This window comes from Photorhabdus australis DSM 17609 (assembly GCF_000711895.1).
Classification (GTDB): domain Bacteria; phylum Pseudomonadota; class Gammaproteobacteria; order Enterobacterales; family Enterobacteriaceae; genus Photorhabdus; species Photorhabdus australis.
Genome location: NZ_JONO01000010.1, coordinates 1 through 57671, shown reverse-complemented (window position 1 = coordinate 57671; position 57671 = coordinate 1). Strand labels below are relative to the sequence as shown.

Annotated in this window: 55 protein-coding genes (1 of these 55 running past the window's edge); 29 read left to right on the top strand and 26 right to left on the bottom strand. The window is 42.6% G+C overall.

Features of this window, described 5'->3' with window-relative positions; genetic code table 11:
* The 3 genes in view from BO26_RS05225 to BO26_RS05215 are tightly spaced (at most 21 nt apart) and all read left to right on the top strand, a layout consistent with a single transcriptional unit that may run on beyond the window.
* Positions 1-319, top strand: partial view of a CsgG/HfaB family protein gene (locus BO26_RS05225; RefSeq protein ID WP_036769568.1) — the 3' portion only. Its footprint begins 353 nt before the window's first position; only the last 319 of its 672 coding nucleotides appear in the window; the start codon falls outside the window, past its left edge; it ends in the stop codon at positions 317-319.
* Between the two features lie 21 nt (positions 320-340).
* The gene (locus BO26_RS05220) at positions 341-700 is read left to right on the top strand and encodes a DUF4810 domain-containing protein (RefSeq protein WP_036769565.1); all 360 of its coding nucleotides are present in this window, start codon (positions 341-343) and stop codon (positions 698-700) included.
* Positions 697-1368: a DUF799 domain-containing protein gene (locus BO26_RS05215; RefSeq protein WP_036769562.1), complete on the top strand. Its 672-nt coding sequence runs from the start codon at positions 697-699 to the stop codon at positions 1366-1368. The genes BO26_RS05220 and BO26_RS05215 overlap by 4 nt, the downstream gene beginning before the upstream one ends.
* 18 nt (positions 1369-1386) lie before the next feature.
* Here the strand turns inward: BO26_RS05215 and BO26_RS24795 are convergent, their stop codons facing one another.
* Both BO26_RS24795 and BO26_RS05210 read right to left on the bottom strand, forming a co-directional pair.
* Entirely contained in the window at positions 1387-1554 is a 168-nt protein-coding gene (locus BO26_RS24795; RefSeq protein WP_477707006.1) for a hypothetical protein, read from the bottom strand.
* Positions 1555-1581: 27 nt separating this feature from the next.
* Complete coding sequence (locus BO26_RS05210) at positions 1582-2922, bottom strand: MATE family efflux transporter (protein WP_036769674.1); 1341 nt, start codon at positions 2920-2922, stop codon at positions 1582-1584.
* Between the two features lie 1426 nt (positions 2923-4348).
* On the opposite strand from BO26_RS05210, the gene BO26_RS21920 reads away from it, so the two are divergent.
* From BO26_RS21920 to BO26_RS05185, 5 genes are read left to right on the top strand one after another with little or no spacing between them, the layout of a single operon-like run.
* A complete protein-coding gene (locus BO26_RS21920) occupies positions 4349-4450 on the top strand; it encodes a pantocin A family RiPP (RefSeq protein WP_071823668.1) in 102 nt (33 codons plus the stop codon).
* Positions 4451-4496: 46 nt separating this feature from the next.
* Positions 4497-5618, top strand: a complete 1122-nt coding sequence (locus BO26_RS05200; protein ID WP_081861850.1) for a HesA/MoeB/ThiF family protein — start codon at positions 4497-4499, stop codon at positions 5616-5618.
* Complete coding sequence (locus BO26_RS05195; RefSeq protein ID WP_036769554.1) at positions 5608-6279, top strand: 2OG-Fe(II) oxygenase; 672 nt, start codon at positions 5608-5610, stop codon at positions 6277-6279. Before BO26_RS05200 ends, BO26_RS05195 begins: the two co-directional genes overlap by 11 nt.
* Complete coding sequence (locus BO26_RS05190) at positions 6272-7150, top strand: DMT family transporter (protein ID WP_036769551.1); 879 nt, start codon at positions 6272-6274, stop codon at positions 7148-7150. Before BO26_RS05195 ends, BO26_RS05190 begins: the two co-directional genes overlap by 8 nt.
* Positions 7147-8583 (top strand): carboxypeptidase M32, encoded by a 1437-nt coding sequence (locus BO26_RS05185; protein WP_036769548.1) that lies wholly within the window; start codon positions 7147-7149, stop codon positions 8581-8583. Before BO26_RS05190 ends, BO26_RS05185 begins: the two co-directional genes overlap by 4 nt.
* A gap of 508 nt (positions 8584-9091) precedes the next feature.
* Here BO26_RS05185 and BO26_RS05180 read toward each other — a convergent pair.
* Positions 9092-10312, bottom strand: a complete 1221-nt coding sequence (locus BO26_RS05180; protein WP_036769547.1) for a Tm-1-like ATP-binding domain-containing protein — start codon at positions 10310-10312, stop codon at positions 9092-9094.
* A 227-nt stretch (positions 10313-10539) separates the two neighbouring features.
* Between BO26_RS05180 and BO26_RS05175 the strand changes: the two genes are divergently transcribed.
* Together BO26_RS05175 and BO26_RS05170 are read left to right on the top strand one after the other, a co-directional pair.
* The gene (locus BO26_RS05175; protein ID WP_036769544.1) at positions 10540-11163 is read left to right on the top strand and encodes a TetR/AcrR family transcriptional regulator; all 624 of its coding nucleotides are present in this window, start codon (positions 10540-10542) and stop codon (positions 11161-11163) included.
* An 83-nt stretch (positions 11164-11246) separates the two neighbouring features.
* Positions 11247-12209: a threo-3-hydroxy-L-aspartate ammonia-lyase gene (locus BO26_RS05170; RefSeq protein WP_036769543.1), complete on the top strand. Its 963-nt coding sequence runs from the start codon at positions 11247-11249 to the stop codon at positions 12207-12209.
* Positions 12210-12686: 477 nt separating this feature from the next.
* Here the strand turns inward: BO26_RS05170 and BO26_RS05165 are convergent, their stop codons facing one another.
* The 7 genes from BO26_RS05165 to BO26_RS05135 all read right to left on the bottom strand — a co-directional run bounded on the left by BO26_RS05165 (position 12687) and on the right by BO26_RS05135 (position 21122).
* Positions 12687-12893, bottom strand: coding sequence for a hypothetical protein (locus tag BO26_RS05165; RefSeq protein ID WP_036769540.1), 207 nt, complete (start codon positions 12891-12893; stop codon positions 12687-12689).
* A gap of 175 nt (positions 12894-13068) precedes the next feature.
* Positions 13069-14124, bottom strand: a complete 1056-nt coding sequence (gene fbpC, locus BO26_RS05160) for a ferric ABC transporter ATP-binding protein (protein ID WP_036769537.1) — start codon at positions 14122-14124, stop codon at positions 13069-13071.
* 15 nt (positions 14125-14139) lie between these two features.
* Positions 14140-16218, bottom strand: coding sequence for an ABC transporter permease (locus tag BO26_RS05155; protein WP_036769534.1), 2079 nt, complete (start codon positions 16216-16218; stop codon positions 14140-14142).
* Between the two features lie 134 nt (positions 16219-16352).
* Positions 16353-17384, bottom strand: coding sequence for an ABC transporter substrate-binding protein (locus BO26_RS05150; protein WP_036769532.1), 1032 nt, complete (start codon positions 17382-17384; stop codon positions 16353-16355).
* Between the two features lie 17 nt (positions 17385-17401).
* On the bottom strand, positions 17402-18736 hold the full coding sequence (gene uhpC, locus BO26_RS05145; RefSeq protein WP_036769530.1) for an MFS transporter family glucose-6-phosphate receptor UhpC: 1335 nt from the start codon (positions 18734-18736) through the stop codon (positions 17402-17404).
* Positions 18737-18948: 212 nt separating this feature from the next.
* Positions 18949-20493 (bottom strand): MASE1 domain-containing sensor histidine kinase, encoded by a 1545-nt coding sequence (locus BO26_RS05140; protein WP_036769527.1) that lies wholly within the window; start codon positions 20491-20493, stop codon positions 18949-18951.
* Positions 20490-21122 (bottom strand): response regulator transcription factor, encoded by a 633-nt coding sequence (locus tag BO26_RS05135; protein WP_036769524.1) that lies wholly within the window; start codon positions 21120-21122, stop codon positions 20490-20492. The genes BO26_RS05140 and BO26_RS05135 overlap by 4 nt, the downstream gene beginning before the upstream one ends.
* Before the next feature lie 513 nt (positions 21123-21635).
* On the opposite strand from BO26_RS05135, the gene BO26_RS05130 reads away from it, so the two are divergent.
* A complete protein-coding gene (locus BO26_RS05130) occupies positions 21636-21980 on the top strand; it encodes a hypothetical protein (RefSeq protein ID WP_036769523.1) in 345 nt (114 codons plus the stop codon).
* A gap of 659 nt (positions 21981-22639) precedes the next feature.
* Positions 22640-24220, top strand: coding sequence for a lipase family protein (locus BO26_RS05125; protein ID WP_036769522.1), 1581 nt, complete (start codon positions 22640-22642; stop codon positions 24218-24220).
* A gap of 95 nt (positions 24221-24315) precedes the next feature.
* On the opposite strand, the gene ampC is transcribed toward BO26_RS05125, so the two are convergent.
* Positions 24316-25473 carry a class C beta-lactamase gene (gene ampC / locus BO26_RS05120; RefSeq protein ID WP_072023218.1) on the bottom strand — a complete coding sequence of 386 codons (1158 nt, stop codon included), beginning with the start codon at positions 25471-25473 and terminating at the stop codon, positions 24316-24318.
* Positions 25474-25873: 400 nt separating this feature from the next.
* On the opposite strand from ampC, the gene agaR reads away from it, so the two are divergent.
* The 9 genes from agaR to BO26_RS05075 are packed head-to-tail and all read left to right on the top strand — an operon-like array spanning position 25874 to position 34587.
* Entirely contained in the window at positions 25874-26647 is a 774-nt protein-coding gene (gene agaR, locus BO26_RS05115) for a transcriptional repressor AgaR (RefSeq protein ID WP_036769518.1), read from the top strand.
* Between the two features lie 35 nt (positions 26648-26682).
* Positions 26683-27978, top strand: a complete 1296-nt coding sequence (locus BO26_RS05110) for a D-tagatose-bisphosphate aldolase, class II, non-catalytic subunit (protein WP_036769515.1) — start codon at positions 26683-26685, stop codon at positions 27976-27978.
* Positions 27975-29192: an AgaS family sugar isomerase gene (locus BO26_RS05105; protein WP_036769512.1), complete on the top strand. Its 1218-nt coding sequence runs from the start codon at positions 27975-27977 to the stop codon at positions 29190-29192. The genes BO26_RS05110 and BO26_RS05105 overlap by 4 nt, the downstream gene beginning before the upstream one ends.
* A complete protein-coding gene (gene agaV / locus BO26_RS05100; protein WP_012776963.1) occupies positions 29158-29640 on the top strand; it encodes a PTS N-acetylgalactosamine transporter subunit IIB in 483 nt (160 codons plus the stop codon). The genes BO26_RS05105 and agaV overlap by 35 nt, the downstream gene beginning before the upstream one ends.
* A 10-nt stretch (positions 29641-29650) precedes the next feature.
* Positions 29651-30439: a PTS N-acetylgalactosamine transporter subunit IIC gene (gene agaW / locus BO26_RS05095; RefSeq protein ID WP_036769510.1), complete on the top strand. Its 789-nt coding sequence runs from the start codon at positions 29651-29653 to the stop codon at positions 30437-30439.
* Positions 30429-31322 (top strand): PTS system mannose/fructose/sorbose family transporter subunit IID, encoded by an 894-nt coding sequence (locus BO26_RS05090; protein WP_036769507.1) that lies wholly within the window; start codon positions 30429-30431, stop codon positions 31320-31322. The genes agaW and BO26_RS05090 overlap by 11 nt, the downstream gene beginning before the upstream one ends.
* 22 nt (positions 31323-31344) lie before the next feature.
* Positions 31345-31779: a PTS galactosamine/N-acetylgalactosamine transporter subunit IIA gene (gene agaF, locus BO26_RS05085; RefSeq protein ID WP_036769504.1), complete on the top strand. Its 435-nt coding sequence runs from the start codon at positions 31345-31347 to the stop codon at positions 31777-31779.
* A 9-nt stretch (positions 31780-31788) separates the two neighbouring features.
* Positions 31789-32643: a tagatose bisphosphate family class II aldolase gene (locus tag BO26_RS05080; RefSeq protein WP_036769501.1), complete on the top strand. Its 855-nt coding sequence runs from the start codon at positions 31789-31791 to the stop codon at positions 32641-32643.
* A gap of 39 nt (positions 32644-32682) precedes the next feature.
* Positions 32683-34587 (top strand): alpha-galactosidase, encoded by a 1905-nt coding sequence (locus BO26_RS05075; RefSeq protein WP_036769498.1) that lies wholly within the window; start codon positions 32683-32685, stop codon positions 34585-34587.
* Between the two features lie 51 nt (positions 34588-34638).
* Here the strand turns inward: BO26_RS05075 and BO26_RS05070 are convergent, their stop codons facing one another.
* A complete protein-coding gene (locus tag BO26_RS05070) occupies positions 34639-34908 on the bottom strand; it encodes a type II toxin-antitoxin system HicB family antitoxin (protein WP_081861848.1) in 270 nt (89 codons plus the stop codon).
* Positions 34909-35164: 256 nt separating this feature from the next.
* On the opposite strand from BO26_RS05070, the gene BO26_RS05065 reads away from it, so the two are divergent.
* Positions 35165-35704: a cysteine hydrolase family protein gene (locus BO26_RS05065; RefSeq protein ID WP_072023217.1), complete on the top strand. Its 540-nt coding sequence runs from the start codon at positions 35165-35167 to the stop codon at positions 35702-35704.
* A 105-nt stretch (positions 35705-35809) separates the two neighbouring features.
* Here the strand turns inward: BO26_RS05065 and speD are convergent, their stop codons facing one another.
* The 3 genes from speD to BO26_RS05050 all read right to left on the bottom strand — a co-directional run bounded on the left by speD (position 35810) and on the right by BO26_RS05050 (position 37954).
* Positions 35810-36604 (bottom strand): adenosylmethionine decarboxylase, encoded by a 795-nt coding sequence (gene speD, locus BO26_RS05060; RefSeq protein WP_036769497.1) that lies wholly within the window; start codon positions 36602-36604, stop codon positions 35810-35812.
* Positions 36605-36635: 31 nt separating this feature from the next.
* Positions 36636-37496 carry a polyamine aminopropyltransferase gene (speE, locus tag BO26_RS05055; RefSeq protein WP_036769495.1) on the bottom strand — a complete coding sequence of 287 codons (861 nt, stop codon included), beginning with the start codon at positions 37494-37496 and terminating at the stop codon, positions 36636-36638.
* Between the two features lie 110 nt (positions 37497-37606).
* Positions 37607-37954: a YacC family pilotin-like protein gene (locus BO26_RS05050; RefSeq protein WP_036769492.1), complete on the bottom strand. Its 348-nt coding sequence runs from the start codon at positions 37952-37954 to the stop codon at positions 37607-37609.
* Between the two features lie 205 nt (positions 37955-38159).
* Here BO26_RS05050 and cueO point away from each other — a divergent pair, with 205 nt between their 5' ends.
* From cueO to hpt, 3 genes are all read left to right on the top strand, one after another.
* Positions 38160-39704 carry a multicopper oxidase CueO gene (gene cueO, locus BO26_RS05045; RefSeq protein ID WP_036769491.1) on the top strand — a complete coding sequence of 515 codons (1545 nt, stop codon included), beginning with the start codon at positions 38160-38162 and terminating at the stop codon, positions 39702-39704.
* A gap of 111 nt (positions 39705-39815) precedes the next feature.
* On the top strand, positions 39816-40355 hold the full coding sequence (locus tag BO26_RS05040; protein ID WP_036769670.1) for a Panacea domain-containing protein: 540 nt from the start codon (positions 39816-39818) through the stop codon (positions 40353-40355).
* Between the two features lie 698 nt (positions 40356-41053).
* Positions 41054-41590 carry a hypoxanthine phosphoribosyltransferase gene (gene hpt / locus BO26_RS05030; protein WP_036769487.1) on the top strand — a complete coding sequence of 179 codons (537 nt, stop codon included), beginning with the start codon at positions 41054-41056 and terminating at the stop codon, positions 41588-41590.
* An 80-nt stretch (positions 41591-41670) separates the two neighbouring features.
* On the opposite strand, the gene BO26_RS05025 is transcribed toward hpt, so the two are convergent.
* The 3 genes from BO26_RS05025 to can all read right to left on the bottom strand — a co-directional run bounded on the left by BO26_RS05025 (position 41671) and on the right by can (position 43336).
* Positions 41671-42012: a type II toxin-antitoxin system ChpB family toxin gene (locus BO26_RS05025; protein ID WP_036769485.1), complete on the bottom strand. Its 342-nt coding sequence runs from the start codon at positions 42010-42012 to the stop codon at positions 41671-41673.
* A complete protein-coding gene (locus BO26_RS05020) occupies positions 42012-42266 on the bottom strand; it encodes an AbrB/MazE/SpoVT family DNA-binding domain-containing protein (RefSeq protein WP_036769482.1) in 255 nt (84 codons plus the stop codon). The genes BO26_RS05025 and BO26_RS05020 overlap by 1 nt, the downstream gene beginning before the upstream one ends.
* 416 nt (positions 42267-42682) lie before the next feature.
* Positions 42683-43336, bottom strand: coding sequence for a carbonate dehydratase (gene can, locus BO26_RS05015; protein WP_036769479.1), 654 nt, complete (start codon positions 43334-43336; stop codon positions 42683-42685).
* A 187-nt stretch (positions 43337-43523) separates the two neighbouring features.
* Here can and BO26_RS05010 point away from each other — a divergent pair, with 187 nt between their 5' ends.
* Positions 43524-44450 carry an ABC transporter ATP-binding protein gene (locus tag BO26_RS05010; RefSeq protein ID WP_036769478.1) on the top strand — a complete coding sequence of 309 codons (927 nt, stop codon included), beginning with the start codon at positions 43524-43526 and terminating at the stop codon, positions 44448-44450.
* Positions 44447-45217, top strand: coding sequence for an ABC transporter permease (locus tag BO26_RS05005; protein WP_036769476.1), 771 nt, complete (start codon positions 44447-44449; stop codon positions 45215-45217). Before BO26_RS05010 ends, BO26_RS05005 begins: the two co-directional genes overlap by 4 nt.
* A gap of 93 nt (positions 45218-45310) precedes the next feature.
* Here the strand turns inward: BO26_RS05005 and panD are convergent, their stop codons facing one another.
* The 8 genes from panD to sfsA form a co-directional block, all read right to left on the bottom strand.
* Positions 45311-45691 carry an aspartate 1-decarboxylase gene (panD, locus tag BO26_RS05000; RefSeq protein ID WP_036769475.1) on the bottom strand — a complete coding sequence of 127 codons (381 nt, stop codon included), beginning with the start codon at positions 45689-45691 and terminating at the stop codon, positions 45311-45313.
* An 80-nt stretch (positions 45692-45771) separates the two neighbouring features.
* Positions 45772-46626 (bottom strand): pantoate--beta-alanine ligase, encoded by an 855-nt coding sequence (panC, locus tag BO26_RS04995; RefSeq protein ID WP_036769473.1) that lies wholly within the window; start codon positions 46624-46626, stop codon positions 45772-45774.
* Between the two features lie 53 nt (positions 46627-46679).
* Positions 46680-47471 carry a 3-methyl-2-oxobutanoate hydroxymethyltransferase gene (panB, locus tag BO26_RS04990; protein WP_036769470.1) on the bottom strand — a complete coding sequence of 264 codons (792 nt, stop codon included), beginning with the start codon at positions 47469-47471 and terminating at the stop codon, positions 46680-46682.
* 76 nt (positions 47472-47547) lie between these two features.
* Positions 47548-48054, bottom strand: a complete 507-nt coding sequence (gene folK, locus BO26_RS04985) for a 2-amino-4-hydroxy-6-hydroxymethyldihydropteridine diphosphokinase (RefSeq protein WP_036769468.1) — start codon at positions 48052-48054, stop codon at positions 47548-47550.
* A gap of 2 nt (positions 48055-48056) precedes the next feature.
* The gene (pcnB, locus tag BO26_RS04980; protein WP_036769467.1) at positions 48057-49628 is read right to left on the bottom strand and encodes a polynucleotide adenylyltransferase PcnB; all 1572 of its coding nucleotides are present in this window, start codon (positions 49626-49628) and stop codon (positions 48057-48059) included.
* 89 nt (positions 49629-49717) lie between these two features.
* The gene (gluQRS, locus tag BO26_RS04975; RefSeq protein ID WP_036769466.1) at positions 49718-50605 is read right to left on the bottom strand and encodes a tRNA glutamyl-Q(34) synthetase GluQRS; all 888 of its coding nucleotides are present in this window, start codon (positions 50603-50605) and stop codon (positions 49718-49720) included.
* A 59-nt stretch (positions 50606-50664) separates the two neighbouring features.
* Positions 50665-51120, bottom strand: coding sequence for an RNA polymerase-binding protein DksA (dksA, locus tag BO26_RS04970; protein ID WP_011145244.1), 456 nt, complete (start codon positions 51118-51120; stop codon positions 50665-50667).
* 182 nt (positions 51121-51302) lie between these two features.
* On the bottom strand, positions 51303-52013 hold the full coding sequence (gene sfsA, locus BO26_RS04965) for a DNA/RNA nuclease SfsA (protein WP_036769463.1): 711 nt from the start codon (positions 52011-52013) through the stop codon (positions 51303-51305).
* 91 nt (positions 52014-52104) lie between these two features.
* Between sfsA and hrpB the strand changes: the two genes are divergently transcribed.
* Positions 52105-54543 (top strand): ATP-dependent helicase HrpB, encoded by a 2439-nt coding sequence (gene hrpB, locus BO26_RS04960; RefSeq protein WP_036769461.1) that lies wholly within the window; start codon positions 52105-52107, stop codon positions 54541-54543.
* 209 nt (positions 54544-54752) lie between these two features.
* The gene (gene mrcB / locus BO26_RS04955) at positions 54753-57215 is read left to right on the top strand and encodes a bifunctional glycosyl transferase/transpeptidase (protein ID WP_036769460.1); all 2463 of its coding nucleotides are present in this window, start codon (positions 54753-54755) and stop codon (positions 57213-57215) included.
* Positions 57216-57671 lie beyond the last annotated feature (456 nt).

Below are 57671 nucleotides of genomic sequence, written 5' to 3'. Positions count from 1 at the left end.
CATTACCGGCGATGTGACTGAATTTGGCCGCAAAGAAGTTGGTGATCATCAGTTATGGGGCCTGCTCGGACGGGGCAAATCACAAGTCGCGTATTCAAAAGTTATGCTGAATGTCGTGAATGTGGAAACGTCTGAAGTGGTTTTCTCTGTGGCTGGGGCTGGTGAATATAAATTATCTAACCGTGAAATTATCGGTTTCGGTGGTACTGCCAGCTATGATTCTACTCTGAATGGTAAAGTGCTGGATCTGGCAATTCGTGAAGCGGTAAATAGCCTGGTTGAAAATATTGAAACTGGTGCATGGAAGCCATCTAATTAAGAAATTTAGGGATATATTCTCATGGTATTAATGAAAAAAACGGGCTTATTACTGGCAGCGATGGTCTTGGTTGGTTGTATCAGTCAACCAAAAACGATTTATGAGTGGGGTAAATACGAACCTACAATTTATCAGTATTATCAGCAAGATAAGATGGGATTTGAAGAGCAGCTACAAACTTTGCAGCAAGTGATTGAAAAAGCTAAAGCGAAAGATAAACCTGTACCACCTGGGCTGCATGCACAGATGGGCTTGCTCTATAGTAAGTCTGGTCGTGTTTCAGAAGCATTCCATCAGTTTGAAGTAGAGAAAAAATTGTTTCCTGAATCAGCGCCATTTATGGATTTTTTATTGAATAAAAATAAAGGAACTATGCAATGAACCGTATTCTTGTGGCGTTAAGTTTATTGGCTGCATTTGTGCTAACAGGGTGTAGTAAATCTGTCCCCTATGACTACACGGCATTTAAAGAGAGCAAGCCAAAATCCATTCTGGTGTTGCCGGCTGTGAATAAATCTCTGGAAGTAAAAGCGGGGCACAGCCTGGTTTCTCAAGTGACTTATCCACTGGCAGAGTCTGGCTACTATGTTTTTCCGGTTGCGGTTGTAGAAGAAACATTGCAGAAAAATGGCGTGGCAGTGGCGCAGGATGCTCAAAATATCAGTTATAAAAAATTGCATGAAATTTTTGGCGCAGATTCAGCGCTCTATCTGGATATTGAAGAATACGGTACGCAATATCAGATTATTAACAGTGATACCCGGGTAGCGGCTTCAGCGAGGCTGGTGGATCTGCGTAATGGCAAACAATTGTGGAATGGCCGGGCTGTCGCTTCGTCGACTGAAAATCAAAACAATTCAAGTAGTAATCTTGTTGGAATGTTAGTGTCAGCGGTGATTTCACAAATCGCGAATACCATTACGGATAAAGGTCATGAAATTGCGGGTATTACAAGTTATCGCCTACTGACAGCGGGTGGCAACCGAGGTTTACTCTATGGACCACGTTCTGAACGTTACGGTAAAGAAGAGCATTTAACCGCTAATTAAATGTATACCCAATAGATTTCAAGTTGCAGGGCGGCGGCAAGTGAACGCATCCCCAGGAGCATAGATAACGATGTGACTGGGGTAAGTGAACGCAGCCAACAAAGAGGCAACTTGAAAGATAACAGGTATAAACGGTGATAATGAGCAATTAGCTATATTTTGCTTTTTATCACCGTTATTTTGCATTGTTTTTTGGTGGTTAGTAATTGTTAATCAAATATCTAATCGTTTGGTTTGCCATTTCTTCGATTTCCAACGCCATGTATTCGTGAGTCCACGCAGCCATTCATCACAGAAGAAACCGATCCAAATACCCAAGATACCCATTTGCATTTTGATCCCAAGAAAATACCCTATCGGAATAGCAACACACCACATAAAGAACAGAGCTGCATAGAGCGGGAAACGCGCATCACCGGATGCGCGCAATGCGTTCACCATAACGATATTGGCGGTACGGATAGGCTCCAGAAATACAGATAGTAAAAATAATGGCAATAAGAGCTTGATAATGGCTTCATCTTGCGTCAGAAAGTGCAGAATCGGTACTCTGAACAGCCAAAAAGCGGTGACAACACCAATAGTCACGACGCAGCCAATTTTCAGGCTGTTGAGTCCACGAATATAAGCGTCTTCAAACCGTTTAGCGCCGACCAGATGGCCAACCATAATTTCGTTACCAATGCTGGTGGCAATACCAAACAACATCACAAACAGCGATAGCTGGAAGTAGAGCGTTTGGGCGGCTAGTGAAGTTTCGCCCATCAAGCCAATAAAGGCTATGGCAGCCATATATTGTAAGATCCACACGACATTTTCACCCGCTGCGGGTAGACCGACATGTAAGATCTTGCCCAACATACTCTTTGACCAGAGCAGGAAACCTGACAGTGTAAATTTAATCCGCAAGCCATAACTGAGCAGACAAAATAATAGGATCACGGCCACAATTCGGCCAAAGACGGTAGACCAGGCGACACCTTCCAAACCATATTTAGGCAACCCGAAGAAGCCATACAGGACAATCATATTGCCCAGCACAGTCAGCAAGTTAGCAATTAACGTGACATACATTGCTGCCTTAGATTTGCTATAAACCCGCAGACAAGCTGCCAGAATAATTGAAATCGCTTCAGGGATCAGACAAATACCCAGAATATGCAGATAGCTAAATCCATCTTTCATGAGATGTTCTGGCATATTCATGATATGCAAGATCTTATAGCCGAAGAAGATAGTAACTAGTGCACAACTGAGTCCAAGCAAGAAATTGAATGCAATAGAGATATGGATCGCCTGACTTGCCTTATCTCGTTTGCCTGCGCCAATGTATTGAGCAATAACGACGCTGCAACCAACGCTGATAAAATTGAAGATAGTGATAAACAAGTCAAATACCTGATTACCGACTGCCATAGCAGCCAGATAGGAAGTAGAAACATGACTCACCATGTAGGTGTTAATTAATAAAGTGACCAAATGAAGAAGAATATCAATGAAAATCGGCCAGCTTAATGAAAAGAGCGAACGTTCAGTAACATCGGTTTGATGCATTTGAAAAACCTGCTGATTGAAAAAAGTAAAAATTAATTGTTTTTTGAAATGTGGCGTACTCAGAAGATGTTCAGCCATTCTACATGGTTTATTCAATGGTTAACAGTGAGGGAATAAAGATAGTGCGTCTGTAACCATAAGAAGATAGTTTGTTGATATGTATACTGATGATTGAAATACCGGCACTATTTACTTGTAAGGGTATCTAAATCAAGAGGCAGTTAAGTATTTAGTGCTATATTATATCGTTAAGTATTTAAATGAATATCTCAATTAATAAATAAGTTGAAATTTTTCATTATAAAATATCATTTGTATAATTTATTTAATCAATTGTTAATGTTTGGCGATAGGTATGTCAGATGAGGTTATTAAACATGCGATTGAATTATTCTCTGTCATCTATTTTAATGTTTTTATGTTTAAAAAATTCGTTAAATTTTATTTACGGTTACATTTGGAAGGTATTTATAGTTAAATTTATTTAAATAATTTTATTGGGTTTTAATTATAATCTAAACGATTCATCAACAAGATGATAAAAAAATATATGTGATTAAATTTTGTCCTACAATTAATTCAGGGAGCAGAATATATGGAAATAAAAATGTACCATTTAGCGAGGTGATATGATGATAAACAGATTAAAACGTCAGTTATTTATGGCCATTTTAACATTGACTTATTTTTCTACTTTCTCTGCGTCTATCTATGCTTGTGTGTTGGCGCCAGATTTACCTATATGTGCTGTGAAATGTATTATTTTTTCGCCCAATATGGCAACATGTCTTATTGGTTCTAATAGTCCAAATGATTCAACACCTATTATATTTGAGGGAAAATGATTAATCGAAATTGGTATTAACCTCTATAAGCAGCATAATTATTTTATTATGTGGAATTTTAATTCTTTTCTTATATTCTTCCTATTCCGCCCTATAATAAGGGCGGATTATTTGAAATGAAGTTAATTTTAAAATTGGCATAATTGTTGCGTTAATTTTATATTTTTTATTGATGATAAATAAGGGGAAATAAAAAATCCTTAACAGGAATAGGCGTAAGTTACAGATATATTTTTAAGAAACTATAAATCTATTTATTATTTTCACTGTTAATACCTTATTTTTAATATTAAATAAAAATAACTTATTTAATAAAATTATACTTTGGAAAAACTATCCTTCATTATGATGATTACTATTTGTGATTATTAGAATGGTTTAAATAGTTTAGTACTAGATAACTCCTTACAAATTATCATATTTTTTAGGTAAAAACGTTATCTGATTAATAGTTTTACTGTAGTTTAATAAAAACACTTGACTTTAATTATTTTTATATTATTAATTTGACTGTTAGCTAATTGTAATAAAATGGTTAACACAGGAAAATATAACGTAATAATCTAATTGAGGTATATACCATGAATCAAGAAATGTCTTTTGTAGAACTCGAAGAACGTATCTCTTCTATCAGTGAAGAAAAAGCCATGTACACTGAAGAAGAATCTATTGAACTTGAATAAGAACTAGATAAAAGCCGCCGTCTGGCGGCTTTTGTAGGAAATGAATATGAGAATTACTAAGCCGTTAATTAAGCGCTCTCATCACATCATCCTTTCCGATGATGGTGATATTTGTATTGGTGAAATACCTGGAAAATCTCGAATAATTAAAAATCCGCCAGAATGGGTAAAAGTTGTTTTATCTAAACTTGATGGTTTTCATACGATCCCAAGAATAATAAAAGAAATTTCACATATGGGATATGAAATAAATGAGCACGAAATCGTTAATTTTATTGAAAAATTAAATTCATTTGGGATTATTGAAGATAATGCAATATTTTCCGATGTCCTTACATCTCAAGAAATTGAATTATACGACAGGCAACTTCTTCAGTATTCTTTAATAGATAACGAAAATATCAATTCGATAAAATATCAAGAAAAATTAAAAAAAAGCAGAGTTTTAGTTCTTGGTATGGGAGGATGGGGAACGTGGTGCTCATTACAATTGGCATTAGCAGGTGTGGGAACATTAAGAATTGTTGATGGTGATGATGTTGAATTATCTAACCTGAACAGGCAAGTTCTTTATACTTTTGATGATATTGGAAAAAATAAAGTCGATGCTGCTGAGGAAGGGATAAAAAGGCACAATAAATACACGAATGTAGAAAAATATCTCGAATTTGCCACAACAGATAAAAATAGACTTAAAGCGATGTTAGATGGTGTTGATTTGGTCTTACTTGCATGGGCCAGCTTAGGTTATTTTAGGAAAAACACGGTTGAAGGAATGGTACATGAACTTGCTTGCAATAAAAATATACCCGTCATAGAACTTGGCGGTGATCCTTTTGAAATATCCGTCGGGCCAATTTATTTAAATAATGGTCAAGATAAGACTTATTTTGATGCAAAGAAAAGAATCAAAAAACAATTTTATAGTGAAAATAATGATGTAAAGAAATTTCAAGAAGCCAGGATGAAACAACAGTTCTTAGATGGTAACAGAAAGGTTAATGCGTGGCAAAGTGCACCATCATTAGCGGCAATGTCAGGGCTGGTTGCTGATCAGGTAGTAAAAATAATCACTGGATATGATGAACCTGCTCTTGTCGGTAAAAAGCTTTATATCTCGCTTAGGGATTTTAAAACCAGAGAGGAGTATATATTTGATGAAAACTAAAGATCTGCACACAGCATTTAAGAATAAAGGCTATGTGAATTTTTCAATAGATCAATTTTTTCCTGAATTTGTTTTTTTTTCAGATAATTTTAATTCAATTAATGACAGTGAGTGGTCTTATATTATAAAAAACAGGTATGGAGAACATGACTTTTATTTAAGTGAGAATAGTATGGAAGAAATTGAAAGGGAGAAATTACTTTCATTTGAGGATTATAATAATGGTGTTTTTTCATTCTCTTTCAGGCGACTTCCTGATAATGATAGAAGTGGGAAAATAACCTATTTTTCTGCAATAAAGGACATAGTAGGTAGTGAAAAATTTAAGTCATTTCTTACATCAATAACAGGTAGAGAAATAAAGAAGATGGCTTTGTTATATTTAAACAGATTTGACAAGGGAGATTTCTTAACGACGCATTGTGATCCGGGAGAAAGTTTTGGCATAGTAATAAATTTGACTGGTAATTGGAATCCAAACCATGGAGGATTAACGGTTATTCTGGATAAGGAACGTAAGTTTATCGTGGATACGCTAGTCCCATATAATTTGACGACATTGATTTTCGATACCAGTGAAAAAGAAATACCCCATTTTGTGTCTATGGTAACTGCTGAGGGTAAAAAAAAGAGAATGGCCTTGGTGGTTAGATATGACTAGGAATAAAAAAGTACTTTCCTTCGCTATCCTAATAGCAATATTATGGGGCGGGGGATTCCCTATTTCAAAAATAGCTATTGAGCAAATTGGGGTATGGCCTTTTCGTTTTTATTCGACAATTACATCTGTATTAATATTAGCCTTTCTGGTTCTGGTTTTTTATAAAAAAAAACCAAATTTTTATGATCTGTTATTTTGTATACCACTAGGTGTTTTAAATGTTTTCTTAGTTCCTGTTTTAAACAACATATCACTAAAATATACAGATTCAGTGAAAGCATCTGTACTTATATACACAATGCCTGCTATTACCTCTCTTCTAACAATGATAAGTAGCAAAAGGATAAGTTTTAGATCAATTACTGTATCTATACTTTGTATATCTGGAGTTTTGATATTTATATCCTTAAAAGAAATAAGCTTTGGTGAGTGTATTATATTAGTCAGTGCCTTCGTATGGGCATTAGGAACTTTTTTATCGGAGAAAATACCTACCCAGCTAGATATATTTTCAAAGGTTTTATATCAAAATATTGTTTCATTTTTATTAATGATAATTATAACGCCATTTTTATCTACAAACCTTGATATATTTAACTTTAATGGTGAGATTTTTCAGACAGTTACCCACATTTTTATACCTATTCTATATATGGGGATAGCGAGTGGAGTTCTTGTCTATATTTTATGGTTTTACATGATAGAACATGGCGGGGCAGAGTTAACCTCTTATTCTGCACTTATATCGCCTATATTTAGTGTGTTGATATCTTATTATTTTCTAAATGAATCAATAAATATTAATATGTTTGTTGGCATGTTGTTTATATTTTCCAGTGTCATAATAGCATTTAGAGGGAGAAAGAAATGAGGGAATTATCTGATATAAAAGAGCACTATCGCTCAATATATAATATCGAACATTTGATGGATATATGTTATTGGGATCAAACTACGATGATGCCTGATAATAGCTTCTTAGCAAGGGCTGAAGCCCTTTCAGAGGCAGAATTAATTATTCATGAAAAAAAGACATCACAAGCTATTTTTGATACTATAGAAAAATTACTCTTAGATAATAATCTGGATAATATTGCAAGAAAGGCCCTTTTCTCTGCTAAAAAGGAAATTGAACAAAAACGATTACTTCCTATTTCGTTAGTAAAGGAAATAAAGAAGATTACCTGTCAGTGTGAATATTCATGGGTTAAAAATAAAGAAATGAATAATTGGCAGGGGTTTTCAAAAGATTTGACACAATTAGTCGAATTATTAAGAGAAAAAGCCAGTATTTTATCTGAAGCTTCCGGTGTTAGCCCCTATGAATCATTATTGAATGAATATGAGCCGATGATGAAGACGGATATGTTAGATAATCTTTTTGAAGAAATTCAGATATGGCTACCTGGTTTAACAGAACGGTTTAAATCAAACTCATTAAATAAAAATATAAATCATAAAGTTCCAATTAGAACGCAAATAGAGATAAATAAAGAGATGCTTTCTGAACTAGGATTTGATTTTTCCAGAGGGCGATTGGATGTAAGTGCTCATCCTTTTTGTGGTGGAACCAGAGATGATATAAGAATCACGAATAAATACTCAGATTCTAATTTCATTGGTGGAGTCTATGCTTCTTTACATGAATTCGGACACTCTCTATATGAAAGGAATCTTCCCAATGAATTTTTAGGCATGCCTGTATCTTATCCTTGTTCTATTGGAGTACATGAAAGTCAGAGTTTATTCTTTGAAATGTGTTATGGTTATTCTGATTCTTTTATTAATTATTTATCGAGAAAAACCGTTAAACATGGATTAAATATATCAGCTGGTAGTATAAGGAAACACCTATTAAAATTAAAACCTAATGAAACCAGGATAAATACAGATGAAATACATTACTTGCAACATATTTATTTGCGTTATTTAATTGAGCGGGAATTGATTAATAAAAATCTGGCTGTTAATGATATACCTGAATTATGGAATGAGCTTTCCATAAAATTATTAGGAATAAGTTCAGGAAAAGATTATAGAAATGGGTGTATGCAGGATATTCATTGGGCGGCAGGTTTTTTTGGTTATTTTCCATGCTATATGCTTGGTTATATATATGCATCACAGATATATAAAAAAATAGGTGATTTGAACTATGAAGATACTTTGGTTTGGCTAAGAAAAAATATTTGGTCAAAAGGCGCCTTTTTTTCACCTGTTGATGTCATCGAATCTGGTACAGAAGAGAAAATAAGTACTTTACATGCAAGAGACATGATTATCGCTAAATATGAAAATATTTAGCAGAAATCTAATTTGAGTCGTTTTTAACAAAACTGTGAAATTTTCTCCCCTAAGATACGATTCACATGTGACTTAGCGGTGGGAGCAAGTCACTTTACTGCCTGTATATCCATAAAAAAACTCCTGCGGTGGGGGCCGCAGGAGCCTGGTGTTGACGGAGATAAGCTCCGAAAGGAAGAAAACAAAGCAAGTATTGTTATGTTTTAATTTAGTTTGTTAACTTCCAACATCTTTACAGCTAGGTTATTAACAGGAAGTTCTTGAGGCTTCCCTTTGGAACACGAGTACTTGGTTGCTTTTACTCCTTTTTAGCGCGATTTCCCGATAGACGTGCCGTAGAAGTCGCGGCTGATAGAACAATAACATCAGAATGCCCTGTTTTGGCAACTTTCTGCCTAGTCATTAATTAGTTGTATACAATCTTTTGGTGTCAGTACTGCTTTTGTCCTGGTATTATCATCAGTATTTTGGTTCATTAATCTTTCCTCTTGTTTCAATGCTGGGCCGCCTATACAACTGAATTCATCATTTGCTGATATTCGTTGATCACGTGTTGGCAAAATTCAGATGAATTCACATGGTGAGAACTCTTAATCAGTTGTCTATTTTCCATTTCTATAAATGTAGACTCAAAAGCGTTGATGAATGCCTGAGTCGCTTCAGGGTTCCAGAATGGCCCATCTTCAATATCCAGAGCAGAAAAACCGCCTTCAGGAATAATAAATTTTACTTTTCCTTCGCACTGATTAAGTTTTTCAGCGATCCAAATCCCCATTTGATGGTTTTCTTCTGGTGTAGTACGCATTAATGTCACTTGAGGATTATGACAATAAAATTGTCTACCTTTGTAGTGGCCTGGGATAGTATTCGGGTGACCGAAATTCACCATATCCAACGCGCCGCAAGAACCAATATAAGGTGTTTGTGTGCGGGCTATTGCACTCAAACGGTCGGCATCACAGGCCAGAACACCACCAAACAGATAATCACAGACTTCAGTTGTAGTCATATCAAGCAGACTGTTAAGCAAGCGACTCTCGGCCAGTTTTTCCATGGTTTTGCCGCCGTTGCCAGTTGCATGGAAAATTAAACAGTCATATTGTTGTTCCAATTCTTTGGTCAGTAACTGTATACAAGGTGTTGTTACACCAAACATTGTCAGGCCAATAGCTGGTTTATCTTCGATCTCATCCTCTTCATGAAAATAAACTGCGCCAGCAATTTGATTGGCCGCATTCTTCAATACCTGGCGGGAGATACGGTTAAGGCCAGATACATCAGTAACTGAATACAGCATGGCGATATCACTGACTCCAACATAACCAGAAACATCACCGGAAGCCATGGTAGAAACCATAAGTTTTGGTATACCCACAGGTAAAGACTGCATGGCCGGTGTAATCAGTGCTGTCCCGCCAGATCCCCCTAATCCCAGAATAGCTAAAACATCAGTTTGTTTTGATAAAAAAGTCTTAAAGGCGATTGCCATTGCGGAAATGGCTTTACCCCGATCACCACAGAAAACGGCTTCTTTGCCTTGTGGATGATGCTCTGCTACTGTTAATGAAGTAATATCCGCTCCTCTTTCCTGGGAGCCCGGTTTAGTAGTCAAGTCCACGGTACGAACGGCAAGGCCAGTTTTTTCTATTAGATCCCTGACGTAGAAGATTTCTGCGCTCTTGGTATCAAAAATGGTGACAATATAGATATAGCCTTGATTAATTTTCATTATAATTATGAATGTTTCCCCTGGTGCTGGCTACTAATTCATGGACAGATTATAGTCAATATGAGACTCTAGTATCACTGTTATATCATCAAATTGAGACAGTCGTCTCATTTTATCTATAAATAAACTGAATCAATTTGGGCGTTTTGTAGATAGTTTAGTAGAGTGATGATGTCGAAAAGATATTTTTACCATACGTTTATAGAGAATCTTATTGTGAAAGAGTTGTGTCAATGATGGACTCGAATACTAAACCTCTTACTGGTACTCGGAAAAAAACTTATACATTGCTAATAAATTCTGCATTGGAGCTTTTTGAGCAGAGGGCGATACCTTCGGTTTCCGAATTGGCCGTGTATGCTGGTGTTTCCAGAGCGACGGCATACCGCTATTTTCCGACGCAAAGTGATTTAATTGATGCAATCGTTAGTGCCAGCCTTGGGCCGATTCTCACCTGGAAACCTGCCAGTGACAAAACTGAGGAGCGGATTATTGAACTGTTGGATTTTGCTTATCCTCGTATGTTCCAACATGAGGGGGCATTGAGGGCGGCCCTTTTGGTTTCATTACAGCAATGGGCTCAGGGGCGTTTATCTGAGGATAAGCAGGAAAAGAAACTGGTGCGTGGTCACCGTAAAGAGATCCTTTCAATGGTTGTTGAACCATTAAAAGGGCATTTCCCGCCAGACACTCTGGAGAATGTCATTCGTTCTTTTTCCCTGATTTATGGGTCCGAAGTTTTTCTGGTGATGAAAGATATCTGGCAGATGAATGATGAAGAAATTATTGAAATCACTAAATGGATGGCAAAAGCCATTCTTAATCAGGCGAACAGAGATTCTGGGTTATAGTTATTTACGATAACTATTTGAGTAATAATGCTTTATTATTGACAAAATTTGTCTTTATTTCATCTGATGGATGGTTATCCCTAATGCAAAATATCCCCGTATATGAAGACGTGATTGCCGCCGCCCGGCGTATAGAAAACTATGCTTACCGTACTCCAGTCCTGACTTCCCGGACTGCTAATGAAATGACAGGAGCCAGGTTATTTTTTAAATGTGAAAACTATCAGCGGATGGGAGCATTTAAATTTCGTGGTGCCTTTAATGCGTTATCACAGTTCAGTGATGAGCAGCGCCGCAAAGGGGTTGTAACTTATTCGTCAGGTAATCACGGTCAGGCGATTTCGTTATCAGCCCGTATATTGAATATTCCAGCTACAATTATTATGCCGCACGATGCACCTGCCGTTAAGGTAGATGCGACTAAAAGTTATGGCGGTAAAGTGGTTTTTTACGACCGTTATATGAATGATCGTGAACAAATTGGCCGTGAATTATCAGAAAGTCAGGGGCTGACCTTAATTCCTCCCTATGATCATCCGTATATTATTGCCGGGCAAGGGACCGCAGCAAAAGAGTTGTTTGAAGAAGTTGGTGAGCTGGATGCGTTATTTGTTTGTCTTGGTGGCGGTGGTTTGCTTTCAGGGAGTGCACTTGCTGCCCGCTATTTATCTCCCAGATGTAAAGTTTATGGCGTAGAGCCAGAAGCGGGTAATGATGCCCAGCAGTCATTTCGTCAGGGGAAGATTATTCATATTGATGCTCCTAAAACGATTGCTGATGGCGCTCAAACTCAACATATTGGGCAATATACTTTCGAAATTATTCGAAGAAACATTGATGATATTTTCACTGTTTCTGATGAGGAATTAGTGGAGACAATGCGTTTTTATGCTGAACGAATGAAGATGATTGTCGAGCCGACAGGGTGTTTGAGTTTTGCTGCTGTACATCAAATAAGCCAGCAATTGCAAGGGCAAAGAATTGGGATCATTGTGAGTGGCGGGAATGTGGATATTGCACGTTATTGCGCTTTATTGGCAAAATAATCTCAGACGAGATAAAAGTCTTATATTTTAGTATTGTCATAAAAAAACTTTCTATTATTCAATTGCACAGAATGTAGGTCTAATAAAGGAGATGGTTATTTAATATACCCAATAGATTTCAAGATGCATCGCGACAGTAAGGGAACGAATCCCCGGGAGCATATACCCAATAGATTTTAAGTTGCAGTGCGGCGGCAAGTGAACGCATCCCTAGGAGCATAGATAACTATGTGACCGGGGTGCGTGAGTGCAACCAACAAAGAGGCAACTTGAAAGATAACAGGTATAAAGTTATTAATATCTTTGGTGAATTGTTTTTATTTAAAGTCGGCTAGAGCGGTGGTTCCGATTATAGATTTTTTATGGCGTCACTTTCAGTAATAAACCTATAAAAAGTGACGTCAGTATTTGCTGGCTTCATTTGGTGGTTTGTGTAGAAAATCACCTGGATGGCTGAAAAAATAATATATTGAATAATTAACCAAACCTATCTTTGAATTTTTTAGAGCTAATTCTTCTGTCCATTTTGCTACTACAATTAGGACATAGATGCTGTTTTTTACCTTCAATTTCCCACGTGTAATATTTTCTTTTGAAATTAACATTACAAATGTCACATCTACTTGGCTTAAAGATCGCACCAAGAATCAACAATAAAATTATTCCACCAATCACCCATTCCACGCGCTTACTCCTCTTATTTAATCAAGTCTGCCAAGGTTAATACTACTACTAATACTAGCAAAGAAAATTATGAATACCGGAGCACTACACCGGTTATGAAAAAAACCGCGAGAGCGGTCTAAAGCCGCCGTGTGGCGGCCTTCTGATCTGAAAACCAGAATTTTTTGTAATCAAACTAATTGTTACTTTTCTCGGCCAAAATAAACATCCCAAATGGATGAATTTCCAGATAGTAATTATCACCAACATTAGGTTGCAATTGAGTGGCATTAATTTGTAGTAATAAAGTTTGATCTTGCCAGTTTACCGTCACTTCATATTGTGGCCCCATGTAAGCTACATGGCTGATGGTACAGCGTTGGCTTGCATGTCCGTGATGACTTAATGTAACGGCTTCTGGCCTGACACCTACCGTTACCGATTGTCGATTACTGATAAAGTTTTCTGGCCGTGGCAGGCGATAATGGAAGATTTCCACATAATCAGCGCCCAAAGTAGCAGGAAAGATATTGGCATCCCCCATGAAACTTGCCATAAATTCAGATGCTGGCTGACGATAAAGCGTTTGTGGCGCGCCAATTTGCATGATTTTGCCTTTATTCATTACCAACACGGTATCGGAAACTGCAAATGCTTCACTTTGATCATGAGTAACGTACAGTGAGGTGATATTAAATTGTTGCTGCAATTCGCGGATTTTCTCGCGCATACTGCGGCGTAGGTTAGCATCAAGGTTACTCAACGGTTCATCGAATAGCAGTACTTTGGGTTTGAGTATCAGGGCGCGAGCGAGGGCAACACGCTGTTGTTGGCCGCCAGAGATTTGATCAACATAACGATCTTCAAATCCCCCCAGATCGACCAGTTCTAGTGCTTCTTTAACCCGTTCGCGTATCTCTGCTTTAGGTCGTCCGAGCATTTTCAGCCCATAACCAATATTTTCTCCCAGTGACATGTGCGGGAATAGGGCGTAGGACTGGAATACCATACAGATATCCCGTTGTTGAATGGAACGATCTGTAACGTCTTCACTATCAATGAGAATCTTACCTTCGCTGGGTTTCTCCAGCCCAGCAACTAAACGCAGTACGGTAGTTTTACCGCAGCCAGATGGCCCTAATAGCGTGACCATATGCCCTTGTGGGATAGACAGATTCAGGTTATCGATCACGGTGTTGTTACCGAACCGTTTGGTTACATTTCTCAGTTCGACAAAATTTTGTTGTGTCATGTTGTCACTCCGTGATTACTGTGCATTTTGGGCTTTAGAGCGAGAAATCCGCGCTTCACCAATCAAATAGTCAAATAGGAAAATAATGGCCAGCATGACCACAATCAGGATAGAGCCATAAGCAATGGCAACGCCGTATTCACCATCTTCCACCCGATTCAGGATATAGGCAGTCGCCACGCGAGTGTCCGGCGTTACCAGGAATACGATGGCGCTGACGGTGGTAATAGCGCGGACAAAGCTGTAAATCAGTGCAGATAGGATTGCTGGGCGCAGTAACGGCAACAGAATGTGGAAAATGGTTCTCATTGATCCGGCTCGCAGGCTCAGTGAGGCTTCATCTAATGATTTATCAATCTGTCCAAGACCCGCAATACCGGCGCGGATACCTACCGGTACATTTCGCATGGTCATGGAAATAATGACAATAGCGGCGGTTCCTGTGAGGTAAAAAGGTGAATCGTTGAAGGCTAGAATATAAGAAACCCCTGCAACTGTCCCCGGTACGGCAAAGCAAAGCATGGTGGTGAATTCTATGGTTTTCTTACCACGGAATTCTTGCCGCACAACAATATAAGCAATCAGCAGACCAAGGATTGCGGTGATAGGGGCAGCGATACCGGCATAGAGCAAGGTATCCAGTAGTGAAGGCCATGCACCGTCATGCATTCCTTGACCGAACAGCTTGATAAAGTTATCCAAAGTCAGGGTGTAATCCACGCCCCAGTTGACGGTGAAACTGCCGTAGAAAATACTGCCGTACAACAGAATGTTAAACACAACCCAAATCAACAAGATAGCGCAGACACCCCAAACCAGCGAAGTCGGCAACGGCTGCACATCGCCGCGATAGGATTTACCGGAAACCGTGACATAGGAGCGTTTACCAATCCACATATACTGGACGCAGAATATCAGCAGAGAGAAAACCAGCAGTGAAGCACCGAGAGTACCGGCGGCTTGATAGTCAAGTTGGGAACCTGTGATGTAGAAATAAATTTGGGTCGCGAGTACATCAAAGCTACCGCCCAGCACCAATGGGTTACTGAAATCCGCCAATGACTGAACGATTACGATTAGGAAAGCGTTTGCCAGTGCGGGTTTCAGCAGTGGTATGAATACATTAAAGAAAGTTTGATAACGATTAGCGCGCAGAGTATAGGAGGCTTCTTCTAGCGAGGGATGGATGGTTTTGATGGCGCCATCAAGGATCATAAATGCCATTGGTGTAAAGGCCAGTACCTGAGCTAGCCAGATACCGGTGAAACCGTACAGCCAATTGGTGTTGGTCAGGCCGAACCAGGTTGCCATAAACTCAGTAATGTAACCGGAGCGGCCCATCATTAATGTGACACCTAAACCGACAACAAACGGCGGTGTGACGATGGGTAAAATAGAAAATACCCGGCCAATAATGGCAGAGCGGCGCGCGATTCTGGCGGTATAAATTGCCAGCACCAGACCGAAAAAAGTACAACCGATACCAACGGCCAGAGAGAGCAAAATGGAGTTAGTGATAACCTGAATAATATGTGCTTGCCCCAGTATCGATATAAACGCAAACGGGGCAAACTGGCCGGCATCATCCGTAAACACCGGAATAAAGATGGCAATACTGGGATAAAGGATAAATACGCCTATCAGCGCAATAACTGTAACTAGTGAGCCAATGACAAAACTGTCGCCACCGAGCCATTCAAGGCGAGACAGGGCCAGAGTGATAATCGCGCCCAGTGAGATAAACAGGATAATGGTAGCGTAACCCAGCCCACGACCGATAATGGTCGCACTGATAATGACCAATAGAGCACATAATAAGGCATAACCCGCATCGAAATAGTGTCGGTTACGCTGATTGCGGTTTGCTGGTGTCAGTGGGCGTAGTAGCAGCGCTGATGGCAACAGGAACCATAGTAAACTGATGTTTAATCCGTTCCAGCCATAGGCGGCGAGAAGTTCATCTTGAGTAGAATCGAAAAGGCCATAGTCCAGGCTCCATGATGGTAAAAGCGTGAAAGCCAGCCATATCAGGGCAATCCACCAGAACACCGCATCCCGCTTCTGTCTGATAGGCAAAGTCAAAGTGTGAGACATAATTTCCCTCTTTTTTATTATTATCGTGAGATAACCGCAGTAAGAATCTATCCTCCAGGGTGTTATTGGTACAGAAGAATAAAGTAGCCTGATGGATAGCTGCTAAGGGCGGAGTGCTCCGCCCTTAATGGTGATTATTTAGCCATTTTCACCTCTGTCACCCATTTGGTGATTAATTCTTTGCGTACATCATTGGCGCCATATTTATCCATGTCGTAATTGATCAGTTTTAAATCGGATAATTTAAGCGCTAAAGGGGAAGCTTTCGCCGTGGTGTTGGTTAGAATCTGATAAGCTTTGCCTTTCTTCCAACTTAATTCTTGTGCTTCTTTGGATAGCACCCAGTCAACGAACAGTTTAGCGTTGTCCATATTACGGGCATTTTTAAGGATACTGACACCGCCAATTTCATAACCGGTACTTTCGCATGGTGCGATAAGTTTTAGTGGGGCGCCATTTTCGACTTCCAGTGAGTAATCGTGCAGGAAACCGATACCAATTGCGGATTCACCACGAGCCGCATTACGTGCTGGGGCGACACCGGATTTAGTGTATTGAGAAATGTTGGCATTCAGTTTTTTCAGGTAATCAAATGCTTGATCTTTACCCCATAATTGGACAAAAGTTGCCAGTGCGGTATAAGCCGTGCCTGAGCTTTGAGGGTCAGCAATTTGAATTTCACCTTTATATATTGGCTTGGTCAGATCTTTCCAGCAGGTGGGAATTGGGATCTTTTTCTCTTTCAGGCGTTCGGTATTGACGCCATAGCCAAGAATACCAACGTAAACCGCGGAGGTGTAGTTGCCTTTGCGTTTAGCGGGATCGCGAAATTGCGGCATGATTTGCGTCAGATTAGGTGATTTATATGCGGTCAGGAGATCCATTTCCCCTGCCTGAGAATGTGGGTCTAGCGTACCGCCATACCAAACGTCAGCCTGTGGATTGCGTTTTTCTGCCTCAATTTTTGCCAGGGTGCTGCCTGAACCATTGCGAACAAATGTTGTTTTGACATTGTATTTTTCACCGAATGCTCTGGTTTCAGCTTCGCATAGGGCGTTAGTTGCGCTGCAATAGACGATCAAACGGCCAGCAGCTTGAGCGTTGCTGGTGAATGCAGCAATGGCCAGACCTGCTGCGATGAGTGTAGAGATAGGTTTCAGTTTCATTATTTTGTCCTTTGTATTCAGAACTTCTTATCATTGGAGGAAAGTGGCGATGTGACCCCTGCCATATGTTCCCTTTTACTAACGTTCGCCATTAGCAGAGGCATTAATAGCAACCCCATCATGGCAGCTGCGACGGTAAGCAGAGCAAATATTCCAGACCAACCATAATGTGCAACCACCTGACTCAGTGGCCAGCCTGCCATGGCAGCGCCCAGATAGGCGTATAATCCCAGATAACCCGTGACCGTTCCGGCGGCTTGTTTATGGCAATATTCTGTTGCTGCCAGCCCAATCAGCATTTGCGGGCCAAATACGAAAAAACCGATATTAAAAAAACAGGCTGCCAACAGTGCATAGTGATGAATGGGGGTTAGCCACAATGCGGTGACAGAGATAAATAGTCCTAGCGCGAATAGCAGAATCATTGGGGCGCGCTGGCCGCGGAACAGTAAATCAGATCCCCAACCGGAGAGGAGAGCGCCTGCCAGACCACCCAGTTCAAACAGTGAAAGTGTTGCATTGGCACTGAGCAGATTGGCGCCATGTGTTTCTGACAACCACAGATTCCCCCAGTCATTAATCGCCATTCTGATGAGGTAGACCAGAATGTAGGAAAGCCCCAATAGCCAGATAGTCTTATTAGCCAGAATTGTATCCCGTAGTATCTGCATCATTGGCATGGGAGGCGATAGCTGTTCGTGTCGCAGCTCCAGTAAATCCTGTCGCCAATGTCCTATAGTGGGTAAACCTTGTTGCTGTGGTATGTCGCGTAACTGATAACAGAGCCAGATACCCAATAAAATGCCGATAATTCCGGGCATCATTAAAACAGCTTGCCAGCTGTAAGTTGCTGCCAGAAAAGCTGACAACATCGGGATAGTGATGCCGACAATATTAATGGAGATGTTCCAGCATCCCCACCAGAAGCCTCGCTCATTGCGAGAGTACCAGTGTGTCAGTAACCTTGCGCAGGGAGGCCATCCCCAGCCTTGAAAGAAGCCGTTCAGCGTCCAGATGATCAATAAGGCAGAAAACGATGAGCAAAAAGCGAACATAATGTTCAATATGCCTGCCATCACTAATCCGACCCCCATAAACCAGCGATAGCCGGTGAGATCATGGAATATACCGGAAACAAATTTTGAGCTGCCGTAAGCCAGATAAAATAGACTGGTTATCCAACCGATATCCCCTTTATCTAACCCTAGTTCCAACTGCATAACTGGCATGACAAAGTTAAAACTTTTGCGTGTCAGATAAAATGCGGCATAACCAATGATCATAGAAATCAGTAAACGACTACGCCAGTAGCGATAGCGTTGTGAGATTTGTTCCTGGTTGGTGGCTTGCATAGGCGATTCCTTCTTGACTACTCCTCTTCCTATTTGAAGAAAGATGCTTCCCACTTCACAGAGATGTGCCTGACTCACGGTGACGCGAGCCAAGGCTGACCTTCTCTCCGAGGGTTAACACTGTCAGCCAGACCACTATGGAAAATGAATGTAAAGAAAAATTAATGAAAATGAATGGGATAAGGTTTTAGGTGACTAGGAATAATTCTTATTTATGCCTGATTTTCATCAGAATTTGTGGGCAGGTTAACAATTATACGTGTACCGTTATCATTATTTAACTGCCAGTCCCCGCCTAGTGCCTGGATACGTTCTTCAATGCCCTGAAGACCAAAGCCGTTTTTCTTTTTATCTTCGGTGATACCGATTCCGTTATCACTGATTCTGAGTTCAATCACGTCCCGGCGTTGTCGCAACGTGATATTGATGTGGGTAGCTTTGGCATGTTTACTGATATTGTTCAGCAACTCCTGAACCAGACGATAAAGGGTAAAAATCACCGTTTCATTCACTGGATTTTGGGGAAGCTGATAATTTAATTGACAATCAATATTCTGCTGTTTAAACGCGAATTCATCGATCAGATGGTGGAGTGCTTTTTCTAAAGACATCTCATCCAAAACTGGAGGCCGCAACTGACGCAGTAATTGGCGGGTGGATTGATGAATTTGTTGAGCAAGATGATTGATCTGCTTTGCGATCATTTCTGCTGTTGGGGTAGTGGCAGTCCGTTTTACCAACGTTGCCTGAATTTGAATAGCAGTAATATTTTGGCCAATTTCATCATGTAACTCGCGGGCAATACTTTTACGGATGTCTTCTTCTGTGTGAACTAGCTTCTTCATTAGGATATGGCGGGCAGTTAGCTCTTGTTCCAGTAGTTCACGGTAACGTTGCAGGTTTTCTGCGAGTTGTTGCTGACGGCTGATAGCTATCCCAAGACAGATTCCTAACAAGGCTTGAATGATTAGGAACATTTCCAGTTCACCTAAATCGTTAAAAGCGCCGTTGAGTTGTCGAGCTGATGTGATCATCAGACTGCCCAATAAAGCAGCCAGCACACCACCTTGCCAGCCATAGCGATAGGCCATAAATACATTGGGGATAAATATCAGCATCACCAAAAGACTCTCAATTTCTGGTGATATAAAAATCTGGGCACTCAGCCCTAGCAGGCAGAACAGGCAGCACCACATCAGCAGGGAAGTGCGTAATTGTGGATCAAAATAGCCAGAATCCAGCATATTTCTCAGATGCTGCTGACGCAGATATTCGTAGATTAGATAAACAAAAGGTGACAGTAAAACACCACCAGTTAGAGAGGTAAGAAATAAGTAGCTAGGTTCCGCAGTCAGAGCAAATCCCAAACAGATAGCCTGCAATACACTATTGGCGGCTACACCGGCCAGCAAAATGGAGAGCCGTTGCCAATACAAGATATAACGCCACCAGATCCGCTGGACCATAAAGGTGGGTATCAGGCTGAGAAATGGCGATAACAGAATGATATTGTCAGTAATAAGCTGTTCTCTGCTTAGCCATAGCAAGATGATAACCTCTGTGATTAATAAGGTTGGCATATAGCGACGCCCCAGTAGAATAAGCAGTGCTAGCCTTAGTCCTTGTGGCAGAAGCAGTGTGGCTTGTTGTCCGTTATCGTTCAGGTAGAAACTGATGGTCCATAGAGAAAGCCAGCTCAATGAATAAAAAATCAGTAAAAATAGCGATAACAAGCTAAATCGTAATCCACCGCTCATGGTGTCCTCGTTAGAATTTGGTGTTGCAGGGCATAATGAACCAGATCGATGGTGCTATCGCACTGTAATTTACCAAGAATATTGGCACGATGAACATGGACGGTTTTAGGGCTGAGATTGAGTTGCTCGGCAATAGTTTTAGCACTGATGCCATTGATAAGTAGATTAAATATTTCGCGTTCTCTGGGGGTTAGAATTTGCAGCGCTTTAATGTCTTGTGGTGTTTGACGTAGTGCTTTCAGGGCATCAGCACACAAATAGCAACCGCCTTTATGTACTGAGCGAACTGCTTGTACCAACTCTTCTGGACCGCATCGTTTGGTGAGATAGCCGCAGGCACCGGCATCCAATGCACTTTGTACAAATGCCGTGGTGTCATAAATACTGAGAATAATGGTACGGAAATCGGGCCGTTTTTGCCGTAACCGGGTGAGCAGGTGTAAACCACTTTCATCCGGCATCGCGATATCCATCACCGCAACATCAATAGGGTTTCGGAGTAAATCCAACCAGGCTTCGTTGGCGCTGCCATATTGTCCGGCGATTTCAAGATCATTCTCAAGAGTCAGTAATTGGGCAAAGCCGGAACGGACAACGACGTGGTCGTCAATAAGTGCGATTCTGATCATAATTTTTGTTATTAATTATAAACACAATAACTTACATGATGTGCAGGAAAAGCAGGTTGTGCAAATTAATCAACTAAATCTGCAAGAAAGCTAACAAATTTAGTAAATTGTTGGGTGTTAATTGCATCGATTCAGTGGAAGAGCGTGTTTGTTGACCTTGCTTGTTGTTTCACTAATAAATTATCTTGCTCGCTTTTTAGGTAAACTAAGTTAAATATGCAAGTATATTGATGTACATAGGACATATTTTACCTACGGAATAACAAACTGACTATGTAATCCTCCTCAATTTACAAACCAATTTACTGCCTTCTTTTATGTCAAAATCTCAGAGATTCCCTATGTAATAGCAAATTTCAGTTGTTTCGTGCTGTAGTTTCGATGGCCGTGCATGCGTTGGCGGAAAACAAATTAGTCGAATTGGCAAAAAATCCTATGTTCATCTATAACTTAATCACAAATAAATTACTTTTTGGAGCCAATTATTCGTGAATATCATTAAAATCCCCCCCTATGCCCAATCCATTCCCATCTATGTTACATCCGTTAGTTAATGCCGAAGATCCGGAAAATTGTGAAATTGAAGCGGCTACACGTGAATATGCGGATCGCTTCCGCCTTTATAATAATGAAACACAGCGGCAACGTTTATGGCAAATGGAAAGCGCGCGGCTGGCAGGATTATTATATCCAAGGGGGAGCAAAGAATTGCTACAAGTGGGCTCCATGATGTTTATTTTTACAATCGTTAACATTAGTTTGGTGGCATTTCACTTATTGGTGATTAAAAATAGGAACCGAGCGTCTGTATTCCCCTTGAATTTGAATATCGGATACGATGAAGAGAGCAGAAATTAAGAGAAACTAAAACTGTCAACTCTAAAGATATACTTTTTTAAAGAAGGTTTATCGTCCCCGAGGAAATCTGGAAGGGATAATCTTCGATAGAAATGAAAATATTGATGAGCCGGGTTTTGGCAGCGTGCTGGAGGCCCATTGATATAACAATGGTATTGTATTTAAATCGGTAAACGCGCTTATGGTTAACAATAGAAACTTCGCAGCGTAATAGTTGCCGGTTCTGTGATAACAAAAACGCCTGTGCTTAAGAACTAGAGCTGCGATGCGTCCGGATAAGGCTGTGCACACACAACCACAGATATCTAATCCAGGGGTAAGTCACCTTCACGAAAAATCCAAAATAATCACAACTAGTAAACTGAAATCTCCACACGATATTGATATAGTTACCTCTATTGAAATAAGGGGATATATTGTGGTTTTGAATTCACATATGCTTGAGATTGTTATGCAATAAAAACAGAGAACTCTCGAGATACTGTTTTTTCTGTTCCATAAGTGTGATAAATGACAGGACTTCTATCTTTTATAAATTTGTTAAAAATATTATTAGAGAAATGAATTAAGAGATAATTTAGTAAATAAGGTGTAGTGCCTTGGCATCTTATTTAAAATGTTGATTATAAATCCAGTGAGCTATTTAAAGGAATACGGACATGTTTACTACCAGAGTAACGATGTTGCACTCATTATGTGAATCTGCCTTTGATAAACCTTTTAAAAAAGTAAACGAAGCAGGAAAAGTAAAAAATTTATACCTGGAAAAACTAATAAAAGGGATAAAAAATATCTCTTTACAACATTATAGAAACATTACGAAAAGTGTCGAAAAATTTAAGGGGCAGAACTTAGACATTTTTAAATTAAAAGACAAGAAGATTACAGAGACCCTTAAGCAGGCAGAAAAAAAATTATTTTCAGAAGTACGTAATGAAAAAACATTGTTCAACCAAAACATTCAAATCGGCGTTGCCAACTTATCATTAACAGAACGCTGTATTCAGGAGTTAACGGATGAAAGGCGTCATAATGTTCATCATCATCTTTCCTCCCATTACACCAGTACTGGCCTTAGTACAAAGGTGTCATTAGGCAAGATGCTGACTACCACACTGAAATATCTGACTCTGAATGCTCCAGCTCGCAGGATTGGTACTGCCATACAGAGAGGATATGACTCCCATACACAAAGTGCTAAAGGTAAGGCACGTTATTGGACTGGGGCCATTATTAAGGGATTGGCCAATATCATGGGTGGTGCTAGTAGTGTAATAAGTGGTGCGATTTTGGTCGGTGTTGCCGGAGTTAAAAACCTGGCGGAATTCACGGGGCGTTTGTTGGTATCTTCAACCCTGGGGCTGGCTGGATCGGTTATGAAGGGAGTTTCGTATCTACCGTTTAGTGTGTCTAATCGTTTACAGGCTAGAACGCGTGCTGAGAAATTGCTGAATACTGCCAAAGTACTCGTCAAACCAGCGTTTGTAGCCAAAGCAGAGCAAGAGCCGTTGAATGTTGCAGGAGCCCGAGCAGTGATGGATGCGGCCCGATTGGCGAGAATCAGTTGCTCCAGTAGTTATCGGGATATGCCGACAGGTTACAGTCATGCCACTTTGGCTGATATCCCGTCTTCGATACTGGCTCGCAGGGAGGACGGTAGTGGCGGGACCGGCAAGAAGTTAACCCTGCGTGTTCGTCCTGGCAAGAGGGAGAATGATCCTTTAATCCTTAAAGGAGATGCCTGGTCTGCGCTCAAGGTCGCTGTTTACAAGCGTGACGATACCGTGGTGCTTTCCTTTGTGGGCACCCAGCCAACTAAGCGTCCTGGTACTATAAAGAGTGATGTCTGCGCGGCTTTGGGGATCAAGGATAGCGCGTTTCAGGATGCAGACCGTTTGATTAAAGCCTTTACTAAACAATATGGCAATAAGGTTGAGGTTCTGGGCCACTCCTTGGGCGGCGGGTTGGCGCAATATGCGGGTATCAAACATGGGATAAAGGTTACCGTATTCAATAGCATGGGATTGCATGTAGGATTGCGGGATCGGTTAGCTGACAAGTTGGATAGTGCCAACGTCACCCACATCAATACCAGTAATGATCCGCTGAGTCAGAAGGTCGAACATGGCATTTGGGGGCTGGATGCCTGCTCCCAGGTGGGCAAGCGTTATGTGATTGAGCATTCAGGTGGTCACCGTATGGAGTCGGTGACCGCTGGTTTGGAAGCTTTACTGGATTAACGACTCGATATGTCATGGATAACGCCTCCTGAGGAGGCGTTATCGCTGCTAACAGACACTGTATTTAAAGACACAGTATTTAACGTAATTGTGCGTTATTTCAGTGCGTTGAGGACTTGCCAAGCCGCTTTGATGCGCGCCTCGTTGGGGTAGTTTTTGTTGGCTAGCAGCACAATACCCATTTGCTCTTGCGGCACAAACGCGACATATGCGCCGAAACCATTGGTGGAACCGGTTTTATTGATAAAAAGCGCATCCGTTGGCGGCTCTGGTGGCGATAGTTCCGTGGTTTTGTTGGCCTGATAAGCGATTTCCGCTGAATTGCCGCTCAGTACCTGCTCAAGGGTAACGGGCCAGTGATAAAGCTCCCAGCCCAGCCCCTGCGTCATCTCACCCACCCGGTAATAGCCAGTATGGGTTGCCCGAATGGCCTGAGCCAGCTTACTGTCACCTACGCGGGAGGGATCGATATTCGCATCAACGAAGCCGATCATCTCTTGTGCACTGGATTTCAGGCCATAAGCTTCCTCATCCAGCACGCCCGGGTTTATGCGAATCGGTTTATTCTCTTTTGAATAACCCAATGCATAATTTTTCATCTCCTGAACGGGCACGTTAAACCAGGTATGTTGCAGACCAAGCGGTGAAAGAATCTGGTTTTTCACCAGTATTGAGTAAGGTTTTTCAAGGCGTTGGGCAACGATATAGCCTGCCAGGCCAATACTGGGATTGGAGTATTGGCGGTAGGTTCCGGCCGTGTACTTGGGCTGCCAGTGCTGGAACCAGTCTACCATTTTGCTATTGTTGTCGATCTCATCAGGGAATTGTAACGGCAGGCCGCCCGCGGTATAGGTGGCAATATTCAGCAGGTTGATGTTGTCAAAGGCGCTGCTTGCTAGCGGTTGAAAATGCTGGCTGGCTTTATCGGAGAGAGAAATGGCTCCTGTCACCTGTGCCCAAGAAATCAGGCTGCCGGTAAAGGTTTTGCTGACCGAGCCTAGTTCAAAGATTGTCTCTTTGGTGACCGGTGTGTTGTTCTCTTTTGACGCGTCACCGTATTGATAGAAAAAATGTTGACCGTGGAACGTTACCGCAATCGCCATTCCTGGAATGTCATATTCCTGCATCAGGGAGTGTATGGTCTTATCAACAGTATTTGTCAGACGGGTCTGATCGGGTGTATTCGAGGCTTGAGTGCCGAGAGAAGCGGCAAGCAGCAGACTGCCAGTCAGCACCGAAAATCGTTTTGTCATTTGTGTTGTTTCCTTAATTACAGCGAGAGTTTTCAGTCCTGGATTTTATCAGGATTTTCACACGCAATCTTAAAATTGTGATCCTCATCACCTGACGAAATAAAACTTTGTACTTGATGATTGAAAACCAAGGGCTTTCGTTTCTTTATATTAATTGTTATCCAAAATGTGGATGAAAACTGATTTTTGGGTAAATAGTCAGTAACCAGAGAATTTAATATTTTCTTTCACTTTATTTTTAATCGAAACCTTTTATGCCATATTTTGTCTATATAATAGACTGTAATACCGATCACAATTTCATTTCATTGCTTTTGCTGTAATTAAATCGAAAGAGAGAGAAAGCAATTCATCACAGGCGACGTAAATATGTCGCTGGAGATCTGAGGAGCATAACGGAATGGCTGTGGATACCGTAAAAAGACGTGAACAGATTATCGACCTGCTGTGCCATGAGGGCAGTGTACGTGTTGAGCATTTGAGTTCTCGTTTTGAGGTTTCTAGCGTCACGATCCGTAATGACTTGCGTTATCTAGAGCAGAAAGGTTGTGCTTTGCGTTCCTATGGCGGCGCCGTGTTGAATCACCAATTCGCCTTTGATCGCCCTCTGCAAGATAAAGGGCGGATGAATCGTGATGTGAAATCACGCATTGCAGCTAAAGCAGCGCAGTTTGTTAAGGACGGTGATGCTCTGATCCTTGATTCTGGCTCGACTACCACGCAGATTGTGCCGCACCTTAAGGCGCGGCGTGATTTGGTGGTCATGACTAACGCGTTGAATATCGCCTATGAACTGGCGGGGTTTGATCAGATAAATGTGATGGTTCTTGGTGGGAGTGTGCGTCAAAACTCCTATTCACTCTATGGTTCGGCTGCGGAACAGCAATTGCGTCAATATCGTTTTGATACTTTGTTTCTTGGCGTCGATGGGTTTGATCTGGAAGCAGGGATAACCACGCCACATCCCGGTGAAGCTCACCTTAATCGCGTAATGTGTGAGGTGGCGCATGAAATTATCGCCGTGGTGGATGCCAGTAAATTTGGGCGTAGAAGCTTTTGTATGATCCGTCAGGCCGGACAGATTCATCGGCTGATTACTGACAGCCGGATCCCCGATAACTACAGGCGGGCATTAACTGAACTCGGCGTAGATGTGATTATTGCCGACGAGTAGTTCTTACCGAGGTTCTTGCTCGCATGGGAGATACCATGCAGTCACTATTACAACTTATCCGTCGCCACAAATCAGGTGAAGCGGTGGGGATCTATTCAGTCTGTTCTGCCCATCCTTGGGTATTAGAAAGCGCTTTGTGCGTCGCTAAAGAACATAAGACATCGGTACTGATTGAAGCAACATCTAATCAGGTTAATCAATTTGGCGGTTATACCGGCATGCAACCCGTTCAATTTCGTGATGCAGTCTGGCAACAAGCAGATCGCATAGGTTTACCGCGTGATCGTATCTGGTTGGGGGGAGATCATCTTGGACCGAACGCTTGGCAAGATCGTACCGCAGCTGAAGCAATGAAACTGGCTGAAACCTTGATACATGATTATGTAGCTGCGGGATTTCGTAAGATCCACCTTGATTGCTCTATGTCTTGTGCTGATGATCCGGTACCACTTGGTGACAAAGAGGTTGCGATACGGGCAGCGCGTTTGTGTCAGGTGGCAGAACGCTGTTGGCAACAGGTGAGGGGAGAACCGCCTGTTTATGTCATTGGTACCGAAGTGCCTGTACCGGGTGGAGCTAAAGAAGCACTGGCAGGAATGCAAGTCACTACGCCTCAGGCAGCGGCTACAACGTTGAATGTGCATCGGCAAGCCTGGCAGTTGGCTGGATTGGAAGAGGTATGGCCACGAGTGATTGCGCTGGTAGTTCAGCCGGGTGTGGAGTTCGATCACCATCATGTCGAACACTACCAATCTAAACGTGCGGCGGCACTGAGTAAATATATCGAATCCCAACCCTATTTGGTCTACGAAGCCCATTCTACTGATTATCAAACGGTACAAGCTTACCGTGAACTGGTACGTGATCATTTCGCTATTCTGAAAGTTGGTCCAGCGTTGACTTTTGCCCTGCGTGAAGCGCTTTTTGCGCTCGATAAGATCGATAGTGAATGGAATAGTGAGCAGGAAGCCGCTCATCTGTGTGCCACTTTGGAACAAGTTATGCTTGAGCAGCCGGAGCACTGGAATCGCTATTACCATGGCACACCGCATCAACAATTTATTGATCGTCAATACAGTCTTAGTGATCGTGTGCGTTACTACTGGCCGCACTTGCGGGTACAGCAGGCCGTTAATACTTTGATCGATAACTTGCGTCGTCGTCCTGTTTCCCTTTCATTGCTAAGTCAATATCTGCCGGAGCAAGCGCAGGCAGTTAACGCTGGACGGTTGGACAATGACCCGCATGCTTGGGTATTGGATAAAATTCGTTCTGTGTTGCTGAGTTATGCTCAGGCTTGTGAGTTTGAGGTACAAGGAGCGTTAGTATGAGTGAACTGTTTTCCTATACGGAAGCTTGGCTACGTGAGCATCACGCGCTATACACAGCCAGAGAAATTCATCAGCAGCCTGAGCTTTGGCGTCAGTTATATCAAAACTTGCAACGTGAGAAAGCGCTGTGGCAACCATTTTTGGCGCCTCTGTTGTCTGACCCGGAGTTACAAATAGTACTGTGCGGCGCAGGTTCCTCTGCATTTGTTGGGCGCGCTCTGGCGCCTTGGTTACGTGAGCAGTGTGGGTTGAATGTAGTTGCGTACAGCACGACAGATATTGTGCCTTCCCCTTTGCAATATCTTGATCCAACGCGTTCAACATTACTAATTTCTTACGGGCGTTCCGGCAATAGCCCGGAAAGTGTAGCGGCGGTACAACTGGCTGATCAGTTGTTGCCGCGCTGTTATCACTTGATGCTGACCTGTAATCCTGATGGCGCCTTAGCGCGTTATGCCGAAGGGCGTTCCCATGTTTGCTCATTGAACATGCCACAGAGTTCTCATGATCAAAGTTTTGCCATGACTTCCAGTTTTAGTTGTATGACGCTGGCAACTGTGTTGTTGCTAGGGCCATTAACATTGGAACAAAGTCGTGCTCCATTGATGGCGATGGCCGTGTTGTGTGAGCGGGAGTGGAAGCAGTGGCAGATCCAGACTAAGCAACTGGCACGCAGTGGTTTTAAGCGCATGATGTGTCTGGGTTCCAGTTGTTTTACCGGCGTAGCAGAAGAAGGCGCTCTCAAGATGTTGGAGTTGACCGCCGGGTATATTGCTACGCGTTACGACTCGTCGATGGGAGTACGTCATGGGCCGAAGTTTATGATCGAACAGGATACGTTGGTCGTCATGATGCTCTCGGCTGATCAGTATCGCCGTTGTTATGATCTCGATCTGTGGCATGAGCTAAATCATGACAGATTGGCGTGTCAAATTGTTGCACTGAGTGGCACACAGGGGAAAGGGTTCACGGTGATTAATAGTGAACAAGATGATATCTGGCTGTTGTTCCCCTATTTGATGTTTTTGCAGATGTTGGCGTTTGAAACCTCGCTGGCTCTGGGCATAACGCCAGACAATCCATGTCCGACAGGGGAAGTCAACCGTGTGGTGAAGGGAGTGGAAATTTATCCTTACCCTCTAGCGTACTCACAAACAACTGAATGTAGCAGGAGTGATTATGTCGATACCGAATATTTTGATGACTCGAATTGATAACCGGTTGGTGCATGGTCAGGTAGGTGTGACCTGGACCAATTCACTGGGGGCTAATCTGGTATTGGTGGCTAACGATCAAGTTGCCAGTGATTTGGTACAGCAAAACCTGATGGATATGGTGGTTTCAGATGGGGTTCAGACTCGTTATTTCACCTTACAGAAAACCATTGATGTGATCCATAAGGCGGCTGAACGCCAGAAGATTTTTATCGTTTGTAAAACGCCGCAAGATGTACTGACTTTGGTCAAGGGAGGAGTACCTATCAGTTTTGTTAATGTGGGTAATATGCATTTCGCCGAAGGCAAGCGTCAAATTCATAAGACGGTTTCGGTTGATGACAGTGATGTGGTGGTGTTTCGTGAATTGGAACAATTAGGTATCACTTGCGAGGTTCGACGAGTGCCGGATGAAGCGGGAGAACCTATCGCTAAGTTACTGGCCTGAGAGGTGAGTTATGCTGATTGATGCGATATTGATTGGATTATTGGCTGGGTTGGCGGGGGTGGATCTCTTTGATGGGTTGACTCATTTTCACCGTCCGGTAGTGATTGGTCCGTTAGTTGGACTGATTTTAGGGGATGTACAGACGGGTTTATTGGTGGGCGGGACGCTGGAGCTGGTCTGGATGGGAATGGTGCCGCTGGCTGGCGCCCAGCCGCCCAATGTGGTAATTGGCGGCGTGATTGGGACGGCATTTGCCATTCTGACGAATGCTGATCCTAAAGTCGCAATTGGTATCGCCGTGCCATTCTCCATTGCGGTACAGGGTTGCATTACGCTGTTGTTTACCGTGTTCTCACCAATGATGCATAAATGCGATCAGATGGTGAAAGAATTGAATTGGCGCGGTGTGGAGTGGGTGAACTATCTGGGGATTACCATTCTGTTTTGTTTCTATTTTATCGTGGCATTTTTGCCAATTTATTTTGGTGCCGATGCTGCCAGTGTCATGGTACAGAAAGCACCACAGTGGCTGCTAGATGGTTTGGCGGTTGCTGGCGGTATGATGCCCGCCATCGGCTTTTCAATGCTGATGAAAATGATGATGAAAAAGACCTATGTTGCCTATTTTATTATGGGTTTCATTTCGGTCACATTCCTTAATATGCCGATTATCGCCGTAGCACTCGGCGCATTTGCGATTGCTTTAATCGATTTCTTTAACCGTTCCCGTATGGAAGATGTGACTGATCGTAGCGCACCGACCACCACCCAATCTCAGGAGATGGAAGATGGCATTTAACGACACTGATACTGCTATGGCAGATAAAGCTGAGAAAAGGATGGCACAGGCATTGGCGACCAGTCAGGTTGAGCAAGATGACTATCAGGACAGTATGCCGGGTGAGGCGCTGACTAAAGGTGATCTGAATCGTATGGCATTGCGTTCTTTGTTGCTACAGGCATCATTTAACTATGAGCGTATGCAGGCGGGGGGCTGGTTATACACCTTGATCCCCGGATTGCGTAAGATCCATAAGAACCCGCAGGATCTGGGGAATTCTATGAAGATGCATATGGAGTTTATCAATGTGCATCCATTTGATGTCACTTTACTGTCCGGCTTGGTGCTGGCGATGGAGCGAAATAAGGAAAAAATTTCCACTATTCGCGCGGTGAAAGTAGCACTAATGGGACCGCTGGGTGGGATTGGCGATGCATTGTTCTGGTTGACGCTGTTACCTATCTGCGCCGGTATTGGCGCATCTTTGGCACTACAGGGGAGCTTGTTTGGTCCCATCGTATTTTTGTTGCTATTCAACATCGTGCATTTCGGTTTGCGTTTTGGTTTGGCCCATTATGGTTATCGGGCGGGTGTCAATGCATTAGCGTTGTTGAAAACACACACTAAAAATATCTCTCATGCGGCATCAATTGTCGGGATGACGGTGATAGGAGCGCTGGTGGCTTCGTATGTCCGTTTTTCGACGCCAGTGGTAGTGAATGCCGGTAAAGCGAGTGTGGCGTTGCAGAAGGATGTGTTGGATAAATTGATGCCTAACTTGTTGCCATTGTGTTTCACCCTGTTGGTGTTTTGGTTGATGAAAAAAGGATTTTCGCCGGTCAAGTTAATTGGTTTGACGGTAGTGCTCGGCATTGTGGGTAAATTTGTCGGTTTTCTTTAACAAACGACGTTGAGGGGATGGAATGTTAGGTATTGTAATCACCGGGCATGGTCGTTTCGCCAGTGGTTTGTTGCAGGCAGTGGAACAGATAGTCGGGCGGCAGCCTCAGTGTTGTGCTGTCGATTTTCCTGAGGGAGTCAGTACTGAACAATTGCAGATGTTGTTGGAGGAAGCTTGCATTGCCTGCGATAGTGGTGATGGTGTAATTATTCTCAGTGATTTACTGGGAGGCTCACCGTTCCGGCAGGCAGCACAACTAGCGATAACTAATCCACATTATGAAGTTATCACCGGGACTAATATGCAACTGGCGGTAGAAATGATGCTGGATCGTGAGGGGCTGGTGCCAAAAGCATTTCGTGATATGGCGCTAGAGTGTGGACGGAGGGGGTTGACTAGCCTGTGGCATGAACAGCAGAAACAGGGATATAGCAGCCCAAATTTGGATGGTATCTAAGGAGCTTATATGTATCTGATTTCCAGTCGTCAAATGCTGAAAAAAGCTCTGTATGAAGGCTATGCAGTCCCTGCTTTTAATGTCCACAATCTGGAAACGGTTCAGGTGGTAGCGGAAACCGCAGCTCGTTTGGCATCACCCGTGATTCTGGCGGGGACACCAGCTACCTTTAGCTATGCGGGCACTGACTATTTGGTGTCGATCTGTCAGGAAGCGGCCCGTCGTCATAATTTGCCGCTGGCATTACATCTCGATCATCATGAGGAATTGGAGGATATCAGTCATAAAGTGACCGCAGGTGTGCGTTCGGTAATGATTGATGGCTCGCATTTACCCTTTGAAGAGAATATTCGTAAGGTGACTGAGGTGGTACGATTTTGCCAGCGTTACGATGTTAGCGTTGAGGCGGAATTGGGGAGGTTGGGGGGACAGGAAGATGATTTGAATGTTTCCACTGCCGATAGCTTCTTTACCGATCCTCTGGCATCGAAAGCCTTTGTGGCCCGTACCGGTATTGATTCGCTAGCGGTAGCGATTGGTTCTGCGCATGGTTTGTATCATGGTGAACCTCATCTGGATTTTGAGCGGTTAGCGGCGATCAGAGAACAAGTGGATATTCCGTTAGTGTTGCATGGTGCGTCGGGTGTTCCTGAAGCTATGGTACAGCAGGCGATTGCTCTTGGTGTTTGTAAAGTCAATGTAGCGACTGATTTGAAAATTGCTTTTGCTGATGCAGTAAAAAGCTATTTTATTCAGCATCCGGATGCTAATGATCCACGCAAATATATCGTGCCGGGAAAACAGGCTATGCAGGCAGTGGTTGAAGAAAAAATTCGGATTTGTGGCAGTGCAGGTAAGTTGTAAAGGTTCTGTTTTTTCAATTATCTGATAAAGGAAATTGCTGTGAAAATAAGAACGTTAAATAAAATTACGCTTAGTTTGTTAGCCAGTTCTGCGTTGTGTAGTACATCGGTTTGGGCGGATAGTTGGCAGTTGAAGGGGGATAATTACCGTGTGGCTGTTAGCGATGGGCAGGGTAAAATCACTCAGTTAAAATTTGAAAACCCGAAAAACCATGATCAAATCATCATTGACAGTCTGTTTGAAATCACGTTGAAATCAGGAGAAAAGCTCACGGCTAAAGATTTTCAGATTACTGATATCAGCAAAAAGCACAATCGTATTGTTATCTCCCTGAAACATGGCGACATTCAGGTAAAAAATATAATTACTGTGGAGGATAAAGATAAGTACGGCTCGTTTGAAATCACTATTACACCACAGAAGAACGCGTTGGAGCTCAGCTCTGTCTCGTTGATACCATTTCGCACTAAAGTCCCTTTTGTTCACGGGTCTATTACCAGTTCACCGATTATCAGCGATAGCTTCTTTATTGTTCCCGGTAATCCATTAATTACCACTGAGGCTTATAAAGGGAGCGCTTCGCAAAAAATTGCGCTCTCTATCCCGTTAGAGCCGGGGAAAACATTAAGTTATAAGACGTATATTGGTGTTTATCAGGAAGGGCAATTACGGCGCAATGTCAATGAGTTTTTGAACAATGCTCGTCCGCGTAAATATAGTCCTTACCTACATTACAACTCTTGGTACGATATTGGTTTCTTCACTCCTTATACCGAACAAGAGGCGTTGAACCGTATCAAACAGTTTGGGCAGGAGTTGGTGACTAAGCGTGGTGTGAAGTTGGGGGGGTATCTGTTTGATGATGGTTGGGATAACCTTAAAGGAGATTGGGGTTTTAGTCAGGCATTTCCCCATGAGTTCAAAAATCTTAAGAAGGAAGCAGATCAATATCGTGCTCGTTTAGGTATTTGGCTTTCTCCTTGGGGCGGTTATGGCCCACCTGGTGAGCAACGTGTTTCTCATGCGGCGGAGTTTGGTTATGAAGTGATAGATGGCAGATTTGCGCTTTCAGGCCCTAATTACTACGCCAATTTCCATAACCGGGTGCTTAATCTGATTCAACAACAAAATGTATCTATGTTTAAGCTAGATGGTACCGGCAATGCTGATCGTGTGATTAAAGGGAGTGCATTCACCAGTGATTTTGATGCCGCTATCCATCTTATTGAAGATATGCGCAGTACAGGCAATGATCTGTTTATCAACTTGACGACAGGCACCAAAGCCACACCTTCCTGGCTATTTTTCGCCGATTCTATTTGGCGTGGTGGCTATGATGTAGAGTTTCACGGTACAGGTTCTAAAGTACAGCAGTGGCTTACCTATCGTGATGCGGAAACTTATCGTAATGTCGTAAGAAAGGGGCCGCTGTTTCCTCTGAATTCGTTGATGTTGCATGGCATTGTTTATGCTAAACAGGCTAAGCATCTGGATAAACAGTCACCTAAAGATTTTGCCGATCAGGTTTGGAGCTATTTTGGCAGCGGTACTCAGTTACAAGAGATGTATGTTACGCCTGAACTATTGACTACCGAGGATTGGGATACGCTGGCAAACGCGGCGAAATGGTCAGAGGAAAATAAAGATGTGCTGTTTGATACCCATTGGATTGGTAAAGATCCTACCGATCTAGCGGTGTACGGTTGGGGAGCTTGGAGTCCGAAGAAGTCGATTATTACTTTGCGTAATCCTGCTGATGAAGTGAAACAATATTATCTGGATCTGCAAAGCGATCTTGAATTACCGGATAATCAGCCTTCGATATATGACGTTAAGATAGACTATGGCGAAAACAACTCGGTGCCGAAGTTTATCAATAAAACGGTGTTGATTACCCTTCAGCCGTTAGAGACCTTGACCTTTTCTCTGACCCCATCGAAATAATCACAGTGTTATCAAACTGCCCTGAATAAACTATTTTATTCGGGGCAGTGATTATTTGGGGAAAAATCGAGTAATATCCACATCAACTAATGCCCATATTGCTCCTATATATTCAGGGTCGGCAAGGTGGTTTTCTACGCTTGTCGCTTCTGGTACTGATTCATTATCATCAATCAGCAATTCGATATGCGCTTCAATTGCTTCGCGGACGTTTTCTATTGCATCTGTGAAACTGTCCCCGCCAGAAAAGCAACCCAGGATATCGGGGACACGGACGCCGAAGGATGAATGATCTTTATCAATCGCAACTGGATATAACATTTACACCTCCGAAAAGTGGATTCTCCCGCTCTCTTCTTTTGTCTTGATGGGGTTATAGTAACCCTGCAACGTTATGCGTCAAGATTAGCAGGTATTGACGTTGTGATTAGTTAATGGAATAGCTAAAAAGTCGGCCAGCTTGGTTTCATGAGCTATTATTAATCATAAGAAAATTTTGTAAAAATGGTCTGTAACTGAATGGTGGGAATAAATCACAGTCATTGTTTTTTAAGAATTCATTTAAAGGGCGAAACTAATGAAAGCGTTGATCGTAGTTGACATGCTGAATGATTTTGTCACAGGAGCACTCGCTAATGAAGCGTATGCAATGAAGATTGTACCGGTAATTAAACGGTTGATTAATTACGCCCGGTGCCAACCCGATTGGCTGGTAGTTTATGCTAATGATGCTCACCGAGCCGATGATCGGGAAATGAGTATCTGGGGCAGACATGCAATAGCTGGAACACCGGGTGCTAATGTTATTGAGGCATTGGCTCCTGTCGGGGCAGATCGTGAAATTATTTCTCCCAAGCGATTTTATGGGGCTTTCGATGGAACCGATCTGGAAGAGGTTTTTAAAGCGTATGGTGTTACGGAAGTGGTGTTAACTGGCCAACATACTCATTGTTGTGTCAGACATACCGCTTATGGTGCGTTTATGCGTGGTTATCAAATTAAGGTGTTGTCAGATGCTGTGTGTGTCTTTCCCGGTGTCGATCAGCAAGAAGCCCTTGATTATCTTAAATCTATTTATGGTGCTGAAATCACAACTAGCACCGCGTTAGGTGTGTAATCAGGGTAATTTATTTGTAGCGATAATATGTAAAGCTATTAAGAAATTATCTGGCAGATACCTGTAAATATTGGCATCTGCCAGTTAAGTATAAATTAGTAAAATCTAAATAACGGGTAAATTACGACCGTAGTAAATTTCTTGTATCTCTTTTTTCAAGAGATGGGTAATTTCCTGCTTTTCAGTTTCACTGAGTTGCTCTGGTGTGGTATTAAATAGATAATCATTCAGGTCAAATCTTTTTAGCATCATTTTTGTATGAAATAGATTTTCCTGATAAATATTTACATCCATCATGTAATACTGCGATTGTACTTCTTCAGTCATATAATTCTGAATAGAACTGATTTCGTGATCGATATAGTGTTTCACGCCATTGACATCTCTGGTAAAACCGCGGACGCGGTAATCCATTGTGACAATATCCGATTCTAGTTGGTGGATCAGATAATTCAGTGCCTTGAGAGGGGAAATCACGCCGCAGGTCGATACCTCAATATCAGCCCGAAAAGTGCATATGCCACCATCCGGATGGCTTTCTGGGTAAGTGTGAACACAGATATGGCTTTTATCCAAATGAGCAACAACAGAATCAGGTAATGGGCCTGGATTTTCAGTATTGTCCACATTCTTTGGATCGATTGGCTCTTCGCTGACAAGAATAGTAACACTGGCCCCTTGTGGTTCATAATCCTGGCGGGCAATGTTTAAAATATTTGCACCAATGATTGAGCAGGTTTCGCAGAGAATTTCTGTTAAACGATTAGCATTATATTGTTCGTCAATGTAAGCGATATAACTATCCCGATCGGCTTGGCTTTTTGCATAACAGATATCATAAATACAAAAACTCAAGCTTTTTGTCAGGTTATTAAAGCCGTGCAATTTCAACTTGTGCAATTTATTTCACCTCCTGGCTAATAGGTGATTATTAGTTTACAGATAGTGCATCGAGCAAATATTGCGGTAAGGCAAAGCTACCTGCGTGAATAGCTGGGTTATAATAGCGGCAGGTGAAGCCTGCGTGGTTGAAGCGCTGTTGTAGCGTTACAAGGTCCACATGGCGTAATGCCGGGTTTTGACTTGCCCATGCAAAGGTCATAATGCCGCCATAATAGGTTGGAATGGCCGCTTGATAGAAACTGGTGTCAACGAAATAGTGGTTTAGTTTTTTATGACTGGTTACTGCTTCATCCTGTTGCAGGAAACAGACGCCATTCTGCGCAACGAAAATCCCCCCTTCGTTCAGGCAGCGTTGGCAACCTTGATAGAATTCAGATGTAAATAACCCTTCGCCAGGTCCGATCGGATCAGTGCAGTCAGAGATAATGACATCAAATTTCTGATCGGTGGTATTAACGAAATGAACACCATCATCAATGATGAGTTGGAAGCGCGGATCATTATAAGCACCGGCATTATGGTTAGGCAGATATTGGCGGCAAAATTCAACTACGCCCGTATCAATTTCAACCATAGTGATGTTCTCAAGGTATTGATGGCGACAGACTTCACGTAACATACCGCCATCACCACCACCGATAATCAGCACTCGCCTGGCGCTACCGTGGGAGAATAGAGGAACATGGCTCATCATTTCGTGGTAAATAAATTCGTCACGTTCAGTCGTTTGTACCGTACCATCCAGTGCCATAATGCGGCCTAATTCCGCATTTTCGAAAATAATTAGATCTTGATGCTCGGTTTCATCATGATAAAGCACTTTATCGACCGAAAAATACTGACCAAAATTGGCATGCAAGGTTTCGTGCCAAATTTCTTTTTGTGACATGTCCCGATTTTCCTCCACTGTGACAACTGTGAAAATTGGGCTACATAATAGCCAACAATCCTTACAGTTGCACGGTGAAATTTACCCCTTGATGGGTAGCAGGAAAAGGGCTATTTAACGTAGGCGAATAAACTCAGTGAATCTCTGGCGAGAGCATGGCACTTTATCGCATTGGATAGATAAATACCTTTCAGATCCTGATAACTTGCTTCATTGAGTGTGTTCATCAATTGGCTGTTATAGTTATTCAAATCCCATTTATTACGCTGGGCAAAATAGATAATGGCTCGTTTAATTTCCCGGTCAGGAATTTGGCTGTAACCGCAGTCATATTTTAGGTAGATAAATACCGCTGTGAGATCCGCCAGATCTTCAGCTTCATCTTCTGTCAGCGCTTTTGCGGGGTGAGAAAAACCGAAAAGAACTAATATGTAAATCAAGAGGGATAATTTTCGCATCTGTCTTATTATAATGAACTCATGTCAGGTTACGTTAACATATTAATATCTTTTTTCGCTAAAATTTATTTTTTTAAATTATTGTAAAGATCGACCTAAATCACATTCCCATTACTTGACCTTCCTGTAAGGGGAACCTTTAGGTTTCTTCTTATTGATTGTTTTTTTATTGTTTATTTTCGGTTGATTGAATCAGGAAATGAATATGCAACGACGTGATTTTATTAAATTAGGTGCTGTTATTGGTGTATCCAGTGTGTTGCCTGTATGGAGCAGTTTCTCCTTTGCTAAATCCTACCCGTTATTACCGATACCGCCACAGATAACACCCGATGAGACGGGTAAAATTGTTATTGAAATCAATGCGGGGCAATCCTGTTTTAAGGCAGGGACTGTGACTCAGACTTGGGGCTATAACGGTGATTTACTTGGCCCAGCATTGAAATTGATTTCAGGTGAACCTGTTACTATCGATATTTGCAATAACTTGCCGGAAGACACAACTGTTCACTGGCATGGACTCGAAATGACTGGAGAGACCGATGGTGGTCCGCAAGCGGTGATTGCACCAGGTGGACGTCGGACTGTCAGTTTTACCCCTGAACAGCCGGAAGCAACTTGTTGGTTTCACCCACATACGCATGGTAAGACGGGTCGTCAGGTTGCAATGGGGCTTGGAGGATTAGTACTGATTGAAGATAAAAACAGCATTAAAGTTGGTTTGCCAAACCAATGGGGAGAAGATGATCTCCCAGTGATTTTGCAAGATAAGCGTTTGAATAAAGAAGGACAGATTGATTATCAACTGGATGTAATGAATGCGGCGGTGGGTTGGTTCGGCGATATGATGCTGACCAATGGTGTTATTTTACCCCAACATACTGCACCACGTGGCTGGTTACGTCTGCGATTGCTAAATGGTTGTAATGCCCGTAGCCTCAATATTGCGACCAGTGATGGTCGTCAATTGTATGTTGTTGCCAGTGATGGTGGCTTGTTAGCGGAACCAGTGGCGGTTAATGAGTTACTACTTTTGGCAGGTGAGCGTTTTGAGGTAGTGATAGATGCTTCGGATGGCAAATCTTTTGATTTGGTGACCTTACCAGTGGTTCAGATAGGCATGACATTACCGCCATTTGATCAGCCGCTTCCGGTTTTGCGTATTCATCCATTTCTGACGTCTAGTCGCACCATACTGTCAGAGCAGCTTGCAACGCTTCCTGTATTGCCTTCTTTGACGGGCTTGAACAGACGCAATTTACATCTGACGATGGATAGTCGTTTGGATATGCAGGGGATGATGATGTTGTCTCAACGTTACGGTGAGCAAGCTATGGCGGGTATGGCAATGCACCATGGGAATATGAACCACGGAGATATGCATCATGGTGGTGAATTAAATTTCCATCACGCGAATACCATCAATGGCCAGGCTTTCTCAATGACAGAACCTGCCTTTGATGTTAAACAGGGACAGTATGAACGCTGGGTGATTTCAGGGGTTGGCGATATGATGCTGCATCCGTTCCATATCCATGGTACCCGCTTTCGTATTTTGAGTGAAAATGGTCGTAAACCTGCGGCTCACCGTAGCGGTTGGAAAGATATTGTTCATGTGGAAGGTAAGGAGAGTGAAGTGTTGGTTCAGTTCAATCATACGGCGGGAGCCAAACATCCATTTATGGCGCACTGCCATCTGCTGGAACATGAAGATACCGGTATGATGCTGGGTTTTACTGTTAGTCAATAATTTTGCCAACCGTAATGGAACCCAATAAAGCGTTGTACAGTGATTACGGTAGGTATTAGAATAGGCATAGATTTTGTGTATTATTTATCCTATTTGAATGAAGGTATTGAGATGCTTGATGTAAGGTTTGACTCAGAAAAGGCTATAGAGGCTATTCTGTATGTTGCCTCTACAGCACCAATTTCTGACATTTATCATGTGGGGAAAATTCTGTATTTTGCTGACCGATTGCATTTAGAGCGTTATGGTCGGTTAATTACGGGTGATAACTATCTTGCAATGAAAGATGGCCCTGTTGCAGAGAATGCCTATGATATTATCAAAGTAGCCAGGGGAGATGGACGCTTTATTCCAAATGGGTGTGATGTTGATATTATTCGGTCATCGTTGTCAGTAGAAGGACGTTATGGGAATCACCAAATATGTGCTTTGCGTGATTTCGATGAAGATGTGTTTAGTGATTCTGATATTGATTGCATAAATGAAGCAATTGAAAAATATGGGAATCTCTCTTTTAAAGAAATACGTGATATCAGCCACGATAGTGTTTGGATGGCGGCTAACCAGAATGGTGAGATTCCATTGGAAGTGATAGCTGCCAGTTGTAAAGATGGTGACAAGTTAGTTGCTTATCTGACTTCTACTGAGTAGCTGATGACTAATCTTGGTGACAGATTTCCTGCATCTTTTAGGGCGGGCTTTTTAGCCAAACAGAGCTTGGCTATAGGAGATGTTCTTTATCTTCACTGCCCTTTTACAACGCCCCCAAAGTTAAAATATCTGTTGGTTTGCTGCTGTGAGCCGCTACTTGTTCTGATCATTAATTCTAGAATCAGCGATTTATCCAATTACGGCAGGAACTTCTTCAATGCCAAGTTGATTTGCTTCAGAAAGATCATAAGTTTCTGCAATGGGATTCGTTTATTAATTGTGTAGATGCTCATGCGGCGTTTGATATTAATGATATTAAGAGCGGAATCAGTACTAATTATCATAATATTATTAAGGGTAAAGTCGCTGATTATTGTATGCGTGAAGTTTATAAGGCGGTTAAGTGTTCCCCAACAATGAAACGTGGTCAGAAGCGCAACATATTGGAGTCGTTAAAACAATTTTCTGGTTAGCTATACCCAATAGATTTCAAGATGCATTGCGACGGCAAGGGAGCGAATCCCCGGTAGCATAGATAACTATGTGGTCGGGGTGAGCGAGTGCAGTCAACAAAGAGGCAACTTGAAAGATGACGAGTATATATCTTATCCGTTTGAAAGAACGGTGTATCAGTAATCATGATTTTCACTGATCTTTATCTTGATTATTACCATTAAAAACAACTGGTTAAATTTATAATGAAACACACTGTAGAAGTTATGATCTCCGAACAGGAGGTTAAGCAACGTATCGCTGAATTGGGAAAACAGATTACTGAACACTATCGTGATAGCGGTAGTGAGCTGGTGTTGGTCGGATTACTGAGAGGCTCCTTTATTTTCATGGCGGATTTATGCCGGGAAATTCAGGTTCCTCATGAAGTAGATTTTATGACTGCCTCTAGTTACGGAAATGGTATGAATTCCTCTCGTGATGTAAAAATCATGAAAGATCTGGATGAAGATATTTGTGGTAAGCATGTGCTAATTGTGGAAGATATTATTGATTCCGGTAACACTCTGAATAAAGTGCGTGAAATTTTGGCACTGCGTGAGCCAAAATCATTGGCAATTTGTACCTTACTTGATAAACCTTCCCGCCGTGAGGTTGATGTTCCAGTTGAGTGGATTGGTTATTCAATTGAAGATAAATTTGTCGTGGGTTACGGTATCGATTATGCACAACATTATCGCCATTTGCCTTATATCGGGCATGTGATTTTGCTAGAAGAGTAATTTTTATCGAATTTGAAAACGGCAACTTTCGGGTTGCCGTTTTTGCTTTATCAGCAGATATCCCTGGTTAACAGCAGAATTTATTCCAATATGCTGGACACCATGGCTAAAATTTCATTAATTACAGACGTCGGTGCCTCTTCAATTTTTCTTGCTTGTCTTGCATTTAGATCGATTGAACGAATGCCATTCGCTAATAGAACTCCTTGAGTCTGTGTTCCGGTGCCCATCAATGTCACGGCAAAACCTGCAAACCTGGCATAATTTCCTCCTTGTGTTATAGGAATAATAATTGTTAAACCTAATTTGTTAAAATCGTATGGACTTATTACTAAGCATGGCCTTTTGTCACCTTGCAGCTCTTGACCAGCGACTGGGTTTAAGCAAGCCTCAACAATATCCCCTCGTTGAAATATTGTCATTACACTTCATTCCCTATAGGTTTACTGGCATCCCATTCTTTTAAGATTTCAGGCATTGGTGCTTCTGAGTCACATAGAGCGAGTAGATCGGCTAATTTGTACTTGGGACGATGGTTTACCGCAGAGATCACGATTTTCCCTTGTTCTTCGACAATTGATAATTGGTCACCCTCTTTCAGGTGGAGGGATTTCAATAGTTGAGCTGGAATAATAGTACCAACAGAGTTTCCAATTTTTCTGACATGAGTAAGCATAGAACTTTCCTCGTAAGTAACGGTTATCACATTGTTGACACTTTAGAGTGGTTTTGCCTAAGTGTCAACATTGTTATTACAGGTAATGTGATTCGATAGCCCATAAAAATGTTCTTTTTCATGAATTATTTTGTTTTCTTTTCATTACCATATGCGTACATTCATAAAATAAAGAAATTAAAATAGATAGTTGATATTTAAATAGGCAGCGATTTAATAGAATAAAAATCTGTATATACCTGTTATCTTTCAAGTTGCCTATTTGTTGGCTGGTTAGCTATGCTCCTGGGGATTCGCTCCCTTGCCGTCGCGATACATCTTGAAATCTATTGGGTATAAAGCTTCATTTAATTACGCTGCAGAAAGGATTAAATATAACCTTTTCTACAGCGTATTTTATCAGTGACTTGGAAAAATCACTTCTTATGCGTCAATTTGGAAACGGTCTGACGATAGGCCAATTCCAATTTTTCACGGCTGTCAGCGGTCACTTCAAGATCTTGCAATTGACCATTATGGATACCGTAAACCCAACCGTGGATCATCACTTTTTGGCCTCGTTTCCATGCTGATTGCATAATGGTTGAGTGACCGAGGTTGTATACTTGCTCAACAACATTAATTTCGCACAGACGGTTCAGACGCTCATTGGGGGGTAATTCACCTAGCATAGAGCTGTGTTTGTACCAGAGATCACGAATATGCAGCAGCCAGTTGTTAATCAATCCTAGTTCGGTACCATCAATTGCGGCTTCAATGCCACCACAGCCATAGTGGCCACAGATAATAATATGTTCAACTTCCAGTACGTCTACTGCATATTGAATAACAGAAAGGCAATTTAAATCAGTATGAATAACCAGGTTTGCAACATTCCTGTGAACAAATAGGTCGCCGGGCGCGGCATCAATCAGCTTCTCTGCCGGTACCCGACTGTCTGAACAGCCAATCCACAAGAAATGAGGTTTTTGTTTTTTTGCTAATTCTTTGAAAAAATTCGGGTTTTCTTCGTTGACCGATTCTGACCACTGTTTGTTATTGGCGAACAGTTCTTCTATTTTTTTCATCATGGTTAATAGCCTGGTAGTGTTTCTTTAAGATAGAATCATATACAACATCAACTGAAATTTTAATATTTTGTTACTGCTTGTTTTTAATCTTTCTGCTGTTTTTGCAAAGAAAGTTAATCAGGAAAGGAGCATTATATTTTCATATTGCACGCAAAGGCGGCTAGATAATGAAGGTGTTTTTTAATTTATGACTTATGCATTGGAGTTAACGCAGCTTACCAAGACTTACACTGGTGGTATTAAAGCGCTGCGTGGGATTGACTTGAATGTGGAAGCAGGAGACTTCTACGCATTATTAGGTCCGAACGGTGCAGGGAAATCCACCACAATCGGTATTATTAGTTCTCTGGTTAATAAAAGCAGCGGTAAGGTTAAGGTGTTTGGCTACGATATTGATACAGATATTGTCAATGCTAAACGTCAGTTAGGTCTTGTTCCACAGGAATTTAACTTTAATCCGTTTGAAACGGTGTTGCAGATTGTGCTCAATCAGGCTGGTTACTACGGTGTGCCGAGGAATGTGGCTCAGGTTAGAGCGAAAACCTATCTGTCTCAGTTGGATCTGTGGGAAAAACGTGATCAACGGGCGATTCGTTTATCCGGTGGTATGAAACGTCGTCTGATGATTGTACGTGCTTTGATGCATCAGCCTAAGTTATTGATTCTTGATGAGCCGACAGCGGGTGTCGATATTGAACTTCGTCGTTCGATGTGGAGTTTTTTGAAAGAATTGAACGCACAAGGAACCACGATTATTTTAACCACCCATTATCTGGAAGAGGCAGAAATGCTGTGCCGTAATATTGGTATTATTCAGCATGGTGAATTGGTGGAAAACACCAGCATGAAAAACCTACTTAGTCAGGTGGAGTCTGAAACGTTCGTTTTCGATCTGGCTATGCAAAACCCAATTTTTGAACTGGCAGGATATGACTATCGGCTGCTGGATATGTCTACTTTGGAAGTGGATGTTCAACGTGGGCAGGGAATAAATGGCGTATTTACCCAATTAAGCGCTCAGGGGGTGCATATTCTGAGTATGCGTAATAAAGCGAATCGTCTGGAGGAGTTGTTTGTTAGCCTGGTAAATAACGTGCAAGGAGGTGGTAAATGATTCAGTTGTATTGGGTGGCACTCAAAACCATCTGGATTAAAGAAATTACCCGTTTTGGTCGTATCTGGGTACAAACTTTATTACCACCGGTTATTACCATGTCACTCTATTTTATTATTTTCGGTAGCCTGATTGGTTCGCGTATTGGGGAAATGGGGGGCGTGGATTATATGCAGTTTATTGTCCCTGGCCTTATTATGATGTCGGTGATTACTAACTCTTACGCTAATGTGTCTTCCTCTTTTTTTGGGGCGAAATTTCAGCGCAGTATTGAAGAATTACTGGTAGCGCCGGTGCCAACGCATATTATTATCACGGGCTTTGTTGGTGGTGGTGTTGCTCGTGGTGTCTGTGTCGGTATTTTGGTGACGTTGGTTTCTTTGCTCTTTGTTCCGCTTCATATTCATTCCTGGTGGATGATTGTTGTCACGTTGTTGATGACATCAATTCTGTTTTCATTAGGAGGATTGCTAAATTCAATTTTCGCTAAGACGTTTGATGATATTAGTATTATTCCAACGTTCGTATTAACGCCATTGACCTATCTTGGCGGAGTATTTTACTCGCTGACATTATTACCCCCATTTTGGCAAGCTGTTTCCAAACTCAATCCGATAGTTTATATGATCAGTGGCTTCCGTTATGGTTTCTTGGGAATTACCGATGTTTCTTTAGTCATAACGTTGGGGGTTTTGGCCGCATTTATTGCGGTTTTTTATCTTGTAGCCTGGTATTTGATTGAAACAGGGCGGGGATTGAGGACTTAATTGTCGGTTATTTTGTTGTTCAGTGATGGGTAGGAGAAGTTTATTTACAGCATCTTCACGACCTACCCATTTTAATTATGCAATTAGTCTCTACTAGGCCACCTGAACCGGCACTGCTTTGGCAATACGGTTCATCCTATTATCGCCGTCGAAGTAAGCGACATTCGGCTTATGATGACGGGCGTCTTCATCTGAAATTTGTACATATGAGCAGATAATTAGTTTGTCACCTACTGCGGCGCGACGCGCTGCGGCGCCGTTGACTGAAATTATTCTAGAACCACGTTCAGCAGCAATAGCATAAGTGGAAAAGCGCTCGCCGTTATCCACGTTATAGATGTCAATGGCTTCATATTCCAGAATACCAGCTGCATCCATGAAGTTCTGATCAATTGCACAGGAACCTTCATAATGCAGATCTGCTTGAGTGACTTTCACTCGGTGAAGCTTCCCCTGTAGCATAGTGCGCAACATGGTCTTTCTCCTGATTCGATTACAACTTAGAATCTGTTATTTTATTTTCCTGCATCAATAATGCCTGATATAACGGGCTATTATTGGGTTAAATCTACCTGTTGATTATCGATCAAACGGGTTTGTCCTAACCAGGCAGCCATCAGAATAACCGCTTTTTTGCTTTCGATATTTACTGGAGCCAGAGTTTCGGCGTCACGAATAAACAGCTCATCAGGTATAAAACCGGCTTCGCGTAGTTGTTCGGAAGCTTCAGTGAGCAATTGTTCTGTGTTGCGTTCACCTTGTGCCATTTTTTCAGCTATAGATCTCATGATCTTGCTGAGTTTTGGCGCAATTTTATGTTCATCGGCTGTTAAGTTGTTATTACGTGAACTGAGAGCCAGGCCGTTTTTATCGCGTACAGTCGGTACTGAAATCAAAGTAATATCATAAGCCAGATCAGCAATCATTTTGCGAATAAGCTGTAATTGCTGAAAATCTTTCTCGCCAAAATAGGTCAAGTCCGGCTGCACCAAATTGAACAATTTGCTGACCACTGTTGCAACACCACGGAAATGACCGGGACGGCTGGCACCTTCCAGCATGGTAGAAAGTTCAGGAACTTCAACATAAGTTTGATGTTCCATACCATTAGGGTATATCTCCTTATCGGAAGGCGCAAATACTAGATCAACATTATGATGGTGAAGTTTCTCGCAATCTTCTTGTAAGGTACGTGGATATTTTGCCAGGTCATCCTGACGATTAAATTGCATCGGGTTAACGAAAATGCTGACGATAACAATGTCCGCTTGCGCTTTGGCTTCATTGACTAGCGTTATATGACCGTCGTGTAAGTTACCCATTGTTGGAACTAGTGCAATGCGTTTCCCTTCTTGACGCCAGCGGCGAATTTCACGGCGTAGAATCGGTATAGTTTCGACAATCAGCATTGCTTAATACTCCTTAAATTTGTTAGAAGCTTTCGGTTAACAAGGGCGAGTTATTAATAAAAAGAGTGTTCTTTGCCAGGATAGATGCTGCTTTCTACCTGCTCTTTATATAGATGGATGGCGTCACGTATATTTCCAGCTTCTTCAAGGAAATTTTTCGCAAATTTAGGCGGGTTTGCTGTAATGCCTAATGCGTCATGCATCACTAAAACTTGCCCATCAGTCATATTACCGGCACCAATACCGATTACAGGGACCTGTAATTCATCAGTGATACGTTTAGCTAATTCAACGGGAACACATTCCAGTACCAGCAATTGCATGCCTGCCTTTTCTAATGTAATTGCATCTTTTATCAATTCATTGGCCGATATTTCATCACGTCCCTGAACTCTATAACCTCCCAGAACATGGACCGACTGGGGAGTTAGCCCTAAATGAGCACAAACGGGTACGGAACGCTCGGTAAGCATTTTAACGGTATCATATAACCAGCTACCGCCTTCAACTTTAACCATGTTAGCGCCGGCACGCATAAGCCTGGCCGCGTTTTCACAGCTCTGCTCTGGTGTGGCATAACTCATGAAAGGCATATCGGCAATAAGAAAAGTATAGGGAGCGCCGGCGCGGACGCAACGAGTATGATAGACAATATCTTCAACGGTTACTGGAATGGTGGTATCAGCCCCTTGTAATGTCATACCCAGAGAGTCACCAACCAGCATGACATTAATACCTTGCTCGGCAAACAGTTGAGCAAAGCTGGCGTCATAAGCGGTAATCGTCGCGAATTTTCGTTTTTCTTTTTTGAACTGATTCAGATCAGTCATGGTCATTGATTTCATTATCTACCTTCTCCTGCAATTTTTCTTGTTATGTACAGAAAGCGGCCACGGACTGAACTGAAATCCTTATATGCAATTATTGGGATTCAGAGGGCTGTGGTTGTAGCCAGAGTGCCAGGCCATTTTCTGGGATGTGTTTCAGTCTTTCAGATAAAGCTTCACCATCAGGAAATACGAGGTCAGGAGCGATTTCAGCCAACGGATAAAGCATGAATTCGCGCTGTTTTAGTCCATAGTGGGGAACTGTCAAGCGTTCGGTATTAATTATCTGATCACCAAATAGCATGATATCCAGATCAAGAGTCCTTGGCCCCCAACGCTCATTTTTCCTTACTCGTCCTTGAGCCAATTCAATCGCTTGAGTGTGATTGAGTAATTCTTCCGGTGCCAGAGTGGTTTCCAGTGCTACCACCGCATTCAGAAAGTCAGGTTGATCCTGTGGCCCCATTGGTTTGGTACGATACATCGAGGAACAGGTAATAAACTCTGTTTTTGGTAATTCTTTTAATGCAGCAAGTGCGTTTTTTACTTGCTGCACAGGTTTTGCCAGATTACTACCAAGAGCGATATAAACACGGGCCATGATTATCTGCTATCCCTGCCCAATTTTGGTTTGTAGTAACGGCGTGTCCGTGTACGGCGACGGACAACATCATTGCCTAGCTCGGAAATCATACACCGTTGCTGTGAGGCATTAACTTGCTGGAATTCTCCCCACCAGTGGGCAAGGTCTTTTAGCTCATTACGGTTTTCAACATTGGCACGCAGCTCTAGCAGGTCATAGGCAGCACGAAATTTAGGATGTTCCATCAGTTTGTTTGCCCGTTTACCATGACGGCGCGGCAGACGTAACTGCAATTGCCAGATATCACGCATGATGGTTGTCAAACGCTTAGGAATGGCAATAGATTGGCATTGTTCGTCTAGAATATCATTCATCGCTAATGCAAAGGAGTCGTAGTAAGTTAAACCACTTTCCTGAGATAGTTTTTCAGCATGTTCAACCAGTGGATACCAAAGCATCGCCGCGAACAAAAACGCCGGATTAACCCGTTTATCATGCTGTAATCGGTAATCGGTATTCCTCAGAACCTGATTGAGCATATGTTCCATTGGAGAATTATTATCCTCGGTGAAATAGCGTTCAACCAATGGGAATAGTGGCTGGAACAGACGGTATTCGCGTAGCAGCTTATAAGTGCTGTAGCCTTGACCTGTTTGCAAAAGCTTTAAAGACTCCTCAAACAGGCGAGCTGCTGGAATATGACTCAATAGAAAAGCCAGACGAGAAATAGGTTCGGCGGTATCTTCGCTGATGGTCATATTCAATTTGCTGGCGAAACGAATTGCACGCAGCATTCTTACTGGATCTTCCCGATAGCGGGTTTCTGGATCTCCAATCAGACGAATAATGCCGGTTTCCAGATCATTAAGACCACCAACATAATCACGCAGAGAGAAGTCATTAATGCCATAATAGAGGCTGTTGATCGTGAAATCACGGCGCATAGCATCTTCTTCAATTGAACCAAAGGTGTTATCCCGTAACAGCATACCGCTCTGAGCCTGTTGTGACTGATTTTTCTCATTGTCAGCATCAGTTTGTTCATGCGGACCACGGAATGTCGCAACTTCGATCACTTCCGGGCCAAACATAATATGAGCTAAGCGAAAACGGCGTCCCACCAGACGGCAGTTACGGAATAATTTACGAACCTGTTCTGGTGTTGCATTAGTTGCAATATCAAAATCTTTCGGCTTTGTGCCTAGCAGCAAATCACGGACACCGCCGCCAACCAAATAAGCGTCGAAACCGGATTTATTTAAACGGTAAAGTACTTTCAGCGCATTTTCGCTGATATCCCTGCGGGAAATATTGTGTTGTTCCCGTGAAATTACCGCTATAGGCAAATCTGAATGAGGATTTTCCTGCTCAACTTTCTCTTGAGCGTTCACGCTGGATGAAGGTTGACAGGTATTTTGGTGATTAGATTGAAGAGTTACGTACTCTTCCTGAGAAGAACGGTCAGATACGGTGACTGGCCTTTCACTGGCTGCCTGTAGCTCGCGGTTAATTTTTCCGTCGCGGATCAATAAATTACGGCAGAAATTTGCTACTCGGTTAAAAATGGTACACCTCGATAAGTAACTAATCATATAAAAACGAATAAAAAACAGCGGCTAATCATAGCCTACTGTGTATTTTTTGAGAATGGTTGTTATGACTAACGGTAACTTTATTCATGTTACTTGTATATCTTACCTTGTCGTGGAATCCGGTCCAGCTCCCAATGTGTTGTTGCTTTTTTCAATAGCTGATCGCGGGAAAGATCTTGCCAGTTTTCTATGGCAGGCTGATTAAGGAAAGATAATGCTGCAATGAGTAACGGTCGGGGATCATCCAGTGGGATTGGTTGGGCATGATTCTGTTTGGAAAGTTTATTGCCGTTTTTATTCAGGGCCAATGGTAGGTGAATATAATCAGGTATCTTTAACTTTAATTGCTGATAAAGTGCAATTTGCCGAACGGTTGGTTCAATTAAATCAGCCCCTCTTACGACTTCCGTCACCCCCTGATAATCATCGTCAATAACAACTGCCAGATTATAGGCAAATAAGCCATCACGACGATGAATAATGAAATCTTCTTCAGCCATGGCAGGGTCTGCGCTCAGGTATCCTAGTAATTTATCTTCAAAACCATAAACAGGGTTGCTCTGCTTAATTCGGATTGCTGCATGATTAAGAGGCAAATTTAATTCACGGCAGTTTTTATCATAAAAACCATTAGTTTGCTGAATACGTTGGCGGGTACAGATACAGTTGTAGCTTAAGCCTTGTTGTTGTAACTGATTAAGGACATAGTGGTAAGCGTCATTACGCTGGGATTGATAGAGAACTTCGCCATCCCAGTGTAGGCCATAATGTTCAAGAGCTTGGAGAATACGGCTGGCAGCGCCGGGAACTTCTCTGGGCGGATCAATATCGTCAATACGTATCAGCCATTTTCCCCGATGAGCACGAGCTTGCAAATAGCTGCCAATTGCTGTGATTAATGAACCAAAGTGAAGATCGCCCGAAGGTGATGGGGCGAAACGCCCAATATAAGCGTAGGGACGTTCAGGTTTTATCATATTGGGATCAGTGAGGGTTGATACGGCGCCACGAAGACGCCGTATTAGCACACGGTTAATTAGCCAGCCATCTGTTTTTCGCGGATTTCGGCTAAAGTTTTACAATCAATACACAAATCTGCGGTTGGACGGGCTTCCAATCGGCGGATACCTATCTCAATTCCACAGGATTCACAGAAACCGAAATCGTCATCCTCGACTTTTTTCAGTGTTTTCTCGATCTTCTTAATCAATTTACGTTCACGATCACGGTTACGTAATTCAAGACTGAACTCTTCTTCCTGCGCTGCACGGTCAACCGGATCAGGGAAGTTCGCTGCCTCATCTTGCATATGAGATACAGTACGATCTACTTCATCCCTGAGTTGATTGCGCCATGCTTCAAGAATTAGCTTAAAATGCGCCAACTGGGCATCGTTCATGTATTCTTCACCTGGCTTCTCTTGGTAAGGTTCTACCCCAGCGATGGCGAGAATGCTTAAGGACGAGGTTTTACGTTTTTGCCCTTCTTGCATAATACTTCTCCTAACACACGCACTATCAAACGAACCCCTAGCGGGGGAAAAAACAGGCCGCTATAAATAGCAGATGGAGCATGGGTTGGCAATTGTTCCTGCTATTAGTTTCACAACGGAGTAAAGACAAACGTATCGGATGTCTTTACACTCTGTACAACCTGACTAGGTGAATCAATAAATTAACCATTGAGAATAAAAGTTAATTTATCACCTAAAACCATCCCCTTTTCTGTCATGTTGGCCTGGTAACAGATCACTTCGACCCCAGAGTTTTGCGCTTGTTCCAAAAGAGATGAATAATTATCATCAATGTGTGCAGCCGCAGCGACCTGTTTGATCCCAGAGTGCAAAACAGCAAAAAACAGAACCGCTCTTTGCCCTTGTTCGGCTATATTTTGCAATTCCCGCAAGTGTTTTTGTCCGCGGGTGGTTACAGCATCGGGGAAATAGCCGCAATTTTCCTGAAGAAGCGTGACTGATTTCACTTCAATATAGCAGTTGACGTGCTGTTCGGCTTGTAACAACAAATCTATCCGGCTGCGCTCTTCACCATATTTTACTTCCCGGCTAATTTTTTTGTATTCAGAAAATTCTGAAATTGCATTTTGTTTAATAGCTTCCGCCACTAAATCATTCGCTCTGAGCGTATTAACGCAAATCCAGTGACCATCCTGTGTTTCTGTCAACTCCCAACTGTTGGGGTATTTACGCTTTGGATTGTCAGATGTGGAGTACCAAACCGTATCTCCCGGTGTTGCACAACCGGTCATAGCGCCCGTATTGGCACAGTGGATGGTTAGAGTTTCTCCTTCCGGAGTGATGACATCAGCCAGGAAACGTTTATAACGACGAATTAGCGTGGCAGATTGTAACGGAGGATGGAATTTCATAAAAACGCCTTAATGACTGATGGCATAAGATTGAGGCAGGCAATGCTACAATGTCGGCGGTTGAAAGTTAACTTTCTTTAATGGAGTGTTTGTGTCTTTATTGCCTGTATACGAGGTCGTCGAGCCTGTCCTGAGCGCGTTGAAAAGCTCACAACAGGTACTGTTGCATGCTCCTGCCGGGGCTGGAAAGTCTACGGGGTTGCCATTGGAAATCCTGAAAAAAGCTGATTTTTCCGGGCGTATCATTATGTTAGAGCCACGGCGGATTGCCGCTCGTAGTGTTGCTAACCGTCTTGCTGCTCAACTGAATGAAAATATTGGGCAGACGGTGGGTTACCGGATGCGTTCAGAAACGAAAGTGAGTGCAGCTACCCGTCTTGAAGTGGTCACAGAAGGTATTTTGACTCGCATGTTACAGCAGGACCCTATGCTGGAAGGGGTTTCTCTGGTCATTCTGGATGAATTCCATGAGCGCAGTTTACAGGCTGATCTGGCGCTGGCATTGCTTCTGGATGTACAAGCAGGATTGCGGGATGATCTGCGGATTCTGATCATGTCAGCGACGTTGGATAATCAGCGACTCTCCTCTTTGTTGCCGGATGCGCCGGTGATTATTTCTGAAGGACGTAGCTTTCCTGTAACCAGAAATTATCATCCTTTACCGGCTCATCAGCTTTTTGAGCAAAATGTGGCTATTACTGTATTGCGATTACTTCAACAGCAACAGGGTTCTTTATTGCTGTTTTTGCCAGGGATTGGGGAAATTAAGCGGGTATTGGCACTTCTTCACGGGAAAGTGGCAGAAGATACCGATCTCTGTCCGTTATACGGTGCTTTATCATTAGCTGAACAGCAAAAAGCTATTGAACCTTCACCACTTGGACGCCGTAAAGTTGTTTTGGCGACTAACATTGCAGAAACCAGCCTGACAATTGAAGGAATTCGATTGGTGATTGATAGTGGCCTTGAACGCACGGCCCGTTTTGAGCCAAAAACCGGATTAACCCGCTTGATCACTCAACGCATTAGTCAGGCTTCTATGACACAGCGAGCTGGACGTGCAGGACGATTGGAGGCCGGAATTTGTTGGCATCTATTCAGCCAGGAACAGGCAGAAAGGGCAGCAGAGCACAGTGAACCCGAAATACTGAATGCTGACCTCAGTAGCTTATGGCTCTCTTTATTGCAATGGGGATGTCATGATATCTCTCAACTGCACTGGTTGGACAGGCCGCCAGTTGCTGCGCTGGCAGTAGCCAAATCATTGTTATTACAGTTAGGCGCCGTAAATCATAATGGTCAGTTGACTTCCAGAGGCAGGAAAATGGCGGAATCAGGTAGTGCTCCGCGTCTGGCTGCTATGTTATGTGCTGGTTCGGAACAGGGCGCTGATACGCTGGCAACCGCCGCTATGCTGACAGCGATTCTGGAGGAGCCTCTCCGTGATGGTCAGCCGGATATCACTTATTGGGTTGAGCAGCGTCAGGCTCAGTGGTTACGGCGGGCACAGCAGTTAGTCAGAAATATCGGTGGTTATTTTGGCGAGCCAGCCTGTGGAGCAGTCGCAATGTTATTGGCTCAGGGTTTTCCTGACCGAATAGCTAAAAATCGAGATAAACATGGTCGTTTTCAACTGGCTAATGGTTTAGGGGCGATGATCGATGATAAAGAAAAATTATCTGACGAATCGTGGCTGGTGGCTCCTTCATTATTACAAAGTAGCAAAAACCCTGATGCTCGCATTTTGCTAGCTTGTTCACTGGACATTGAACAACTGGCACAGCAACAACCGGAGTTATTCAGCGAACAAAGTATTGTTGAATGGGACAATAATAAAGGCACATTAAGAGCATGGAAAAGGTTGCAATGTGGGAACCTGACAGTGAAAGCCCGGCTATTGGCAAAACCTTCGGATGAGCAATTACAACAGGCTCTGCTAAACTGGTTACGCAGTGAGGGATTACATGAACTGAATTGGTCATCTGCGGCTGTTCAACTTCGTACCCGTATCCAGTGTGCGGCTCAGTGGTTACCTGAAATGCAGTGGCCTGAGGTAGATAATGATTCATTGATGGCTTCTCTTGAACGTTGGCTGAGGCCATTTCTGACTAATGTGCATGATTTGAAAGGGCTGAAACAGCTTGATTTATTGCCAGCACTGGAAAGTTTATTGGACTGGCAACAACGACAGTGTCTGGATAATGAACTGCCGGTTTATTACACTGTTGCTACTGGCAGTCGGATAGCAATCCGTTATTTTGATAATAAACCACCAGTATTATCAGTTAGGATGCAGGAAATGTATGGTCAGCAGCAAAGTCCATCTCTGGCAAAAGGGCGGGTAATATTGGTGCTTGAATTATTATCGCCGGCCCAGCGGCCATTGCAGATCACACAGGACTTAGCTGCTTTTTGGCAAGGATCATACCGCGAAGTACAAAAAGAGATGAAAGGGCGTTATCCAAAACATCTATGGCCGGATGATCCGGCAAATACGACACCAACTCGGCGGGTAAAAAAATATTCGTAACAGAATTTAGTCACTTTTTTGCCAACGAATATACCCAATAGATTTCAAGATGGATCACGACGGCAAGGGAGCGAATCCCCGGGAGCATAGATAACGATGTGACCGGGGTGAGTGCAGCCAACAAAGAGGCAACTTGAAAGATAACAGGTATAAACTTAATTAAAAGAAAATCAATGATTAGCATCTGAACGGTTTTGGAGAATTTTGGAATGTCTGGTGAAGATCGTCAACCAATCGGACGTAAAGGCAAAAAATGGGTATCCCGTCGTAAACCGCCATTAAAAAGATGGCATCTGTCACATGATTATGATGATGGCTATGAAGAAGATGACGACTACGATGATGAAGAGGACCAACCTATGACAAAGAAAGGAAAAAATGCCCGTCCACCTAAGAAAAAGTGGCGTTGGTTCTGGTTATTATTCAAAATATTTATTGTTTTTGCTGTGTTACTGGGAATTTATGGTGTCTATCTGGATGCCAAAATCCGTGATCGCATTGATGGAAAAGTCTGGGAATTGCCAGCAGCAGTTTATGGCCGGATGGTTAACCTTGAACCGGGAATGAACTACAGTAAAAAAGAGATGGTACATCTGCTGGAAGGCATGCAGTATCGTCAGGTGACGAAAATTACCCGTCCGGGGGAGTTTTCTGTCAGAGGCGAAACCATTGAAATGTTGCGTCGTCCGTTTGATTTCCCTGACAGTAAAGAAGGGCAGATCCACGCTTTATTGACTTTCAGTGACAATCATCTGGCGGGGATTGAAAATATCGATAACCAGCGCCAGTTTGGTTTCTTCCGCCTTGATCCGAAACTGATAACCATGTTGCAGTCGCCTAACGGTGAGCAGCGATTGTTTGTACCGCGTTCGGGATTTCCAGATTTACTGGTTAATACCTTGCTGGCGACAGAAGACCGCTATTTCTATCAACATGATGGTATCCGTGTGCTTTCTATCGGACGTGCGGTGCTGGCTAACCTGGTTGCAGGGCGTACCGTTCAGGGAGGAAGTACCCTGACTCAACAATTGGTTAAAAACTTATTCCTGACCAATGAACGTACTTTAGTGCGTAAAGCCAATGAAGCGTACATGGCGCTGCTGATGGATTACCGCTATAGCAAAGATCGGATTCTTGAACTGTATCTGAATGAAGTGTTTTTAGGTCAAAGTGGTGATGAACAGATCCGAGGATTCCCACTGGCGAGCCTCTATTATTTTGGTCGCCCGGTGGATGAATTGAGTCTGGATCAGCAAGCATTGCTGGTGGGTATGGTAAAAGGGGCTTCACTCTATAATCCGTGGCGTAACCCTAAACTGGCTCTTCAACGTCGTAATGTCGTGCTCAAGCTTTTACAAGATCAGCAAATTATTGATGAAGATCTTTATAAATTATTGAGTGCTCGCCCATTGGGTGTAAAGCCGAAAAGTGGAGTAATTACCCCACAACCGGCGTTTATGCAACTGGTTCGCAAGGAATTACAGGACAAGCTAGGCGATAAAGTTAATGATCTGTCAGGGGTGAAAATCTTCACGACGCTGGACCCGGTATCCCAGGATGCGGCAGAAAATGCGGTGGAAGAAGGGATTGCCAGCCTGAGAAAAACCCGCAAGATTGCTGATCTTGAAGGGGCAATGGTGATTGTCGATCGCATCAGTGGTGAAATCAGAGCGATGGTTGGTGGTTCTCAACCACAGTATGCGGGATTTAACCGGGCAATGATGGCACGTCGCTCAATTGGTTCGCTGGCAAAACCCTCTACCTATCTGGCGGCGCTGAGTGAGCCTGATCAATATCGGTTAAATACCTGGCTGGCAGATGAACCTCTCACGGTAAAACGGCCTAACAGTAAGGATTGGGAGCCGAGAAATTATGACCGTCGTTTCCGTGGGCGAGTCATGTTGGTAGATGCACTGGCGAGTTCACTGAATATCCCGACGGTGAATCTTGGGTTAGCTGTGGGTCTTGATCATGTCAGCAACACCTTGATCCGGCTTGGCGTGCCGAAGGAAGTGATTCATCAGGTTCCGGCGATGTTATTGGGGTCTCTCAGCCTGACACCGCTAGAAGTGGCCCAGGAATATCAGACAATGGCCAGTGGTGGTAACCGCGCAACGCTTTCTGCGTTACGTTCTGTCATCACGGAAGATGGTACAGTGATATATCAGAGTTACCCGCAGGCTGAGCGGGCAGTACCTGCTCAGGCGGCTTATCTGACGCTGTATGGTATGCAGCAGGTTGTGGCGAGGGGGACATCTCGTTCTCTGGCAGCTAAATTTGGTCGTTATAATTTGGCGGGTAAAACAGGTACAACTAATGACCTGCGTGATACCTGGTTCGCAGGTATTGATGGCAAAGAAGTGGTAATTTCATGGGTTGGTCGGGATAACAATGAACCGACTAATTTGACCGGTTCCACCGGAGCGTTAAATGTGTATCGTCGTTATCTGGAAAATCAGACTCCGCTGATGTTGAACAACATTCCACCAGAGGGGATCGTTGATATGGCGGTTAATGAAGATGGCAGCTTTAACTGTAGTGGCAGTGGCTGGAGAACATTACCGGTTTGGACTGATGATCCACAGAGTTTATGCCAGCAAACAACTGTGTCGGAACCTGTGCAGCAACAAGAACAAGCGCCGGGCTGGTTGAGGGAGATGTTTGGTCAATAATAATGAATATCTGATAGATAAATGAATGGCGAAGCGCTGGTCCTTGGGTCAGCGCTTTATTTTTGCATGGGAGTATAAATCTATGGGACATGTGTCTGGTGAGGACCAGATGAAATAATTCGACAACTCAGTGACATTCGCCCTCCATCGGCGCATAGAATAGAGTTTTTTGCACGAATATGCTCTCTGGTCTTCTTAGCGATAACTTCATTGATCGTGGATTCAAAAAATGAAGAAGAATCCGCTCACCATACTTCATCAGAGGAGCTACGGATAATTTTGCGTGTTGTCCGTGTTTATTCTCGTTTGTTTGGCTCTAATGTTAATGATATGCATATTAATTGTTATAAAACATGAGTTTTTACATTCATTGGTGACGATAAAATCCGCAATTTTCAGAGTATTCCTATATTCTTTTTAAGTGAAATCTGATGAATTATTCATCATCTCTGTTAA

Excerpts from the sequence above, each read along its gene's own strand:
- speE (WP_036769495.1), bottom strand. The coding sequence starts at position 37,496 with ATGTCACAAAAAGAAATTTGGCACGAAACCTTGCATGCCAATTTTGGT.
- BO26_RS05170 (WP_036769543.1), top strand. The coding sequence starts at position 11,247 with ATGCAAAATATCCCCGTATATGAAGACGTGATTGCCGCCGCCCGGCGT.
- BO26_RS05105 (WP_036769512.1), top strand. The coding sequence starts at position 27,975 with ATGAGTGAACTGTTTTCCTATACGGAAGCTTGGCTACGTGAGCATCAC.
- BO26_RS05195 (WP_036769554.1), top strand. The coding sequence starts at position 5,608 with ATGAAAACTAAAGATCTGCACACAGCATTTAAGAATAAAGGCTATGTG.
- BO26_RS05040 (WP_036769670.1), top strand. The coding sequence starts at position 39,816 with ATGCTTGATGTAAGGTTTGACTCAGAAAAGGCTATAGAGGCTATTCTG.
- BO26_RS05130 (WP_036769523.1), top strand. The coding sequence starts at position 21,636 with ATGCCCAATCCATTCCCATCTATGTTACATCCGTTAGTTAATGCCGAA.
- BO26_RS05215 (WP_036769562.1), top strand. The coding sequence starts at position 697 with ATGAACCGTATTCTTGTGGCGTTAAGTTTATTGGCTGCATTTGTGCTA.
- agaF (WP_036769504.1), top strand. The coding sequence starts at position 31,345 with ATGTTAGGTATTGTAATCACCGGGCATGGTCGTTTCGCCAGTGGTTTG.
- BO26_RS05140 (WP_036769527.1), bottom strand. The coding sequence starts at position 20,493 with ATGAGCGGTGGATTACGATTTAGCTTGTTATCGCTATTTTTACTGATT.
- BO26_RS05070 (WP_081861848.1), bottom strand. The coding sequence starts at position 34,908 with ATGTTATATCCAGTTGCGATTGATAAAGATCATTCATCCTTCGGCGTC.
- BO26_RS05020 (WP_036769482.1), bottom strand. The coding sequence starts at position 42,266 with ATGCTTACTCATGTCAGAAAAATTGGAAACTCTGTTGGTACTATTATT.
- BO26_RS24795 (WP_477707006.1), bottom strand. The coding sequence starts at position 1,554 with ATGCAAAATAACGGTGATAAAAAGCAAAATATAGCTAATTGCTCATTA.
- uhpC (WP_036769530.1), bottom strand. The coding sequence starts at position 18,736 with ATGCAAGCCACCAACCAGGAACAAATCTCACAACGCTATCGCTACTGG.
- panC (WP_036769473.1), bottom strand. The coding sequence starts at position 46,626 with ATGCTGATTGTCGAAACTATACCGATTCTACGCCGTGAAATTCGCCGC.
- mrcB (WP_036769460.1), top strand. The coding sequence starts at position 54,753 with ATGTCTGGTGAAGATCGTCAACCAATCGGACGTAAAGGCAAAAAATGG.
- BO26_RS05150 (WP_036769532.1), bottom strand. The coding sequence starts at position 17,384 with ATGAAACTGAAACCTATCTCTACACTCATCGCAGCAGGTCTGGCCATT.
- hpt (WP_036769487.1), top strand. The coding sequence starts at position 41,054 with ATGAAACACACTGTAGAAGTTATGATCTCCGAACAGGAGGTTAAGCAA.
- BO26_RS05135 (WP_036769524.1), bottom strand. The coding sequence starts at position 21,122 with ATGATCAGAATCGCACTTATTGACGACCACGTCGTTGTCCGTTCCGGC.
- panB (WP_036769470.1), bottom strand. The coding sequence starts at position 47,471 with ATGAAATCAATGACCATGACTGATCTGAATCAGTTCAAAAAAGAAAAA.
- panD (WP_036769475.1), bottom strand. The coding sequence starts at position 45,691 with ATGTTGCGCACTATGCTACAGGGGAAGCTTCACCGAGTGAAAGTCACT.
- agaV (WP_012776963.1), top strand. The coding sequence starts at position 29,158 with ATGTCGATACCGAATATTTTGATGACTCGAATTGATAACCGGTTGGTG.
- gluQRS (WP_036769466.1), bottom strand. The coding sequence starts at position 50,605 with ATGATAAAACCTGAACGTCCCTACGCTTATATTGGGCGTTTCGCCCCA.
- BO26_RS05080 (WP_036769501.1), top strand. The coding sequence starts at position 31,789 with ATGTATCTGATTTCCAGTCGTCAAATGCTGAAAAAAGCTCTGTATGAA.
- cueO (WP_036769491.1), top strand. The coding sequence starts at position 38,160 with ATGCAACGACGTGATTTTATTAAATTAGGTGCTGTTATTGGTGTATCC.
- BO26_RS05050 (WP_036769492.1), bottom strand. The coding sequence starts at position 37,954 with ATGCGAAAATTATCCCTCTTGATTTACATATTAGTTCTTTTCGGTTTT.
- agaW (WP_036769510.1), top strand. The coding sequence starts at position 29,651 with ATGCTGATTGATGCGATATTGATTGGATTATTGGCTGGGTTGGCGGGG.
- dksA (WP_011145244.1), bottom strand. The coding sequence starts at position 51,120 with ATGCAAGAAGGGCAAAAACGTAAAACCTCGTCCTTAAGCATTCTCGCC.
- BO26_RS05220 (WP_036769565.1), top strand. The coding sequence starts at position 341 with ATGGTATTAATGAAAAAAACGGGCTTATTACTGGCAGCGATGGTCTTG.
- BO26_RS05090 (WP_036769507.1), top strand. The coding sequence starts at position 30,429 with ATGGCATTTAACGACACTGATACTGCTATGGCAGATAAAGCTGAGAAA.
- BO26_RS05210 (WP_036769674.1), bottom strand. The coding sequence starts at position 2,922 with ATGCATCAAACCGATGTTACTGAACGTTCGCTCTTTTCATTAAGCTGG.
- BO26_RS05155 (WP_036769534.1), bottom strand. The coding sequence starts at position 16,218 with ATGTCTCACACTTTGACTTTGCCTATCAGACAGAAGCGGGATGCGGTG.
- BO26_RS05180 (WP_036769547.1), bottom strand. The coding sequence starts at position 10,312 with ATGAAAATTAATCAAGGCTATATCTATATTGTCACCATTTTTGATACC.
- BO26_RS21920 (WP_071823668.1), top strand. The coding sequence starts at position 4,349 with ATGAATCAAGAAATGTCTTTTGTAGAACTCGAAGAACGTATCTCTTCT.
- BO26_RS05200 (WP_081861850.1), top strand. The coding sequence starts at position 4,497 with ATGAGAATTACTAAGCCGTTAATTAAGCGCTCTCATCACATCATCCTT.
- can (WP_036769479.1), bottom strand. The coding sequence starts at position 43,336 with ATGATGAAAAAAATAGAAGAACTGTTCGCCAATAACAAACAGTGGTCA.
- BO26_RS05110 (WP_036769515.1), top strand. The coding sequence starts at position 26,683 with ATGCAGTCACTATTACAACTTATCCGTCGCCACAAATCAGGTGAAGCG.
- fbpC (WP_036769537.1), bottom strand. The coding sequence starts at position 14,124 with ATGACACAACAAAATTTTGTCGAACTGAGAAATGTAACCAAACGGTTC.
- agaR (WP_036769518.1), top strand. The coding sequence starts at position 25,874 with ATGGCTGTGGATACCGTAAAAAGACGTGAACAGATTATCGACCTGCTG.
- folK (WP_036769468.1), bottom strand. The coding sequence starts at position 48,054 with ATGGCCCGTGTTTATATCGCTCTTGGTAGTAATCTGGCAAAACCTGTG.
- BO26_RS05010 (WP_036769478.1), top strand. The coding sequence starts at position 43,524 with ATGACTTATGCATTGGAGTTAACGCAGCTTACCAAGACTTACACTGGT.
- BO26_RS05125 (WP_036769522.1), top strand. The coding sequence starts at position 22,640 with ATGTTTACTACCAGAGTAACGATGTTGCACTCATTATGTGAATCTGCC.
- BO26_RS05185 (WP_036769548.1), top strand. The coding sequence starts at position 7,147 with ATGAGGGAATTATCTGATATAAAAGAGCACTATCGCTCAATATATAAT.
- BO26_RS05190 (WP_036769551.1), top strand. The coding sequence starts at position 6,272 with ATGACTAGGAATAAAAAAGTACTTTCCTTCGCTATCCTAATAGCAATA.
- BO26_RS05065 (WP_072023217.1), top strand. The coding sequence starts at position 35,165 with ATGAAAGCGTTGATCGTAGTTGACATGCTGAATGATTTTGTCACAGGA.
- ampC (WP_072023218.1), bottom strand. The coding sequence starts at position 25,473 with ATGACAAAACGATTTTCGGTGCTGACTGGCAGTCTGCTGCTTGCCGCT.
- pcnB (WP_036769467.1), bottom strand. The coding sequence starts at position 49,628 with ATGATTAGTTACTTATCGAGGTGTACCATTTTTAACCGAGTAGCAAAT.
- sfsA (WP_036769463.1), bottom strand. The coding sequence starts at position 52,013 with ATGAAATTCCATCCTCCGTTACAATCTGCCACGCTAATTCGTCGTTAT.
- BO26_RS05005 (WP_036769476.1), top strand. The coding sequence starts at position 44,447 with ATGATTCAGTTGTATTGGGTGGCACTCAAAACCATCTGGATTAAAGAA.
- BO26_RS05025 (WP_036769485.1), bottom strand. The coding sequence starts at position 42,012 with ATGACAATATTTCAACGAGGGGATATTGTTGAGGCTTGCTTAAACCCA.